Source organism: Mucilaginibacter sp. (assembly GCF_028287845.1).
Classification (GTDB): Bacteria; Bacteroidota; Bacteroidia; order Sphingobacteriales; family Sphingobacteriaceae; genus Mucilaginibacter.
The window spans coordinates 1-57,671 of record NZ_JAQBOW010000031.1; the positions used below are offsets into that span (position 1 = coordinate 1).

The following is a 57,671-nucleotide window of genomic DNA, read 5'->3' on the forward strand; positions in this document are numbered from 1 at the left end:
GGCAGGCCGGTTAAACTTGAATATACCTACACCCAAACCGGCGATGCCGATTATATGGGTATCACCTTTAATTATCCCGAAGAAAAAATTACCGGGATGAAATGGCTTGGCCGTGGTCCGTACCGTGTTTGGAAAAACAGGTTGCGTGGTCAACTATTTGGGGTATGGCATAAAGCCTATAATAATGCTATTACCGGCGAGACCTGGGGGTATCCTGAATTTAAAGGCTATCATGCCGAGGTTAGCTGGGCTGTTATTGAAAATAAAGAGTCTCCTTTTATAGTTTATACCAATAATAAAAACATGTACCTGCAAATGCTGCGCCCGGCCAGAGAAAAAGATGCGTTGAAGGATAATAACGTAGAGCCGCCATTCCCTGATGGTAATATTGGGTTCTTAAATGGAATAAGTGCTATTGGTACCAAATTTCAGCCGGCAAGAGTTATGGGGCCGCAAAGCCAGAAAAACAAAAACACCGGCGAACCCATAAATGGTACCTTATGGTTTAAGTTTTAATTGGCGCTGATTGTAATAATAAAAAATCACTGCACTCTAACACCTAAAGTATGATAAAATATGGCTATTGAAGACGATAAATACATTTTACAAGTAGAGGGCCTTTATGTTAACTACGGCAATTTTGTCGCGGTAAATAATGTAAAGTTTGAAGTATTAAAAGGAGAAATTTTTGGTTTGCTTGGGCCTAACGGCGCGGGTAAAACAAGTACCCTAAGTGCTATTGAAGGACTGCTGAAATTTAAAACCGGAACTATTATTGTTGATGGGCAGGACGTACAGAAAAAGCCTCTGCACGCGCGTGCATCAATGGGCGTACAGTTGCAATCAACCAGCTTTCAGCCAGAGTTGAATGTGGTGCAAATACTTCAACTATTTTCGGGTATTTATGGTGTGCCCATGAGTAAAGATCAGATTAAGGGTGTCTTAAAAGATATTAACCTGGAGGATGCAGCTACTAAAAAATTCGGACAGCTATCAGGCGGCCAGCAGCAACGCGTATCGTTGGTAATTGCAACAATTCATAATCCACGGTTGGTATTGTTAGATGAGCCTACAACGGGCCTTGACCCGCAATCGCGCCGCCAGCTTTGGGAACGTATTGAAGCCATACGCGAAAAGGGCCACGCGGTTTTATTAACCACACACTCCATGGAAGAGGCAGAAGCCGTTTGTGACCGGATAGCTATTATTGATCATGGCCGCGTAATAGCTATTGATACGCCACAATCGCTTATTGATAAGCATCGAGACGAGCCGGAAGTAATAGCCGTATCGCGCCGTGGAAAAGTAACTTTAGAAGATGTATTTATTGCCCTAACCGGCAGCGCTGTGCGTGCCTAAATTAAAATCAAAAATGGAAACAGTAATACCTAAAACATCCACCGTATTTATAACTTTATTAAGGGCCGATGTGGCTACTTTGTTCAGTAATCGCCGGTCGGTTATAATTTCATTATTAGTACCTGTTATTATCCTTATATCATGGAAGGGAATGATACCACAAATGGGTGGTCCGTTTGCACTTTCTACCGCAATAACCATAGGTTTAATGGCCATAGGTTTAATGGGTTATACTATATCTATATCGCGCGACAGGGATAAAGGTATTTTTCAGCGTTTGCGTGTAGCGCCGGTACCCGGCTGGGCAATCATGGCAAGCCGCATAAGCATCCAACTGGTTATGATTATGATATTAACCCTTCTTGTTTTTATTGTAGGATTTGAATATGATAAAATAACACTTAGTGCGCAGGGATATTTACTCACATTTGCAGTAGCTATTTTGGGCGGAGCGGTTTATCTTAGCCTTGGGCAGTTAATTGTAGGTATGATTAAAAATCCCGAAACTGTTAATGCAACTACGCGCCTTACCTATTTCTTATTTATAATGGTTGGCATGTTTGGCGAATTGGGTGCATTGGGCCCGCAGGTAAAGCAGGGCGTGCATTGGTCGCCTTATGGTTCAGTTAAGCTCATGCTGGCTGCCAGCATGGAGCCCGTTAAATGGAATAATGAAACCACTACTACCGTTTTAGTATCATTGGGTTACGTTATTATATTTGCCGGTATCGGCATTAAGAATTTTAAATGGAACACTAAGTAGACGACATTATCAGATCGCCTAATTACCAAACGGCGGTAAACCCATCAACTGCCTGTACAGCGGATAGTCTGGAAATTTATTAGCCGATTCATGGAAGTTTTTGCAGTAATAAACCTGTAAATGCTCTTCCACCACACCACCACGAATTATTGGGATATCGGCCAGTTTGGTGATGCTGTCAAAAAATGGTGTGCCATCATTCTTGATCGTTTCATCATAAGCATGGGCTTCGCCAATAATTACGGCATCTTTGCCTATTAGTGTTTTGGGGTCAACAAGGAAGGCCAGGTTACGTGGGTCGCGATTAAAGCAAATGATGTCTTTTTTACCTTTTAGCGCCCAATCTACCTTGCCGGCAAGCCACCAGCGGGTACTGCCTGCAAATACATTAGGATTATTTATCCAGCCTTCTTTTTCAAAGCGGGTCATGATGTCATCATAATCAACACCTTGTATGGTTGGGTCTATTTTACCGCCGCCCAGGCTGGCTACCCATTTTGGGCCATGGTTTTGCCAAAAGCCGGTAACTAAATGCAGGCCAAGTACGGTTATAGTTATTACTGTAAAATACATGGAGAAATTTATCCATCGTCGGGTAAGGCGTTTGCGTCTTTCGTCGGCACCGTTTAGGGCCTTATCAATAGCATAACCTAACGGCATAAACAACATCATATAACCCGGTGCCTGCCAGTGAAAATGGTACTGAAGGTCGGCCCATAAGGTAAGCACCGTGAAGAAAACAATCGGCAACACCGCCATCCAAAAATTAAAGCCATATGCTTGCTGTACACGCAGTTTCCATGAGGTAAAAAGCTGCCTTATCGTCGGGAACCAAATCCAAGGTAATAACCATACGGCCTGCCCGGCTATGCTGCGGATGAACCAATCCGGGTGAAGTTGAAATGGCTCGTGCCTGGTGCCGGCCCTTGATCCTTGCCAAACAAACGATACCCAGTTATTTTTATAGTTCCACCATATTACGGGGGTAGCCATAATTATGGTTATCACAATGGCCAGGTACGGGCCGGGGTGTGCCAGCCAATGACGCTGTTTTTTGCTGGTGAGGATGAACATAAATACCCCGGCAAATAAAAATAGTACATGGTATTTACTTAAAGTAGCCAGGCCCATGCAAATGCCAATCACTATCCAAAGCCAATATACTTTGCCTTTATCTGTTTTCGGGTCGAGCGGTCTTTCTTCGCCTATGCCTAATACTTTAACTATGTACCAGGTGCTAAGTAACCAGAAGAACATCAACGGCGCATCGGGTTGGTACCAACAGGCAACCCCTACGGTAAACAGCGCGCTTAAATTCATAATGGTTACCGCCCAAAATCCGGCTGCAGCATTAAACAATTTACGACCAAGGATAAACAATAGCCAGCTTGTGCCGGCAAACATCAATACATCCGGGAAACGTAACCCTAAATTGGTAAGCCCAAATAAACGGATGCTTGCGCCACCCAGCCAAAAGAAAAGTGGGGGCTGATCAAAATAGCTCCAATCTAAATGTATAGCGCCTCTGAAATAATACGATTCGCCATTGCCTAAACCCGTATACGCGGCAATAAGCAAGCGGATGAAAAAAGTAACAATTATTAATACCAGCGTATATTTTGCGGCGTTTTGTTCTGTTATTTTTTTCATTTAGAGGAGTGAATTTTTTAACCGCTGCAAGGTCTTGATTTTTTTAAATAAAATCAGGATTTATTTTTGGTGAGCCCTGAAATTGTACCCGCCTCTATAGCGTGAAGATGAAAATTTTATTAAATTGCAATGGATACTTACCAATTGTATCCTTCAATTTAAACCTGTAATAATGAGAAAATCCATGTTCCTTTCGGCAGTATTTGCCATTTTGTTTAGTTTATCCGCATTAGCGCAACAAAATACTTTAGGTGTTTTTGATGAACAAGCCGATGTTGGTGCAAAAACCAAACCCGGTTCGGGCACATATTTGCCGCAAACACAGCAGTATATCCTTTCGGGTGCCGGCGAAAATATCTGGAACGCCAGCGATGAGTTTCATTTTATGTACAAGAAAATGAAGGGTGATTTCATCCTTAACACCCGGGCTGATTTTTTAGGGTGGAACGGTGTAGAAATGCATCGTAAAATGGGTTGGATGGTACGTAAATCACTGGATGGCAATGCGGCACATGTTAACGCGGTTGTGCATGGTGATGGGCTTACTTCACTGCAATTTAGGCGCACGGCAGGTGCTAAGACAGAAGAGATCCATTCAAAAACAGATCATGCCAATATTATACAGTTAGAGCGCAAGGGTAAAACCTATACCATGCGCGTGGCTAAATACGGCGAGCCCTTTGTTACCGAACAAATAGCTGATATTGATTTAGGCGATGATGTATACGTTGGCGTTTTTATTGGCTCACATAACGCTGATGTTAATGAGACAGCCGCATTCAGCAATGTGCGCATAGCGGTACCGTTCCCGGATAATAAAAAGATGGGAATGATATTGGGCAGTAATGTAGAGCTGATGGAAATTGCCACCGGCAACCGTAAAATTGCCTATACCGTTCCGTACTCTATACAAGCGCCTAACTGGACACCCGATAACAAATTGATATTTAATGATGAAAAAGGACTACTATATAATTTTGACCTGGCAAGTGGTAAATCATCAATAATTAGCACTCCCGGTGTAAAGAATAATAATGACCACGTACTTTCTTTTGATGGTAAGATGCTTGGCATGAGCAGTAATACCAAACAGGGTTCTATTGTTTATACTGTACCGGTTGCAGGCGGCATACCTAAGCAAATTACACCTACCGGGCCATCTTATTTGCATGGCTGGTCGCCGGATAGTAAGAGCCTGGTTTTTTGCGGACAACGAAATGGCGATTTTGATATTTATAAAGTACCTGCAGAAGGTGGCCCCGAAGTACAGCTAACCAACACCAAAGGACTGGATGACGGCCCCGAATATACGCCCGACGGAAAGTACATCTATTTTAACTCTGTACGCTCCGGATTGATGCAAATATGGCGCATGAAGCCCGACGGCAGCGGGCAGGAGCAGGTAACCAACGATGATTACAATAACTGGTTCGCCCATATCTCGCCTGATGGGAAATGGATGGTTTTTATTACGTTTTTAAAAGAAGAGGTTGAGCCGGGCGCGCATCCGGCATACAAGCATGTTTATATCCGTTTAATGCCGGTGGCAGGCGGCAAGCCTAAAGTGCTGGCTTATTTTTATGGCGGGCAAGGCTCTATCAACACCCCATCATGGTCGCCTGATAGTAAGCAGATTGCTTTTGTTAGTAATAGCGATATAGGGGAGATTGTAAAATAGTAATCCTGCGGCGTTTACTCACCCCGACATCGCTACGCTTGTCGACCCTCTCTTCGCTGCGCGGAAAGAGGGTTGTTTGAGCGGAATTAACCCTCTTTACCGCTTGCGGAAGAGAGGGTGATCAAGCGACTTAGCGATGATCGGGTGAGTACTAACAAAGCGACATTACCGCCAATGCCAGGTGGCGTTTACTCACCCCGACATCGCTACGCTTGTCGACCCTCTCTTCGCTGCGCGGAAAGAGGGTTGGGATAATTCAAAAAAAATAAAATAGCCCTCTTTCCGCCGAAGGCGAAGAGAGGGTGATCGAGCGACTTAGCGATGATCGGGTGAGTACTAACAAAGCGACATTACCGCCAATGCACGACGTTTACTCACCCCGACATCGCTACGCTTGTCGACCCTCTCTTCCGCGAGCGGGAAAGAGGGTTGGAACAGTTTAATAATTCTCTTTCCGCCAAAGGCGAAGAGGGGGGCGAGCGAAGCAACGACCGGGTGAGTCTTCGCTGCCGTTCTCGCCCTTAAGTGGTGGGCTACTCGCCGGCTTTCTTTAATACTGCAATATCCAGCTTATTCATTTTTAGCATGGCCTGCATTACATTATTTGCTTTTTTGGGGTCGCTGTTATGCAATAGCTCGCCAAGATTATAAGGCACCACCTGCCATGATAAGCCAAATTGATCTTTAAGCCAGCCGCATTGGCTTTTTTGGCCCCCTGTAGATAGTTTGTCCCAGTAATAATCTATTTCATCCTGGTTTTCGCAACTTATAAAAAATGACACAGCTTCTGTAAATTTAAACATGGGGCCACCGTTCAATGCCATAAATTTTTGACCCTCCAGCTCGAATGTGGCGGTCATAATGGTTCCTTTGGGCCCGGGCCCGGCATCGGTATATTTCACCTCGTACAATAGCTTTGAATTTTTAAATACAGAAGTATAAAATGCTATGGCTTCGCTTAAGTTATTATCGAACCATAAAAATGGGGTTATCTTGCTCATAATTTCTTTATTAGGTTAATACTTGTAAATATAGTTTCAAAAAATTTCAATAACAGGGTGTCTACAGGACAATGTTGGGGCTGATTGAAGACAGATTAAAAAATAGTTTTATTAACATCCCCCTGTTTTTTGGTAAACGAAGTATTTAGCATATATCCATATAAATGATGAGATTAGTGATACCAATTAATCTGCCGCTTGTTATGAAGCTTACTGTTTTACTATGTTTAAGTATTTGCCTTAGTGCTACCGCAAAGGTATCTGCCCAACATATAAATCTTAAAGAAGTAAATGCGCCGCTTGAAACAGTATTTAAAGACATACAAAAGCAAACCAGTTATACCTTTACCTATACCAAAGAGCTGTTAAAAAAAGCAGGAATTGTAAATATAGAAATAAACAATGTACCGTTAAATGAGGCTTTAAGGCTGATATTTTTAGAACAGCCGCTGACTTATACCATTTATAACGACGCGATTGTAATTAAGGACAAAGAAATAGTTGAAATTAAAAGCGACCCTGGCACCGAGCGCTCTGTTCAACAAAGCTATTCAATAACCGGGGTTATAAGTGACGAAAAAGACGAGCTGCTTGCGGGGGCTACGGTTTTCCTGACCAATACAAAAAAAGCAACATCAACAGATGCTTCGGGCAGATTTGCATTGAACCAACTACAGCCGGGAGTTTATGAAGTGGTAGTTAAGATGCTTGGATTTGGTGTGTATAATGAGTCGATAATTATTCAAAAAAAATCGCCCGAGCTAAATATTGTATTATGCCCCAACAGCATAATGCTCAAAACAGTAAAAATTTCGGGTATATCGGCATCCGCCAAAAAAAAATACCTGTCTATGTTTATTGATGATTTTATTGGCCAATCTGATAATGCAGGTAAATGCAAGATATTAAACCCCGAGGTGATTGATTTTAGTTATAACAAGAAAGATGATATTTTAACAGCCAATTCTGAGCAGTTTATTGTAATAGAGAACAAAGCTTTGGGCTATAATGTGCATTACTTGCTAAAAGCATTTAATATGGATGTACCCCGGCATTTGCTTTATTACGATGGGTCTTCTTATCTTGAAGAATTGCATGGCACACCGGCAGAACAGGGAAAATGGGAAAAGAATCGGCAAATAATATACGAAGGCTCTGAATGGCACTTTTTTAAAGCGGCATTTGATCATACGCTAGAAAAAGAGGGGTTTGAAATTTACAGATTCCCAATCCCCGCCAAAATACGTATGGCTGCCGGATTACAAAATGTACAAAGAAGCCATCCTGAATATTTTATGCCTTTTAAAGGGATGGATACGCTTCTTGTTAATGTTGATGAAAATATTAAGCGATTAAACTTAAAAGCACTTAAAAACGATTCGACTATATTATATATTATTTATACTAAAAAAGACGAACCACGCGCGTATGTTCTTGGTGGAAGGCATATTGTAGACCCAACGATGGAACATGCAAAGTTTAAACAAACATCAGTTATTCGCCCGGTTTTGGATGATATACTCATTGACAAGAACGGCAGCGTAAACCCTAAAACCAGCATTGCACGCGCCGGGTATTGGGCGTGGAACATGGCATCGGGCTTTTTACCGCCCGATTATAAAGTACTGGAAACGGCAAAAAAATAATATAGCAATTTAATAAGCACCATATGACAAGATCATTGCTCTTTATCTTTTTAATGATAGCCTGCCTTAGGGCTAAGGCTCAAACGTATTCTATAACCGGTACTATAAGCTATGATAAGGGAGTTATACCGGGTGCTACGGTTTTCCTCACCAATACAAAAAAAACAACATCAACAGATGCTTCGGGCAGATTTATGCTGAACGGATTACAGCCGGGATCATACGAAGTAGTTGTAAATATGATTGGCTTTATTGCTGATAAACAAAGCATCAAATTAGAAGAGAAATCGCTTGATATTGCTTTTAAGCTAAAAGAAAGCAACACCATGCTTAGAACGGTTACCATAAAAGGCAAAGCTATAAAGCAAGATCCGCAGGATTTAAGAATATTTACGTCGAGTTTTCTTGGTTTTTCTGGCAATGCATCACAATGCAAAATATTAAACCCCGAAGTGCTGAGCTTTAAAAAAAATAACAAAACCGAAATGCTGGAGGCCAGGGCAGATGATTTCCTGGAAATACAGAACGACGCGCTTGGCTATAAACTGAAGTATTTGCTAACTAAGTTTCAGTACCAATTTACAAGCGCGATATGTTATTTTGAAGGTGATCCCTATTTTGAGGAAATGAAAGGCACCGACGAGCAGCAAAAACAATGGGAGAAAAACAGGATAGTAGCATACCTGGGCTCGTGCAGGCATTATTTTAAAGCGGTAATGGCCGGCAATTCGCGCGCGCAGGGATTTTATACTTATGAATACAGGCAAAAATTATCTACAAAGGAGTCGCCGTTAAGACGGCTTATTGATATTGATTCGGAAATGGTGGCGGTTAATAAAAATTTTAAAGTGATGCTGGCCCGCCAGGTCGTTTTAAAAAAAGATACGATAAGATCTACGCTGCATATTTATTATTTGAACCACATAAGTCAGATAAAACAGTTTGTTGATACCATAACGGTTGATAAGCGAGGCGTTATTACACCGGGTAATGGTTTTTATTTTAATGGTTACTGGGCAAGCCAAAGAATAGCCGACCTAACACCCCTGGATTATTTTGTTGACCCGCTGGAGCAAAAGAAATAACATGAAAAAGTTGGTTTGCATTTTACTGGTATTTATAGCTTTTAATGTAAAGGCACAAACTTATTCTATAAACGGTACAGTAACTGATGAAAAGGGCGAAGCCGTTAGTGGTGCAACCGTTTTTATAACCAACTCAAGTTATATCACCTCAACAGATAATAAGGGAAAATTCGGCTTTAATGGTTTACAGCCCGGAGGCTATGAGGTGGTTATCAAAATGCTGGGACTTGCCCCGGTAACGCAGGAAATTAAGCTACAGGAAAAAAATATCCATATCGTTGCCCGGTTGGCTGAAAGCACCATCGAATTAAATACCGTTACTATAAAAGGCAAAACAGATTATAATACTGATTTAAAAAGAGAAAAATACTTAGCGCTGTTCCTCAAATCGTTCATTGGTGAAACGGTCAACGCTGAGCAATGCAAATTGCTAAATCCGGCAATACTGAACTTTTATTATGATAGAGACAAAGGGGTTTTATTGGCTAATGCCGATGATTTCCTGGTAGTAGAGAATAAGGCACTTGGGTACAAGCTAAAATACCTTTTAACAGAATTTGCATACGATTATAACACTAACCTTTGCACCATTGGCGGCTCACCCTATTTTGAAGAACTGAAAGGTACCGACGTGCAAAAAAAGAAATGGGAGGTCAATCGCAAAACGGCCTATTTAAGCTCGGGCAGACATTTTTTTAAAGCGGTAATGAATAATACGGCAAAAACAGAAGGATATATTGTTGCCGAGTTTGTTGACAGGCCTCTTACCAGTAAATATGGTAAAACATTAGTTGCCGACAGGCCCCTTAAAATTGATTCGGTGTTTTCTGTTTATAATAAAAACTTTAGGGTATTATTGCCTGGTATTATGGGGGTTGGTAAGGACACCGTTAAGTTAAGCCGAAGGTTTGGACTATACGTGGCTTATAACGGGGTAAAGGCATCGCCCTTGTTTTATAAAACAGGTACGCCACTCAGGCTAAAAATAAAGAGCATGATGAAGGATCCGCAGGAGTCTGAGATCCAGTTGCTTGCCGATACAATAATGATAGACAGGAATGGAGAGTTATCACCCAATAAAAAAGCCATTTTTAGCGGCTACTGGGGTTGGTTAAGAATAGCCGATCTGATGCCATTAGATTATTTTGTTGACCCGCTGGAGGGAAAGAAATAACATGAAAAAGCTGGTTTGCATTTTACTGATATTTATAGCTTATTACGTAAAGGCGCAAACTTATCCTATAAACGGTACGGTTACTGATGAAAAAGGAGCAACCGTTCGTGGTGCAACCGTTTTTATAACCAATTCTAAATATGTCACCTCAACAGACAACGCGGGGAAATTTAGCTTCAATAAATTACAATCTGGCAGTTATGAGGTAGTTGTTAAAATGGTGGGGTTTATTCCGGTCACTCAAAGTGTTATAGTTCAGGAAAAACCGGTTTACTTATCTATCCGGTTAAAAGCAAGTAATGCCATACTTAATTCGGTAACTATACGTGGGCGTCCTGATCCCAAAAGAGAAGAATATTTGGCGCAATTTATTAAGAATTTTATTGGTGAAACTGCAAATGCGCGGCAATGCAAAGTATTAAATCCTGAAGTTTTAAATTTTCATTATAACAAAACAACAAAATTTCTTACAGCAAGCGCTGATGACTTTATTGTAGTTGAAAATAAAGCGTTAGGGTATAGGATTAAATATCTGTTAACTGAATTTGAGTTAGATATAAATAATTATATATGTAGTATTATAGGGTCGCCGTATTTTGAGGACTTAAAAGGAACGGCAGCCGAACAAAAAAAATGGGCGAATAACCGCCGAATAACGTATTTAAGCTCCAGCAGGCATTTTTTTAGGGCGGTAATGAATAATACAACAAACGCCGAAGGTTATCTGGTTTATCAAATTATAAATGACCCTGCCATTATAAGTGCGATGCATAAAGGATCACCGGCAGAAATTATTGAATTTAATCAAACTACGCCTGCCGGCAAAATAAAAAGGTATGCAGTTAAAATTTCAGATGTTAATTCATTGTTTATTGATGATAAGAAAAACTTTAAAACGCTGAAGAAGGATGTTGCCCGACTGGAGTTATTTATTATTTATATGGGACAAAAACAATCGCCTTTGTTTTATAAAACGGGCCAGTCTTATAATTTGCCTATACCGTTTCCGGCAAAGCAAAGGCGTAACATGCAGGTATCTCAACTTACATCGCTTATGGATGTGGTAACGATAGACAGAAATTACGAGTGGCTCGCAAAAGGTTTTAGATATTCGGGATATTGGTCATGGTTAAGAGCAGCCGACCTAATACCAATAGATTATTTTTAACCCATTGGTTGAAAAGAAGTAATAATTATTGTAGCTGCCTGATATTCCCTGGTTGATTATCCCGTTATTGAACTGAATTTATTCGTAAAAAAACTGGCGATAAATTGCTTCCTGTTTTCTGTTTCCCGACGGTAATCTTGTTTCAAAAACTTGTTTCACCACTTTAAAAATTGGCAATCTGCAATTTGTTGATTATCAATGATAAAACTAAAAATTAAACTTAAAAATACTGACGAATAAGTTGTTACATTTTGTTACATCACTTTTTCGCAATTGTCTTATAAACAATACTTTAAGTCAAAATCTTGTTTCACTTGTTACATTTTGTTACACTATTTCGTGTAACAAAATGTAACAAGCGGAGTATTATTTAACCGCCGTCGGCACACCCGTTGGTTGCTGTGCAGGGTTTGCTCCCCAGTTTTTATCCGGCACATCCTGTAAGTAAATATCAAGTATGCCGCCCTTTACAATGTTGGTATAAGTGATATAATTTTTTGAATAGGTCTGCCCGTTCCATTTTACCGCATTGATGTACATGGAACTTTTAGATTTTTTGTGACAAATTATCTGTAGCTTTTTACCATCGTTTAGGTTAATAGTTACATTGTCAAATAGGGGCGAGCATAAAACATACTCGCCGGAAATTGGGCTTACCGGGTAAAAACCCATCGAGGCAAACATATACCATGCCGACATTTGCCCGGCATCGTCATTACCACCCAAGCCACCCGGGCCGTTGCTGTATTCGGCAGCTAATATGGCGCGCACTTGCTTTTGTGTTTTCCAGCTACTGGCCGTATAGTTATACATAAACGGACTTTGGTGCCCCGGCTCATTACCGTGCCAGTATTCGCCTTTAATAAACTGGCTATCTAAAGCGGTTTCCAGTTTTTGGCGGCCACCCATTAGTTTGGTTAGTCCCTGTACATCCTGCGGCACGTAGAAGGTGTATTGCCTTGGTGTGCCTTCTGTTATATAGGTTTGTTTAGAGTCGGGGTTAAATGGTTTGATAAAGCTGCCGTTTTGATAGCGTCCCCTTACAAAACCTGTTGACGGATCGAACACATTAACATAGTTTTTCGAGCGCTTTAAAAGCTTGTCGTAGTCGTCCGTCTTGCCTAATTTTTTTGATAGCTGGGCCAGCGCGTAATCATCATAGGCATACTCCAATGTACGGCTCACCTGCTCCATTTTATGGAAGGCTTCCAACACGCTATCCTCCAAAGGGATATAACCATATTTAATGTACGAGTTTAAAGCACGACGACCTTTACCCTCTACATATTCGGCTTTGGTTTTAGGCTGATCGAACGCGTTTTGGCGCATCAGGCGGTAGGCATTTTCTATATTAACCGTACTGATGCCCTTTAAGTAAGCAGATGAGATAACCGATGTGGTATGGTCGCCCACCATTTCTGATGTGTAATTATTCCAGCAAGGGAAAATAGGCAGCCATCCGCCTTGCTCGCCTTTGGTTAAAAGCGATTGTACGAAGTTATTTACATAGGTTGGTTTCAGTATTTCAAACAAAGGTATCTCTGCCCTGAAAATATCCCATAGCGAGTAATCATCATAATAATTGCCACCCTTTGGCATTTTAGCCAGTTTATAGTTTGATGAGAATTTAGGGTAAGTGCCATCCACATCATTATACAAGCGTGGCACCTGCATGGCATGGTAAAACGAAGTATAAAAAATATGCTTATCAACCGTGTTGGTGGTGTTAACTGTAATTTGCTTTAAAGCCTGTTGCCATATTGCTTTGCATTTGGCGGCAACAGCTTCAAAATCCCATCCCGGCAGCTCAGCGTCTAAATTTTTACGTGCGCCATCTATACTGGTGAACGACGTGCCTATGCGAATATGCAATTTCTCGCCCTTTTGTATCTTGAAGCCCACATAAGCTCCTTTGTTTTTTCTTCCCTTAAGACTATCGGGTATATTAGAATTGTCGGTAAGGAACATTCCATTTGTGCCAATTTTCTTTTCCAACTTAATAACAAAGTATCCGCTAAAACCTGCCGCTTTGCCCCAGCCCTGATAAATGCGGTGCGCAGGATTGTAACCATATATCTCATTGTTTTTCGTGTCGACTTTAACATAGCCTTCGCCCCAGTCGCTGTTTGGTGTAATTAACAGGTACAGGCTGTCGGCGGCATCTGCAGTAACTTCAATTATGCCTGCGCGAGGCGTAGCGGTAACAGCGGTGTGTATTTTATAAGATGGCAAATTAACACGGTATACATAGGGGGTAGACTTTTCATCTTTATGCGTAAACTGCGTGGCATAGCCTGTTGTTTTTAACTTGCCGGTTATAGGCATAATGGTTACACTGCCATAATCCTGCGTGCAGGAGCCGCTTATCCAGTGCGAGCCGCGGAAGCCCGAGAAAGCATTGTCTTTATAATAATATGGCGGTATACATTTTTGTTCGGCTGCCTGTGTTTGCGGTATCCATTGCGTCATGGCAAAAGGCGTAGTTACAGATGGCGCCGTATTGGCATAATTAGTAAGGGCCTCGTAACCATGCTTTAATGCGGATGGTGTGGTGCTGTTTGCCGTTCCGGCTAACGGGTTTACATATTTAACCAGGTCGGTTTCCTGTGCAAACGCGGTACTAACTACCGTTGCAAATAATAATACAAAACAAAAACTAATTGATCTCATTGATTTATTGCTGAAAGCTGAATTTTTATTGGTTGCTATAATAATACCTTATAGGTATGGGCAGCCAATTTAGGGGTTTTCGGCAAATAATTGGCAATAAAATCTTAGCTATACAAAAGTTCTATTCTGTGCGAATAGGGCATCGTTGGCTTTTCTACAAGGTCTCCAACAGGTAAGCGATATCGTCTTTAGCATCCGGATCTTCAGCGGCTTTTATTTTATTTAACAGGTCCATTTCAAGGGTTTCTTCTTCCGTTTGTTCTTTAATAAACCATTGCATAAAGCTAAAGGTTGTCCAGTCTTTTTCGGCCGTACCCATGTTTACAATGGCATATATTTTGGATATGTTTTCAACTTCTGATGTAAATATTTTTTCAAAGCAATCATTTATACTTATCGGGTCCGGGCCGGGTGCAGGTATAGCTTTAACCACAACTTTAGCGCCGCGTTTTAAAATATATTCCAGAAATTTCATCATGTAATTACGCCGCTCGTTTACATGTCTGAAGAGAAAGTTTGCAATACCGGTATACCCATTTTCGCTTGCCCATGCGGCATATGCCAGGTACATCTGCGCATTATGCGCCTCATTGTTCATCTGGTCGTTTAACGCTTTTTCAAGTGTTTGCGACAGTTTGTTGGCTTCCATAAAATATAAACCAAGTATTTAATAAATGGTTTGTATTTTTAATATTTTATTAAAAGTATTATCTTCAATTAATATTTAGTTTTACCCCGATTCCTCTCCAAAGGATAAGGATTAAAAATAAAAAGCGGACAGAAAATCCACTGCATTTAAGCCAAGCAAACAAATAATATTAAAAACATACCGTATGGCCAACAAAGAATTCTTCTCTATAAATGGAGAGGGCCTGCTTAAAAAGGTAAAAGAACTAATAGAAGAAGGTAATATAACCCGTATTACTATTGCCGATAAGGCCGGTAAAGAAATAGCAAGTTTTCCGCTAACCCTGGGCGTGGTAGGTATGTTATTAATGCCTATGTTCGCGGCAGTAGGAGCTATAGCAGCATTAATTGGCGAGTGCACCATAATTATTGAAAGACAAGAAACCGCAGAAGAGAAAAAAGAAGAAGATAAACCTATCTAAACCATATAAATGAAACCTAAATTTTTACTATCAGCAATTTTATTAATTGCTATCGCGATACCATCCATAGCGCAGGATACCAAACCACGAAGAGAAGGCACCGAGTGGATAGACGCATTTATGCCAAATACTAATGATTCGGCTTTACCGCGGATATTGTTGATCGGTAATTCAATTACCAGGGGTTATTATCCCGAGGTTGTTGAGCTGATGAAAGGTAAAGCTTACGTAGCACGTTTAGCTACCTCAAAAAGCCTGTGCGACCCGGCGCTGCTAAAAGAAATAGACCTGATAATGAGCTATTATAAATTTGATATCGTACAGTTTAATAATGGCCTGCACGGGTTTGATTATACCGAAGATGAATACAAGGCGGCTTTCCCGGCCTTTGTGCAAACCATACGTAAAAACGCGCCCAATGCCAAATTAATGTGGGCAACGCTTACACCATTACATACCCGCGCCGATGCTAAAATATTCGACCCAAAGACAGAACGCATAAAAACCCGCAATAAAATAGCGCTTGATTATATAACCGCTCAAAAAGATATTAAGGTAGATGACCTTTGGGCAACGGTTATAGATCATCCCGAATATTACCAGGGCGGCGATGGTGCGCATCCGTTGCCTGTTGGTTATACCGCGTTGGCACAAAAGGTTGCTGCTGAGTTGACGGCTTTGATGGCGGAGAAGAAATAAGTTAACGATGGGGCGATATCTAATATCAATCTTATATCGAACCCAAAATAACTTAATATGTTTAATTGTTGTCTGGTCTTAGTTTATCCTTTTACCCTCGCCAAATTTCTTAAACAACTGGTACCCAATCCCCGCAAAAACAGCAAATACCACGTGCGCCGGTACAAGTTGCACATAGTACTTGTTAAAGCTCATTGCAGGCGGCAGCGGGTGCATTTTAAAAGTGGTTTTCCAAATGGCTACTGCAACAAGCCCACTTATCGCACCTAATGCCAGGTTGTTTTTTATGGATGATTTAATCTTTTTCCTGCGCCAAAGCTCTACATACACCATTGCAAATAATAAACCAACGGCATAATGTCCGGCCCAACCCATAGATTGGGTCTCTTCCTCATTAAGCATAGGTAACAAGGCATGGGTCAGTTGCCCCAATCTTTCAGGTTCACTAAAATTTTCATCATCGGCTACAGAAACCAGATAGCTAAACAGGGTCATAAAAGTTGTGCCGGTAAAGCCCGCAATTACTACTTCGTTACTTTTCATATTATTCAACTTTTTGGTTTTTAATTAAATATGGTAGTTTTCTAACTGATCAGCAATCAGGTGTAACATGCTTTCCTTAATAACGCCCGGGTTTTTACAGATATGTAAAACTTTATGTCCATCAGGCTCAAAACTTCCTACAAATTGTCCATTCTTAAATACTTCATATTTACAATTTTCGCCGTCGTGATGCATATAGTCGAAAATCTCAAAATGAAGGTTTTTATTATTATCGGTAACGGATATCTCGAATTTTTCCATAGAAATAGTTTATTAGTATAAAACTATAATGGCGCTATATTGTTGCACTTAGGATAAATAATGACCGATAAGGTTTATTTTCGATAAGTTTATTTTATAATAAGCATATCAATATTATTACGTCAAATATTTATAATTGTATAAAGTATACTCAATAAGTGATAAAAGAAAATAGAAACCTGAAAAAACATATTGACCCTAATATTCAAGCCGATATTGAAGCGGTTAGTAATTTGCCAATGGTATCCACCTTGCTTGAAGTTATATGTTGTACTACAGGCATGGGCTTTGCTGCCATAGCGCGTGTAACCGAGGACAGGTGGGTAGCCTGTAGTGTGCGTGATGAAATAAACTTTGGAATAGAGGCAGGTGGAGAGTTACAGTTGGAAACCACCATTTGTAATGAGATACGACAAAGCGGTAAACCGGTTATTATTGATGATGTTTTGAAAGATGTTTTTTTTTGTGAGCATCAAACCCCGGCTATGTATGGTTTTCAAAGCTATATCTCGGTTCCTGTTTTTCGTAAAGATGGAAGTTTTTTTGGTACGCTTTGCGCTATCGACCCTAAACCGGCTAATGTTAGCTCGTCGGCGATAACAGAAATGTTTAACCTTTTTGCCAAATTGATCTCTAATCATTTAACGACTTTTGATCAGCTTGCCGAAACTGAATCAGATCTTTTACAAAACCAAAGAACTTTAAAGCTTCAAGAGTATTATAATAAAGAATTAGCGGCTGCCAATAAAGAACTTGCAGATACTCAAAGAAGCCTGCAATTATCTATAAAACAACTTACTGATAGTAAAGATAAACAGGCCATGCTTGCAGCCATTATTGAATCATCAGAGGATGCTATCATCAGTAAAACATTAGATGGCATTATTACCAGCTGGAACCAATCAGCGGAAAACTTATTTGGACATACTGAAAATGAAGCAATTGGCAAACATATCACTTTAGTTATACCGGAAGATCGGCGAAAGGAAGAGCAAATAATAATTGAAAAAATAAGAAACAGCCAACGGATTGACCATTTTGAAACTATCCGGAAAACAAAATCGGGTGCTGAAATTCCTATTTCACTTACGGTATCGCCTATAAGGAATGAAGAGGGGCAGGTAATTGGCGCTTCAAAGATTGTACGCGATATCAGCAAGCAAAAACATGCCGACGAGCAATTGAAAAATTATGCAGAGCGGTTAGAAATATTAAACTCAATAGGACAGACCATATCGGCCGGTTTAGATACGCAAAGTATATTACAAAAAGTTACCGATGCTACCACTCAGCTCACCGGCGCATCATTTGGGGCCTTTTTTCATAATCAGGTTAATGAGAAAGGCGAATCATATATGTTATATACATTATCCGGTGCCCCCCGTGAAGCCTTTGAAAAATTTGGCATGAAGCGCGATACAGCTGTTTTTGCTTCAATCTTTAACGGCGAAGGTATAATAAGGGTTGATGATATTACAAAAGATCCAAAATATGAAAAAAACTCACCCTATACAGATATGCCTGAAGGGTATTTGCCTGTAATAAGCTATTTAGCTGTGCCTATAACCTCTAAAGCAGGAGAGGTTATAGGCGGATTATTTTTTGGGCACTCTAAGCCCGCGATGTTTAAAAAAGAACATGAGCAATTAGTAGCCGGAGTAGCTGCTCAAGCATCTGTAGCTTTAGATAATGCTAAGCTATATGAAGAAGTACATGTATTAAATGCTAAAAAAGATGAGTTTATTGGTTTGGCCAGCCATGAATTAAAAACACCTGTAACCAGTATTAGTGGCTATTTGCAAATTATTAAACGCAACCTTTCGGCTGACGACAAAAACAAAGCCTTTATTAGTAAAGCTTTGCAACAAGTTAATAAACTCACAACGTTGATATCTGATCTGTTGGATGTATCCAAAATTCAAACCGGTAAACTACCATTGTCTTATACTCAGTTTGATATGGTTGATATGTTGACTGAAGTTACAGAAATGATGCAGCAAAGCTATAACAGCCATAAAATAGAACTGCAATATAATAAGCAGCCTATCCTGCTTAGGGCAGATCATCAACGTATGGAGCAGGTAATTATTAACCTTATCACTAACGCGGTTAAATATTCGCCGGGCACTGATAAGGTTATTATAAAAGCGGCAGTTTCAGGCAATAAAATAAAAGTATCAATACAAGATTTTGGTATTGGTATAGCTAAAAATCAACAAGAAAGAATATTCTCCAGGTTTTATCGCGTAGAGAATTTGGCGGCGCATATGTCTGGCCTGGGTATCGGCTTGTATATCTGCCATGAAATTATCAGCAGGCATAAAGGTAAAATGTGGATTGAGAGTGAATTAGGTAAAGGTTCAACCTTTTTCTTCGAGCTGCCAATTGGCTAATCAAAATAAATATTATATAAGAGCAAACTGGTTTTGAATCTCGCGGGCTTCGTTGTAAAACTTAAGCCCTTTTAATATCCGCTTAAAAATAAGCGGAACAACTATAATAGCTATTCTCACCAAAGCATAATTTCTATACAGGTACTTGAAAAAATATAAATAGCTGTATATTGGTTGCCTAAAATTAACTGTCTTAAAATCGCTATGAATAAGTTTTTTCTTACCGCTATACCTTTGGTATTGGCATTAACTACACATGCCCAACAGGGTAAAATTTTTACCGCAAAAGATTACGAACGTGCCGAAAGTATGATGGCCTATAATACAGAGCCATTAGTTGAGCATACCGGCATAAGCCCTATGTGGCTTGCTGATGATCGTTTTTATTATCGTACACCGGTTGCCGAAGGCAATCAATTCATTTTGTTTAATCCTGCCAAGGCAACTAAAGTTGCTGCTTTTGATCATCAAAAACTGGCAATTGCTTTATCAACAGCTACCGGAAAGCAATTTAAAGCAACTGAATTACCTTTCCAGGCCATTAGTTTTTCAGCCGACGGAAAGGGTATTATCTTCCAGGCAGAAGGAAAACAATGGCGATTTGAAAATAACCGCGTTGTAACTGATACCAGCACGGTAAAGGTAGTTGCATTAACTGGCGGCCGTGGCCGCCGTGGGGGTGGGACCGGAGGAGGTAATGATATACTGTCGCCAGATAAAAAGAAAGCTGCCTATATAAAAGATTTCAATTTATGGGTTCGTGACTTGCCAACCGGTAAGGAAACTCAATTAACTACTGATGGGGTAAAGGATAATGGTTACGCAACTGACAATGCCGGCTGGGCAGCAAGCGAAAGAGCCATCCTGGTGTGGTCGCCTGATTCAAAAAAGATAGCCACCTTTCAGCAGGATGAGCGTAAAGTAAATAATGCCTATCTGGTGCCCACTAAAGTAGGTGCGCCAACCTTAAAAGCATGGAAATATCCTTTCCCGGGCGATAAAGAAATACCGATGCTTACCCGAGTTATTATTAATGTAGAAAATCCAAAAGTAATTAAATTACAGGTGGCCCCTGATCCGCATAGATCTACACTAAGCGATGACATTAAAGGCGGTGCAGGATGGGCGGATGTATATTGGAGCGACGACGCAACCAAGCTGGTTTTTGCCTCTACCAACCGCGATCATAAACAAGAAAAGGTACGTATGGCGGATGCCGAAACAGGCGCCGTTCGAGAGATTTTTGAAGAAACTGTACCCACCCAGTTTGAATCGGGATGGGCAGCGGTAAACTGGAGATACCTGAGCAAAACTAACGAGATACTTTGGTTCTCTGAACGTGATAATTGGGGGCATCTTTATTTATATGATGCAACAACCGGTAAATTAAAGAACCAGGTTACTAAGGGCGATTGGATAGTGACCGGGGTAGATAAGATAGATGAAAAAAATCGAATCATTTATTTTACAGCAGGAGGGTTAGAAACCGAGAATCCTTATTTTACTCAGCTTTGCAAGATCGGGTTTGATGGTAAGGGTTTCACTGTGTTAACTCCGGGTTCTGGCAACCATACTACAAGCTTTTCGCCAAAGGGTAATTATATTATAGATACATATTCTAAGCCTGATGTTGCGCCGGTAACCGTATTGCGTAATATGCAGGGCAAGCAAATAATGGAGTTGGAAAAAACCGATCTATCCAAACTTAGTGCTACCGGCTGGAAACCTGTAATTCCTTTCTCTGTTAAAGCGCATGATGGCAAAACAGATATATACGGCTTAATGTGGGTGCCAAAAACAATTGATCCCAATAAAAAATATCCGGTTATTGATTATATCTATCCTGGTCCGCAAGGTGGGAGTGTAGGCAGTTGGGCGTTCGCTACTGAACGCGGAGACAATGGCGCTCTTGCCGAATTAGGATTTATTGTAGTAGAAATTGAAGGTACCAGCAACCCACTGCGTTCAAAAAGTTTTCATGATATGAGCTATGGCAACATGGCCGATAATACACTATCAGATCAGGTATCGGGCATTAAACAACTGGCAGCAAAATACCCTTACATGGATCTGGATAAGGTTGGTATCTGGGGGCACTCTGGTGGTGGCTTTGCCGCTGCCGCCGCTATGTTCCGTTATCCTGATTTCTTTAAGGTTGGTATTTCAGAATCAGGCAATCACGAAAACCTGAATTATGAAGACAACTGGGGCGAACGTTATAACGGTTTAGTTACTAACGCTGATTATAATGCACAGGCCAATCAAAACTTAGCCAAAAACTTAAAAGGTAAGCTTATGCTGGCCCACGGTTTAATGGATAATAATGTGCCGCCGCAAAATACCTTTTTGGTTATTGAAGCCCTTGAAAAAGCCAATAAGGATTATGATCTGGTTGTATTTCCTAACAGCCCGCATGGTTATGGTGCTTATGCGCCATATATGATGCGCCGCCGCTGGGATTATTTTGTGAAAAACCTGATGGGGGCAGAGCCACCGTATGCGTATCAGCTTAAAGGTAGATAATGGTTTATGGCAAAATATTTGAGGCATAAAATAATATACACTATTGTTGTATGCCATATACAATAATCATACAGCTGAAATATTACCTCATTTATTAAATGCTCTCTGGTTTTGTTAACGAACTGTGGTTGAATAGTTTAGTTTTTAATTTGTTTGTTGGATTGTATGGCACGCAATTATAGTAGATATTAATGTTGAAATAATTATAAATCTTTAAAAATTATCAAAATGGCAACTAATCAAAAAAATCAGGGCGGCGGTGAAGAGAAGGATCAAAAAGGCCGGGGAAGCAATCAGGGAAATAGCAGAAGCAGCCAGGAAAGTCAGGGCAATAGTCCTGGAAATCGTGGAGGAAGCCAGGAAAGTCAGGAAAATAGTGGTAGCTCTAACCGAGGGTTCGCTTCTATGGATGACGACAAACAACGTGAAATTGCCAGTAAGGGCGGTAAAGCTGCTCATGAATCTGGGAATGCTCATGAATTCGATTCTAAAGAAGCAAGGGAAGCTGGCCGCAAAGGTGGCAAAGCCTGAGCTGATGTAGAGAGAGCAATAAGCTTATTGAAGGCAGGACAGCAGCAATGCTGTCCTGTTTTGTTTTAAAACCAATTAAGTATGACCAATTAAAAAATTAGTAGAACAATTAATGCCTACTGTTTTATTTTCCTGCCCCAAGCTCATATGCCGATTCATTTTTTGCTTCTGACATTACAAAAAAGCTTTGCATCATACCTACATCGGGCAGGATGGAAAGCTTATTCATCACCAGGTGATTATATTCGTCCATATCGCTAATTGCTATCCGCAGTAAAAAATCAAAAGCGCCCGTCATGTGATAGCATTCCATTACCTCGCTTAGTTTCACCACTTCGGCCTGAAATGCCAGTAAACTATCCTGGGCATGTTGCTTTAGCTGTACCTGAGTATAAACAATAAGGCCGCGGCCTATTTTTTTTGGATCAAGGATAGCTGCATAGCGTTTAATATAGCCTTCATCCTGCAATCGGCGCACCCTGGCATGAATAGGAGTTATTGATTTATGCAGGCGCTGCCCCAATTCTTTATGTGTAAGCCGGGCATCATTTTGCAATAAGCGTAAAATGCCGGTATCGGTCGGGTCAAGTTCTTTATTTATCATAAGTTTACAATATCATTAAAAGTAAGCACTCCTGCCTCTTCCATAAAAGCCTCCGCACGCATTACCATTTTCTCAGAGCCTATAAAAATTGGCGAACGCTGGTGTAGTTTGTTTACTTCCAGATCCAATATGCGGTCTTTTCCATTAGTGGCTCTGCCGCCTGCCTGCTCAATAACGAAGGCCATGGGGTTGCATTCATATACTAGCCGCAACTTGCCGTTTGGTGCAGATGCCGTAACCGGATAAATAAAAATCCCTCCTTTTATAAGGTTACGGTGCAAGTCGGCAACCATCGAGCCAATATAGCGGGAAGTATATGGCCGGTTGGTAGCTTTGTCTTCCACCTGGCAGTATTTAATGTATTGTTTTACACCTTTCGGGAAATGCACATAGTTGCCTTCGTTAATAGAATAGATCAACCCGTCTTTAGGTATTTGCATATTAGGATGGGAAAGACAGAATTCGCCAATAGATGGATCTAGTGTAAATCCGTTAACGCCTTTGCCTGTGGTATAAACCAGCATGGTAGAAGAGCCATATATTATATATCCGGCAGCAACTTGTTGTGTTCCGCATTGCAACACGTCTTCCAGTGTAGCCGGGCCGTTTTGTGAAACTCTATGATAGATTGAAAAAATGGTGCCTACTGCCACATTTACATCAATATTTGAAGAACCATCAAGAGGGTCAATGGCCACGATATATTTAGCGTGTTGCGAAATGACATCATTTAACGGAATGATATTCTCATTTTCTTCAGAGGCAACAATACAACATTCTCCTCCGCAGCGCAAGGCAGAGATAAATTGTTCATTGGCATAAATGTCAAGTTTCTGCTGGCTTTCTCCTTGTATATTGATGCTGCCCGAATTGCCTAATATATCCATCAGGCCGGCTTTGTTCACTTCGCGGTTAACTATCTTGGCCGCTATTCCAATGTCGCGTAATAACCTGGAAAGTTCACCTTTCGCATATGGAAAATCGGCTTGCTTTTCAATAATAAATTGCCCTAAAGTTTTAAATTCCGGCATGGGCTTAGTGTATTATATACATAATTAATTTTATGCTTTTATTCGTCAATGTAAGTATTTTTATACTTAAAAAACAATAAAATTGTAAAATGTTTTGATTTTTTATGTTAACCATAGTGTATTTAAAATGCATTTAAAATTCATTTTTGACTAAATCAGGGCATAAAAAACAGTAAAATAGGTTTAATGACTAAAAAATAAATTAGTAAAGGTCTTTTTTTCTAAAATTAATACTTGGTATAGTATACATGACCAAATCGAACCAACTTTACATATTAAAATAAGCTGTCCGTCGTACGGTTTTAAATACGCCATTATGATTAGTACAAAAAAATATAATTTCGAAACAACAGGGATTAGCACCCTTAACCTGTCTTATCTTAATTTAAGCAGCCAGCAACCCTGTTACTACCAACTGCCACCGAATATCCTGGTCAGTCATTCAATTGAAAATAAAGAGGGGATTTTAACTGATAAAAAGGTATTGGCTGTGGATACAGGTGAGTTTACCGGCCGTTCGCCAAAAGACCGCTTTATTGTAAATGATGATTTAACAACAGACACGGTTTGGTGGGGTGATGTTAATATTCCCTTTGGTATTGGCGCGTTTGATAAACTTTATTTAAAGGTGATAAAATATCTTGCCGATAAAGATTTTTTTGTTCGTGATGCCTTTGCTTGCGCCGATGAAAATAGCAGATTATCGTTACGGGTTATAACCGAAAAAGCCTATCAAAATCTGTTTGCTTATAATCTTTTCATCAGGCCCGATAAACCGGTTATCAATCACCCCGAGTGGTCTATTATTGCCGCGCCCGGTTTTAGAGCCAATCCCCTGGAGGACGAAACGCGCCAGTCGAACTTTTCGATTATCAATTTTACAAAAAAAATTATATTGATAGGCGGTACCGGATATACGGGTGAAATAAAAAAAGCGGTATTTTCTGTACTTAATTTTTTGCTTCCCCGGCAAGGTATATTGCCCATGCATTGCGCTATCAATATGGGTAGAGAAAATGATACAGCCATTTTTTTCGGCTTATCGGGTACAGGTAAAACCACTTTATCAGCAGATCCAGATCGCAGATTGATAGGCGACGATGAACATGGCTGGAGTGAAGATTCTGTATTTAATTTTGAAGGTGGATGTTATGCAAAAACTGTAGGGTTAGATCCTGAAAAAGAACCGCAGATATTTGCAGCTGTTAAAGAGGGGGCCCTTCTTGAAAATGTTTGCTTTCATCTTGGCAGGAAAAGTGTGAATTATGATAACATAGCAAAGACAGAAAATACCAGGGTATCATACCCAATTCATTATATAAAAAACGCCGTAATACCTTCTGTAGGTACTGCCCCAAAAAACATTTTTTTTCTCACTGCCGATGCTTTTGGAGTGCTGCCGCCGGTGGCTAAATTAAATAAAGAACAGGCTTTATACTATTTTCTATCTGGCTATACCGCTAAAGTTGCCGGGACCGAATTGGGTGTAAATGAACCTCAGGCAACATTTTCTGCCTGTTTTGGCAAAGCATTTTTGCCGTTGCATCCACAAACGTATGCTAATATGCTAAGTGAAAAAATAAGCGGTAACAATATAAACATCTGGTTAATAAATACCGGGTGGGCAGGTGGTCCCTATGGCGTTGGCGAACGGATAAAACTGGCTTATACACGCGCAATAATTAACGCGGCAATTAATGGAGAATTAAATAATGTTGAGTATGAGCTTTTCCCTGTGTTTGATTTAATGATCCCTAAATCTTGCCCGGGTATTCCTGATGAATTATTAAATCCTGCTAAAAACTGGAAAAATTTAACTGATTATTGGGCCAAAGCAAATTACTTGCTAAAATTATTTAAAGAAAATTATAAGATTTTGGATAATAGAAGTACCTTTGTATCAACAGATAAAGGTTAAAAGCCCATCTGCCTATTGTAAGTAATAATATTCTTTCCTTTTTTTAAGCAGATTGGGACTCTTATGGCTTCGCTATGCACATTTGCTATACCCAGGGGGCAATAGTAAAATTTATAAAACCACTTAGCATCTTTATAATTATTTGTCCAGAATGCCTTAATAAACCCTGTTTTAACGGCGCAGTCTGTTTGGATTATACGCTACCAGGAATTGCAATTGTTTATTCCTGGCTGCATCATGTTCGGTAGCGTTGTGGAACTTAGCTTTTACGGTGGCTAATTTTGTTTTAACTAGCGTTAAAAACGCTGCAACAATTTCAGGTAATACGCTGGTAGATACAGTAGGGTAATACTTTTTCTCTATGGCTTTCTTTTCATCAGCTGTTGCCATGCTCAGTTCCCATCCCTCTTCGGATTTAAATCCATTCTCATTCGCAATATTATTTAAGTCAAAGAGATATTCTTTCGCTTGATATTCTATAGTTTGATTATTCATCTTATTTAAGTTTTTGTTGTTAAAAATTATTCAGTTTTAGCCATTGCTGATTTACCGGACCGGTAATCAGATGGGTTTTTTCTATTTGTCAACAGGCAGTTTTTTGTCTTTTCTCACGATATTAATATTTAATAAGCTTTTCTTAAAGTAATGATCCGCATCCAGTGCATGAGTTTCATCACGGGATAAACCGGATCAATTTCGAACCATTTCTTACCGAAATTGGCGCTGTTAGGATGCTTATGATGATTATTCTGGAACAGTTCTCCCAGCATCAGAAAATCAAACGGTGTTGTGTTTTTGGATTTATCTTTATTATCGAAATTCCTGTAGCCATATTTATGCCCGCACCAGTTCACAATTGCGCCATGGATGGGACCCATCATAAAATGAATGGGTAGCAATAAGAACAGCCACCAATGGGCTGCAAAGAAAATATAAAAGCAGGTATAAGCTGCGCCAAAAAGTAGCCGGGATAAGATTGATGAACCAATGCGGTCAACTATTGGCCATTCGGGGTAATGCCCCGGGAACTGTGCTTCCGGGTCTTTGGTTCTTTTCACATAATCGCCGAAAGTATTAATAGTTGACTTCATCATTTGATAGATGTCTGTAAAGAAATGTGGCGAATGCGGGTCGTTTTCGGTATCGCTGAAAGCATGGTGCTGTCGGTGCATCATTGCGTAAGCGCGGGGATTTAAAAAAGAAGTCCCTTCAAAAAGGTAGGCCAATAAATAAAATACACGTTCCCAGAATTTATTGGTGGTAAACATCCGGTGCGAAGCATAGCGGTGCTGGAAAAATGTTTGAAAAAATAGGGATAGGAACCAGTGGGCAATAAAAAAAATAAGTATGATCATAAAAATTAAATTGATAGCAATAAATAACAGGCATGGTTATTTCCATGGCTATTGTGATATAATAACAGAGAGGATATGATTCACTGTTGGCCTGAATTTGCCTGGTTGTGTTTGCGCAATAATGATTAAGCTGCGTTTGTAATCAACCAGTATGTTTATGGGTTGTCGGGCCAGAAACAGCAGGTGCTTTGTAGTATTTTGAAAGACTATTATACTAAACGGTTTATTTATTCTGTTATTGTGCAGGCTACTAAGGGTTTTGGTAAAAGCAAAAGACTCGGCCTTGAAAATTGCACATAATAAGTTTCCTAAACAGATATAGTAATTTTACTTTTAATTTAGTTATTTTTCTGTTATTTCGTAAAATTAATGAGTAACATAAAGTCTGGCAGATCAAAACCTGCAACAAAGCAAGTATCTAAAAATAGAGCGCTTTTATTTAAGTTAATAGGTATTTTATTGCCTTTTTTACTATTATTTTTTATCGAAGTACTATTACGCGTATCTAGTTATGGATATAATCTGAGCCTGTTTATAGAAGATAAAAATGACAAAAACTACCTGGTATTTAATCCAGACGCGTCCAAGAAGTATTTTTTAAATCAGGTTATAGCAACAACAGGCAACAGAGAACCGTTTAAAAAAACAAAAGACCCAAACACAACCCGCATTTTTGTTTTAGGCGAATCAACCACTATAGGTTATCCCTACTTTCATAATGGCTCTTTTCACAGATGGTTGCAATACCGTTTAATGCATACTTTCCCGGATAGAAACTTTGAGATCATTAATGTTTCACTAACCGCGGTTAACTCTTATACTGTTTTGGGCTTTGCCAAAGAAGTGGTAAACTATGAGCCGGATGCCGTGTTAATTTATACCGGACACAATGAATATTATGGAGCTTTAGGTGTAGGTTCAACAGAAAACATTGGGGGCAGTCCATTGTTGGTAAAAACTATACTTAACCTGCGACAGCTAAGATTGGTACAGTTAATAACTAGAGTATATAGCAGCATAGCAGGCGCACCGGTAATACCTAAAGGTGAGTTGAAAGAAACGTTAATGAAGCGGATGGTTGCCAATCAGCAGATACCCTATAAATCAGTATTGTATAATAGGGGAATTGACCAGTTTAGAACCAATATGGATCAAACCCTGCAAACGCTTAATGAACATAAGGTACCTGTATTTATAAGCAACCTGGTAAGTAATGAAAAAGACCTGAAACCATTTGTAAGTATTGCAGCTACAGGGGCAAACCATTTGGCTTTTAATGAGGCCTATAAGCAGGGCATGCAGGCTTTTAACCATAATGATATGCCGGCAGCGCTAAAATATTTTAATGCCGCCAACCTGTTATATGCAAACCATGCCTTGTGCAATTACTATATTGGGCAGATATTATTTAATCAGGGAGATTACAAAGCTGCCAAAACCTATTTTGATAGGGCAAAAGATCTGGATGCGCTACGGTTTAGGGCGCCGCAGCAAATAAATGATATTATCACCGGGCTAATCAAAAAATATCCTTATACACACCTGGTTGATACTAAGGCCGAATTTGAAGCTAACTCAGATCACCATATTATTGGCGATGGATTAATATTAGAGCATGTTCACCCTAATCTTGCGGGATATGCACTAATGTCTGATGCTTTTTATGAAAGCCTTAAAAAAGAACATTTTATTGCAGTAAGTAAAGAAAGTGAGCTATCATTTAAGCAATTGTTGCATGATATGCCTATTACCAAAATAGACTCACTAACAGGTGTTTATAAAATGGCTAATTTAAAAAGCAGCTGGCCCTTTACCGCAGTTACAGTAAAGCCTGATTATAAAGTTAATTCGCCCGAAGAGCAATTGGCCTATGGTGTTACCTTTAAAAGTATGAGCTGGGCAGATGCGATGGACCAGCTTTACAATTATTACATAAACAATAAGGATATTGCCAATGCAAAAAAAGTAGTTGAAGCATTAATATTGGAAACGCCTAACGAGGACGCACTTTATGAAAAAGCTGCAAATTTGAGCGGCGCCATAAAGGATTACAGCAACGCGGCGGCAAACTTTAGTATATCTTTTAACAGGTCACCGGGTTTTGATAAAGCAAGGAATCTTTTTGTACTTTATCTTAAGCTGGATAAACCTTTACAAGCTGTTCCTTACCTTGACTATGCTATTAAAAACAATACCTCAAGTTTTAATCTTGCACCGGTTATGCAATATGTAAATGATGTAATACAGCTAAAAAAAGTATATGAAAATGATACTACCAATATATTAGTTATTAATAAAATAGCTGGTACGTATGCTAAAATGGGTAACAAGGATGGCGCGGTTAAGTATATTGATAAAGCATTAAAACGAGATAAGAAAAACAAAGATGCACTGGCTATATTGGCAAATGTTATTGGCATAAAATAAATATGGACAGACAAAAAAGTATATTAGCTAAAATCACTAAACTACAAACGGTTGAGTTTAGCCAGGTGCTGGTAGTAGTACTTATTGGTTTGGCTTTATATTATAAAAAACATGACCTGGTTATCGCGGCGCTGGCAGTGGCCTTGATCAGCCTTATTATACCAAAACTATTTTACCCATTAGCAGTGGGCTGGTTTAGCTTATCTAAAGTTTTAAGTGCTGTAAGCTCAAAAATATTAATGGGAATTGTATTCCTGGTAATAGTTATCCCGGTTGGGTTTTTCAGAAAGCTAACAGGTGTAGATAATTTAAAATTACGCCAGTTTAAAAAAAGCAGCCAGTCTGTAATGGTTAATCGTGATCATTTATATAAAGAGGCTGATTTTTTAAATACTTTTTAAACAAATTATTCTTGATATGATTGAATTTTTAAAAGAACTATTTGAATTTTTAAAAACCCGGAAGAAATTTTGGTTGCTTCCATTGATATCAATTCTATTAATATTAGCAATAGTGATCGTATTAACTAGTGCATCGGCTTTGGCGCCGTTTATTTATACCTTATTTTAATCATCGTTGGCAGTAGTAATATTAGGCATATCGGCTTTTTATCATGATAGCGCGGCAGTTATTTTAATAGATGGCGAACTTATAGCCGCCGCGCAGGAAGAGCGTTTTTCGAGAATAAAACATGATCCGGCATTTCCATGCCAGGCTATAAAGTACGTATTGGAAGAGTCGGGGGTAAACTATGATAACCTTACGGCTATAGCATTTTATGATAAGCCCTTATTAAAGTTTGAACGCTTGTTAGAAACATACCATGCCTTTGTTCCTAAAGGATTAACCAGCTTTGTTACTGCTATACCTGTTTGGATAAAAGAAAAACTCTTTATGAAAAAAATGTTGCGTAAAGAATTAGTACAATTTGGCAGTAAAAAAATTAAACTCTTATTTCCAGAACATCATTTATCACATGCTGGCAGTGCGTTTTATCCCTCTCCTTTTAATGAGGCAGCTATTTTAACTATTGACGGTGTTGGCGAATGGGCTACTACAACTATTTGCCATGGAAAAGATAATACGGTTAAGATTCTTAAAGAATTACAATTCCCTCATTCTATAGGTTTACTGTATTCTTCATTTACCTATTACCTGGGTTTTAAGGTAAATAGCGGCGAGTATAAATTAATGGGACTGGCTGCCTACGGTAATCCTGATTCGGCTCAAACCGTGGAGTTTAAAAAAAAAATTCTGGATAATGTTGTAGATATACGCGAAGACGGATCAATCCTGCTCAATATGAGCTATTTTAATTTTGCTACAGGGTTAAGAATGACCAATGACAGTTTATGGAAGGCGCTGTTCGGGTTTGCACGAAGGAGATCAGAATCAGACATCTCTCAAATACATATGAATATGGCATTGGCCATACAGCAGGTAACCGAGGATATAGTAATAGCGTTAGCAAAAACGGCGCAAAAGATCACTAATAGCAAAAACCTGGTAATGGCAGGTGGTGTAGCGTTAAATTGTGTTGCTAACAGCAAAATAGCCAATGCCGGTTTGTTCAATAATGTTTGGATACAACCTGCGGCAGGCGATGCCGGCGGGGCGCTGGGTGCGGCTTATGCAGCACACCATATTTTTTATGACCAGCCAACGAAAACATCACCGGCACCTGATTTAATGAAGGGAGCATACCTGGGCCCTGAATACAATGATAAAGATGTAAAAAAGCTCATTAATAATTATACTGCAGATAGCAGGTACTATAATGATTTTGATGAGTTGAGTGCCGATGTAAGTAAAAAATTAGCTGATGGGAAGGTGATAGGGTGGTTTCAGGGAAGAATGGAATTTGGGCCGCGCGCTTTGGGTAACAGAAGTATTTTAGGAGATGCCCGGAACCCTGAAATGCAAAAGATAATAAACACTAAAATTAAGTATCGCGAAGGTTTCCGGCCCTTTGCGCCCAGTGTTTTGGCAGAGGATATGGAGAAGTATTTTGATCTTAAATTCCCCTCGCCCTATATGTTATTTGTTGGCCACCTTAAAGAAGCATTAAGAAAACCAGAACCAGGCAATTATAGCAGCCTTGCGCTTTATGAGAGGCTTTATAGCCTGCGGTCAGCGTTTCAATCTATTACTCATGTAGATTACACGGCAAGGATACAAACGGTGAGCAAGGAAACAAACCCTAAATTTTGGCAGCTTATTAATGATTTTAAAAAACAAACAGGGGTAGGGATATTAATAAATACCTCATTTAATGTGCGTGGCGAGCCCATTGTATGTACCCCCGGGGATGCTTACCTGGGCTTTATGCAAACAGAAATGGACTATTTGGTAATAGGCAATTATTTATTTGATAAAAAACTGCAAAAGCCATTGGTTATCGGACACAAAAAAACAGATACTTATGCATTAGATTAAAGTTATATAGCACAGTGTCATAATCGGCCAAGCATCCGACCGAATAATTATTTTAATATATATTATATAAAATAATACTCTGTACGCCTTGAAAATATAATATTAAATAATAATTTTTTTACTGATATTAGCGTTAAATTATAACTACCTAAATACCTAATTATATTATTATTTATTTGCCGCTGCGAAATGTGCCGGTCAAACCTAAGGATAAGATAGGTTAGTATGTGCATATATTTGGCCAGATCCAATAAGGGTAAGGCAGCTATTATCAGTATCCAATCGAAAAAAAATTACATAAAATTGATGTTAGAAGTGACTATAATTTAATTTATTCGCTGAGTAAAATTTTACAAAAAGAATAACGTTAGTTCAATTAATAATTATCTGTTTAAATGCATAACAAGACCTTTCTGGACGAAAAGGACATGCTTTTGAGTGTGGCGAACGGCAATGAGGAAGCCTTTGAACAGCTTTTCTCCTTGCACCATCATCAATTGGGCATATATATATATCATTTAACAGATTCGATGGAACTGGCCGAGGAGGTGGTTCAGGATGTTTTCCTTAAAATATGGATAAGTAGGGGAGAATTAGCCGGGATTAAGAATTTTAAAGGATATTTATTTGTTATCTCCAAAAATCACGCGCTAAACTGTTTAAGAAAAGTAGCCAGGGAGCGGTTACATTATGAGCAATGGGACGATAGTGTAATAGATATGATGGCACTATCAGAAAACGAGCGTAATACAAAATATTATGATCTGCTGGATGAAGCTATTGATAATTTGCCTGTCCAGCAAAAAAAAGTATACCTGTTAAGCCGTCATCAACGGCTTAAATATTCAGAAATATCAGAAAACCTTGATCTGTCTAAAGAAACGGTTAAAAAATATTTAAAGATCGCCGTTACCTCAATTAAAAATCATATACAGACAAATATTGATGCGTCCATCTTATTTATTGTGATTTTATTGAATTTATAAAAAAAATAAAATTCAATACCCCCTTTTTTTACTGTATTTGTGTCATGTTATATATAGATGCCTAAATTCTATAGTAACCTTTTATAATGAACCAATCTGAGGAGAGGTTTGTGTATTTGTTTAATAGCTATTTTAAAAAAACAGCTACGCAACAAGAGACAAACGAATTATTTAAATTGATTGCATCATCTGCTAATGATGAGCATTTAACTGTGCTTATGGAAAAGGCATGGGATGAAATTCAATTTACTGTTCCATTGTTCTCAGCAAACAAGAGTTATGAAATGCTTAACCATATTTTACATGATGGTAAACAGGAGTTAGAAGCTATCCCTTCTCAAACACGAATTTTTTATTGGAAAAAATACACAGCTGCGGCTGCTATAGTTCTTGTGGGAAGTTTTTGCCTGTATTTCGGTTTTAAACAAAAGAACTTAAAACAGCGGTTTGCTGTTCAAAAAGAAACTAAAATTTTGCCAGATGCCTTACCCGGAACTAACAAAGCCGTGTTAACACTTGCTGATGGTTCAACAGTTGCATTAGATAGCGCTCATATCGGCGTTTTATCAAAACAAGGTAAAAGTGTAGTAAATAATACATCAAACGGAAAACTTATTTATACTGCCGGGAACACAGGTGAAGAAACAATACCGCAAATTAATACATTAGCAACCCCAAGAGGGGGCCAATATCAAATAGTATTGCCCGACGGCAGTAAGGTTTGGCTTAATGCAACCTCATCTATAAAATACCCAACATTTTTTAATGGAAAAGACAGGCGGGTTGAAATTACCGGAGAAGTTTATTTTGAAGTTGCAAAAAATGCGGCAATGCCTTTTATAGTAAAAACAAGCAATACAGAAATTGAGGTATTAGGTACTCATTTTAATGTAATGGCTTATGATGATGAAAATGCTACCAAAACAACGCTCCAAGAGGGGGCTGTAAAAATAAGAAGCGCAAATTGGAGCGGAACTTTAAAACCAGGCCAACAGGCTATACAAAGCAAACAAAATGTAAATATTATTAAAGAAGTTGATGTAGATCAGGAACTGGCATGGAAAAACGGCTTGTTTCAATTTGCAGATGATGACATACAATCAATAATGCGCAAGGTATGCCGCTGGTATGATTTAAGTGTAGTTTACGAAGGAGATATCCCCGTTAAACAATACTCAGGCAGGATTTCGCGAGGTGTTAAAGTGTCAGAATTATTAAATATGCTAAAATACACAGGTGTTAATTCTGAAATAAAAGGAAAGAGCATTTACTTAATAAATTAAAAAAAAGTTCAATGATGGGAATTGAGCTTTTTTAAATAATCCGAATAAAACAACAACTTAATACATAAACCCAATTTATTAACCCAAAAAATAGAAAGATGAGAAAAAGTATACGAACCCACCAGTAAATTGCGGGTTGGCCATTCTTTATATAGTATAAAGAAAAAAAAACCGGGAAGCATTGCAGTGCTTTCCCGGCAACATTTGGGCCAATCAATAGAGTTAGAGATTTAACAGTTTAACGTTTACCCAAACTTTACTAAAGTATGAAATTAAATTTAAAGGCAACACCCTTAAGTTGCCATCGCATATCCAAATTTTTATTGGCAATGAAACTAGCAGCTGTTTTAATAATGGCATCCCTTGTTCAAGTGAGTGCCAAAGGTTATACTCAAAATATAACCCTTCATGAAAAAGACGTTTCTATTACTAAAATATTAGTAGCAATAGAAAAGCAAAGCGGTTATCATTTTTTGTATGACAAACTTGATTTGCCTAAAAACGAAAAAGTATCTATAGCTGTAACTAATGCAACTATAGAAGATGTTCTTAATTTATGCATTAAAGATCAGCCAATTACCTATAAGATTATGCAGCAAACCATTGTTCTTAAAAAGAGTGAAAAGGTTGCTAATCCGGTAAGTAATGCAATTTTAAAAGTTACCGGCAAAGTCATTGATGAAAATAACGATCCATTGCCCGGAGCAACAGTTTCTGTTAAAAACACCAACATAGCTACCGCTACAGACATTAATGGTGCATTTACATTAAACGTACCCGACGCGTCAAGCATACTGGTGGTTTCATTTGTAGGTTATTTACCAAAAGAAGTAGCCGTTACAGAAGGCGATATGACCATAAAATTAGCACCGTCAGCTAAAGGACTGAATGAAGTAGTTGTAGTAGGTTATGGCACTCAGTTAAGAAGAGATGTAACCGGCGCAGAAAGCTCTATTGGATCCGGCGAAATAGCTAAACGCCCTATTACGCAGTTAACCCAGGTATTACAGGGTGAAGCAGCCGGTGTAGCCGTGGTGAGCGGCAATGGTCAGCCTGGTCAGGCCCCCCGCGTTAAAATAAGGGGTGCTAACTCTATCACAGGTAATAACGAGCCTTTATATGTAACTGATGGAAATATTAATTCTAGTCCCGATGATCCTAATGACATTGAGTCAATAGAAATATTGAAGGATGCGGCATCAACAGCTATATACGGATCAAGAGGATCAAATGGTGTTGTATTAATCACTACCAAATCTGGCCATTCCGGTCAAACACGTATTAATTTCAATACCTGGGTTCAGAATGACCAAATGCCTAAAACATTGGATCTGATGAATGCTTATGATTTTGCACGTTCTGTTAATAACCAGTTTGTTTCTACAGGTAGTACCCCGGCTTTTAGCCCGGCGCAGCTTAGTAATTTTCAAACAAATGGCGGTACAGATTGGCAAAAAGCGCTTTTTACAAAGCCATGGGTAAAATATTATGGTATTGACGTGTCAGGCGGCTCAGATGCTACAAAGTATCGCGTATCATTTAGTCACCTTGATCAACCGGGTACCATACTAAATTCATTTTACAAAAGGTCAACCTTAAGGGTAAATCTTGATACCAAGTTAAACGATAAGATGGATGTTAAATTCATTTTGGGCGCGTCACTTCCGCAAAGCCATAATAACAGTTACACCGGCGGTTTAGGCGATCCGTTTAACCAGGCAGTAGAGTGGGATCCTACATCACCAATACGCGACCCTGTTACAGGCGCATATATTAACCACTCTTCTTATGCTTCTATCCAGTTTAACCCCATAGAGCAGGCCGCCAGCCAGGCGGCAGATGGTACCTCTGGCAACTTTAACGGAAGCGCTACATTTAACTATCGCATCATAAAAGATCTGACTTTTACATCAACAGATGTTTATTCATACGACCAAAATTATTTGCAAAACTATTTTGGCCCGGGAACAAGCGCCTATGATTCAAAGGCGGATTATATATCAAATCTTACCACCAAGACAACCAGTTATTTAAGTAGTAATTTCTTAACATACAAACATAAATTTGGCGATCATCAAATAACCGCTACGGCTTTGTATGAGGTACAATCAGATAACAATGTAAATTTTGGTGCCACTTCAAAAGGCTTGTCAACTTACGCGTTAGGTTACTATAACCTTGCATTAGGTTCAACCCAGCAAAACAATTCGGGCTATACTGCAGAATCGTTAGTATCTTATATGGCACGTGTTAACTACTCTTATAAAGATAAATATTTCTTAACGGCAGCTATCCGTACAGACGGTTCTTCGCACTTAATACAGAAGTACAGTTCATTCCCGTCAGTAGGTTTAGCCTGGAACGTAAGCAATGAAGATTTCTTAAGAGACTCTAAAGTAATATCTGATTTTAAAGTTCGTGCATCTTATGGCCAAACAGGTAACCAAAACGTGGGCGCCTATTCAAGCATTGCTAGTATTCTTACTGGCGGCGCGCAAGGTAATTACTACTATGGTGGTGGCACCGCTACGAGTGCCGGTTCACCAAGCGTAGCTACTCCGCTTGGAACCGGTGTATCAAATACACTTAAATGGGAAGCCAAAACAGCCTACGATTTTGGTCTTGACATAGCTTTTTTACAAGGCCGTTTAAGATTTACCCTTGATGCTTACAAAAGTAATATAAACAACCTGCTGTACCAAAACCCTGCACCTTATTATGATAACGGTGGTACATACCAGGCTAACATAGGCAGCCTTACCAATAACGGTGTTGAGTTCTCGCTTGGCGGCAGCCCCGTTATTACACCAAGTTTTAAATGGAATACCAACGTTAACCTGTCAATTAACCGTAACAAGGTTACAAACCTTGCCGGTCTTGATAATGTAATAACCGGAGCTGGTAACAATACGGTTAACGCTATACTAAAAATTGGCCAGCCATTAGGCGAGTTTTATGGCTATAAATTTTTAGGTACCTGGAAAACCAGCGAAGCAGCCCAGGCAGCTTTGTATGGTATGAAACCGGGTGATGCAAAATACCAGGATTTAAATGGTGATCACGCCTATACATCAGCAGATTATCAAACATTAGGTAATGCTACACCGCAATTTACATACGGTTGGAGCAATGATATAGCTTACAAAAACTTCACCTTAAGCTTCCTGTTTCAGGGACAACAAGGAAGCCAGGTGTTTTCGCAAACCCTTGCTTATTTATGGGGTGGCTTAGGTGACATGAAAAACGCTACAACTGCAGAAGCTGTACCAGAGAATTTATGGACACCAGGTAATCAAACAAATAACCCGGCATGGAGCAGTACCAGCCACAATTATAACAATAGCAGCCGCTATGTATATAATTCAAGTTTTGTAAAATTAAGAAACTTGTCTCTTGCTTATGATGTGCCTGTTGTATTATTAAAAAAGGCGAGCATCAGGAGTTTGCAATTATATGTAAGCGGACAAAACTTACTTACAATTACACCTTACAAAGGATATGATCCTGAAGTTGATAATGGCGGTAATCCTATTGTACAAGGGCAGGAATTTGGGGTTATTCCAAATCCTAAAACCTACACCTTAGGTGTAAGACTTGGCTTGTAACGGTAAATTAATTTAAAATTCTTTAAAATATATAAAGATGAAAACAAAATATTCAATACTATTAGCATTGTTTTTTGGAGTGATGTTAGCCGGATGTGTGAAACTTAAAGAAGATCCGAAGGCTACTTTAACACCAGGAACATATTTTAAAACTCAAAGCGACCTTGACGCGTCTGTAAGTGCAATGTATGTGGCTCTGGCCAGAGATGGTGCCTGGGGTTTTACCAGCAAAGAAACATCTTATTTTGGTGCTGATGACATAACTACCGATCCGGGTTTAAATAAACAAGATCAACGTGATTTTGACCGCTTATCAGGTGGTAGCACAAATTCAAGTTTAACAAACCAATGGAACGGGCCATGGCAAGCTATTTACCAGGCCAATAATGTGATTGCTAATTATCAAAAAGTTAATTCAACCGATGCTTTAAAAAACGCGTCAGTGGGCCAGTGTTATTTTATAAGAGGCTTATGTTACTATTATTTGGTAAGAACATTTGGAGCATTGCCCTTGGTATTAACCAATCTAAGTCTGGATGTTAGGCCGCCAAGAGTTGGTGTAGATCAAATATATGCTTCTATCATCAGTGATTTAAAAACTGCCAAAAGTCTTTTAGGCACAACCCCGTCATCAGGCAAGCCAACAACTTATTCAGCAAGTGCATGTCTGGCAGATGTGTATTTAACTATGGCAGGCTGGCCGTTAAATCAGCCCGCTAATTACGCTTTGGCAGCAACTGAGGCTAATTTAGTAATTCAGTCGAGCGCGTATAATTTAAGTACACCTTACGACCAGGTTTTCACAACTAACAACTCTCCTGAATCTATTTTTTCACTGGAGTATAGCGTAGCCGGTGGTTTACCTAATCGTAGTTTCGGCTCAACCAATATCCCGCTTGACGAAGTAGCGGTTGATGGATCAAGCGGCTGGGATGATGTTTATCCGGAGATCAACTTCTTTAATAATGCCCCGGTATGTACCAGAACAGATCTTACTTTCTATACTACACTTAAGTTAAGAAATGCGGATAAAACAACATTTACCTTAACTCCGTGGAATTCGCCAACAACACATGCGCAACACCCATACTATAAAAAGTTTAGGGCAGGGCTTAATGGCGATGGGGTTAATGAAACCGCTACCCAACTTCTTACTATACAACCAAGTACTAATAAGGCAACGGATATTATTCGTTATCCGCAGGTTCTTTTAGACTATGCAGAAGCGGCAGATATGGCCGAAGGCAGCCCGTCAATTGCAGCCTACAATGCTATTAATGCAGTTAGAGCACGTGCAGGCGAGCTACCGTTAACGCCGGGTTTAGGGCAAACAGCTTTCAGAGACGCAGTAGTGTATGAGCGTGCTTATGAATTTGCCGGTGAATTTGGTATGCGTTGGTTTGATATTGTACGTTTGCAGTTGTTACCGCAAGTAATTGCTAGCCGTAATGCTGTAGAAAACTCTATCCCAGCGGGAACAAATATCGCTCAGAAATATATAGCTCCTATTCCGTTCCCAGAAATGGCTATTAATACTCAATGGACTCAAAACCCGGGTTATTAATAATTACAGATTATTAGCCATATCATAAAAATTGGCTTAATAATATTATAATTCTGAATGATCAATTTAATAGTGGCAGGTGCTTAGCGCCTGCCACTATTTTTTTTTGATTCAATTTAATAATTTGATCCTGATCCCTGCATTGACAACTATGCCATCCAGTGGTGCATAAATATCCCCGAAATTAGGGTTTGTGATGCTGCCCGTATAAATACTGCCCCATTTGGTTTGCCGTTGGTCGGTTAAGTTTTCAGCGTTAATAAAAATATCCAGGTGCTTCCACATTTTTTGCACCAATAAACCAAAGGTTACATAATCCCTTCCGGTGGTGCCATCACTTAATAATTGTGAGCCCGTATAAAAGCTTTCTGCTCCAAAGCGAAAACTACCCTCTATTTCGTAAGTCGCATCAAAGCTCAACTGGTTTTTGGGTGTTAATGGTTGTGTGGTTGTTAACCCGCTAAAATGCTGTTTGGTATTGGTATAAGTATATCCCAGGTAAAACACTAACTCATCCATAGCCAGTTTGATATTGGTTTCCGTTCCTTGCGTGGTAAGGTAGCCCTGCGCATTGATGAAAGTATTATTTTGCAGGATAAGTGGCCTATCTACTTTGGTGTAAAAGAAAAGTTGGTTAATACTAATAAAAGCTCCACTGCCTAATGCACTTCGGTAATTTAGGTCGCCATTTAGCCCGTAAGATTGTTCCGCTTGGGTGTTGCCGGTATTTAATGGTTTAATGTTTTGATAGCCATCCTGCTCACTCTGGTCATTAAACAAGGTTGGCATCTTATAACCAAACCCACCACCTATACGGCTGGTTAAATAGCTGGTAAGTTTAAACAAAGCATTTATCCTTGGTAAAATAAATAGCCCGTTAGCCGGTTTATTTGGTGGCGGGGTATTGTCATCCAGCCGCAGGCCGCTTTCTAATGAAAACCAATTATTGGCCTTATAGGTGTTCTGTACAAAAGCGCCTAAAGTAGTTAGGTTATAGTTCAAACTGCTTTGCGGGGGAGTAGCCGTAAAGTTATCAGTAATTAAATTGGCACCTGCTACCCATGTAGCTTTTTCACCATTTCGCACATAGTTCAATTCGCTAAAGGAAGAAATCTGTTTGCCTTTAAAATTAAACCCGGCTTCGCTTAACTGGCGGTCAAAATAGCCGATGGTGTTTTTGAAATTAATCCGGCTTTCTTCATCTATTTTATGAGTAAAGGATAATTGGGTGGAAAATCGGAACGTTTTATTACGTTCAAAATACTGATGGATGTTGTCGGCTTTGCCATCAATCACCTGCATATCGCCCCCTAAACGGTTTTCATATGTAGTATTAACGCCAATCCAACCTGAATTATCCTCATCCATATAAAGATATATTTTGGGGTTGATGGTAAAACGCTTGATTTGCGGTATCGCGCTTAAACCGGTATTGGACGGATCGTATGCGCCATTATAGTTATATGCCCCAAATATGGTAGTGCCGATATGCTGCCATTTCCGGCTATAATATCCGCTGGCATCGCCCCCCTTTGCAGTAGTGCCGTTTAATAAAAAGGTAAGTTCTGGCGTTTTCTCCGGTACTTTACTGATAAGGTTAACTAAGCCCGCGATAGCGCCGCCACCATATAAAGTTGATGCTGAACCTTTGATAAACTCTACCTGTTTTAAATCCAGCGGACTTATCTGCAATAAACTTAAATTGCCCGAAAAGCCGGAATACAGCGGCATTCCGTCCTGCAATAATTGGGTATAACGGCTGTCCAATCCCTGGATACGAAAGCTGGAGCTCCCGCTTACCACCGAGGTTTGCTGCACATGGATGCCCGTTGTTTCACCTAACATCATCTTAATATCGCCGGGCCGCATGGTGCTTTTTTCGTCCAGTTCTTCTGAAGCTAACGCCTCAATGCGTGTTGGGATATCCCGCAGGCTCTGATTGGTACGGGTGGTTTGCACCGCAACTTCAGCCAATTCTCCTGTTGAAGGTTCAAGGGCAATTTCGATTGTTTGATCTGGATTTTTTTGCGGGAAGCTATAAACCTTTTCACTTTTACTAAAACCTACATAAGTAACATCAATTTCAAATTTTCCGTTAGGAATATTGGGGATGATAATTAAGCCGCTGGTATCGGCGCTTACTGCTATTTTTAGGTTGGGTATAGTGACCGTGGCTCCTTTAAGAATAGTTTTTGTTTGATCGCTGATCACCTTTGCTCTGAAGGTATTTTGCGCTATTACCCCATGGCATAGCAACATACAAAGTATGAGCATGAAAATTCTATTCATAAATATAAATATAATAGATAAAGAGTGATAAATAAACTGACTGATAAACCGTAGGAAACAAGCAATCAGGTGAGTGGGGGCCTGAACAATTTATCTTTAAAGTCTGAAGTATTTACCACTATGCGGATTTGAGTATGGGTAACAATATCCTGGGGGATGGTTAGCACACGCATATGAACGGAGGACAGCACAACAAAAAAAGGCGCAGGCTGGTGCTGAAACTGAACATCGTTGCCGGAACTTTGCGGTTTATCATTAGCATTATGACCGAAAATTTCTTTACCGTGCAGCAGATAATCGCCTATAAAATCAAATACACCTAATTCATCAGAGGTGGTAATCTTTGAATAATTACGGTACATTTGAGGCAAGTCGCGCGTTAAAGAAAAATCACCCAATGGAAAAATAACGCTCCCTATCAATAGGAGGCAGGCCATTCCAAAAGTGATTATTCGCTTAACCATTATAAGCAAAGATAGGAAAAGTGTAGTAAGGGTTGCACAGTACCAAATAGTGTAAATAATTTATTTGTTAAAATTGACTGTGTTTATAAAACTCTTATTGTTTTATTAGGTTATAAATCAGCAGAAAGTAAATGCCACTGAAACAGAGTTTTATTTGTTTAAAATACATCAGTTTTTTACCGGGGCTAAGTACTTAATGGATAGGTTAATCGTTTAATAAACTATGCTAAAATTGCTGTTCAGTTTTTTATTTTTCCTACCCCTTATCGTCATTGCGCAGCAAAATATTACAGTTGTAAAAGGCCGTATTATTGATGGTACTACTGGTCAGCCACTTTCTGATATCAGTGTAAGTTTAAACGATAGCCATTACGGCATCCGCACAGACAAAAAAGGAAATTTTTATTTAACTGCCGATGGTACCTTTAATGTTGTTACGTTTTCTTATTTAGGCTACCAAACCATCACAAAGATAATTAAGCCGGGGCAGGTTAATGAATTGCTCATCAGTCTTTACAGCAGCCAAACTCAATTAAAAGAAGTTTCAATAACATCGAGAAAAAATAAACGTTACCGGAATAAGGGAAACCCGGCAGTTGAATTGATCCAGCAGGTAATTGATCATAAGGAGCAAAACCGCATGGAAAGCGCCGATTACTTGCAGTATGACCAATATGAACGGCTAGGCTTATCGCTTTTTAACTTACCGCCAATACTTACCAACAGTCGCCTGTTTAGTAAATATAAATTCATGCTGGATACGACGTCTATTATCGACGGGAAAATACAAACTTCACTGCCCGGGTATTTAAGCGAAAAGCTTACCCAGCATTTCTATCGCAAAAAACCCGAAAAATCCATACAGGTACTACAGGCAGAAAAGGGCATTAATATCGTCAAATTTGTGGATACGGTAGGGGTAGATATTTATCTTAACCGGCTTTATGGAAATACAATTGATATCTATGACAATAATATTTTTATTGTAACTAACCAGTTTCTGAGCCCTATTGCTAATCATGCCCCTGATTTTTATAAATTTTTTATTACCGATACTGTTCAAACTGTTAATGGAAAATTGGTAGAACTTAGTTTTACGCCACGCAACAAAGGCGATCTTTTATTTGAAGGTAAGCTACTAGTCACCATGGATGGCAATTATGCGGTTAAAGCATGCGAACTGAACGTGAACAAAGAAATCAATATTAACTTTATGCGTAGCCTAAAGATCCGGCTGAATTTTGAGCCGTATCCCGGCGGGCGGTATGAGTTGGTTAAAAGTAACGTTCAGGCAAACTTCGGCTTATTAAGAAATAAGAGTATAGGGGTTTTTGGTGAACGCACAGTAATTTATTCAGACTACAAATTCAACTCCCCCCTTCCTGAAGTTTTCTATCGGGGTAAAAGCCTGCAGACCGCTGCCGATCATTTACAGGCCGATACTAGTTATTGGAACCATCACCGAACGGATACGCTAACCCGCCAGGAGGCAGGATCCTATGCCCGCATTAGCCGACTTGAACAGATGCAATCTTTTAAAACCGCAACCTGGATAGCCGGTGCCATTGTAAATGATTTTGCAGACATAGGGCCGGTACAAGTGGGCCCCATCGGATCGCTTATTTCTTATAATACTCAGGAAGGTGCCCGGTTTCAGCTGGGGGGGCGAACGACGCCCAAATTCAACCCGTCTTTTTATTTGGATGGCTACGCCGGTTATGGCACCGCAGACAGACAATTCAAATATGATCTGAGCACTATTTTTGCTTTAAATAAAACGGCGCCTTACCGTTTTCCGAATGACTATTTTAAACTCAGTTACCTATATGATGTAGACATCCCCGGGCAAAGCTTCGCCCTCAATAATGCGCAGGCCGGATTATCTTCTTTCCAGAGCGGTGTGACGGATTACTGGCTTTATGACCGGATATTCTCTGTCTCCTATATCAAAGATTTTGAAAACCATTTTTCTTATAATTTATCATTCAGGAACTGGAACCAACGCCCCGCCGGGACGCTGGTGTTCCGGCTTAATGATGAGCCGCATACTATTGTACCTGATCTGACCACCAACCAAATAACCTTGGGTTTAAGGTATGCGCCGCATGAACAGATTATACAGGGTTCGAAAGACCGAACTACTATCTATAGCAAATATCCGATCATTAACCTACAGGTTACCCAGGGTTTTGCTTCCTATCACTATACTACTATTACCGCCAGCCTTAACAAGCGCTTTTATCTTTCCCAACTGGGTTTTGCCGACTTTACCTTGCTGGGCAACCTGTTAACCGGTAAAGTTCCGTTCCCTTTACTTAATATAAGTCCGGCCAATCAATCTATAGCTTATGACCCAGATGCTTATAATAAGATGTATTACCTGGAATTTGTAAGCGACCACTATATGGGTATTAACTTTACGCAAAGTTTTAATGGCTTTTTCTTGAATAAGATTCCCTTAATCGAGCATCTTAAATGGCGTGAGTATTTATCTTTTAAAGTTTTATATGGCGGCCTGCGTAATGAAAATAATCCTTTGTACACTACAAATCTCTATCAATTTCCGGCATCAGCCAACGGCGCAAACGGCACTTATGCTTTAGGTAATACACCTTATGTAGAGGCAGGCGCCGGCATAGGCAATATCTTTAAGCTCCTTCGTGTCGACCTCATCAAAAGGTTCAACTACCTGGATCATCCGGGTATATCGCCCTATAGCATCAAGCTGAGCTTTAACTTTGATTTGTAATGGTTCTGTATGAATACCTAAATTTTGTTTAAAGCGGAATAATTAGAAAATTCCATCTTATTTTCGGCAAACTGGCAAAGGCCATCTAATAAACTGGTTAACTCGGTGCCTTTATTTGTCAGGCTGTAATCCGTTCGTGGGGGATTACCAGGCATGTAGCTCTTATGAATTAATTCGTGTTGTTCTAAATATTTTAACCTATCAGCAAGGATATGATCGCTGATATGTTCTAAGTCTTCTTTTAAACTGGTAAATCTGTTGTTACCTTCTTCAATACTAAACAACACTTCAGTCATCCATCGTTTACTTAACAAATATATTAATTCGCTAAGTGCACACTTTTCTTCCAAAAAGGATTGATTATAAAAATTTGTGGAACTAACTTTTCTTTCTGACATGGCTAACTTTTTAATGAGGGGCTAATTTTTGGGTAAGTTATTGATACAAAAGACCATTTGTCGTTCCTTTGTTTTCGTCACTATAAAATTTCAACGTATAATTTACAAATGTATTTTATTGTGGTTAATTAAAAAAAAATGTATTTTAAAATAACATTATTATGAAATATCGAAAAATAGGAAACACAGACTTACAACTTTCAGAGGTAACTTTTGGCGCATGGGCGGCCGGAGGCTGGATGTGGGGTGGTACAGAAAAAAAGGATGCTATTGATGCCATAAGAGATTCATTCTCGCTTGGGGTAACTTCTATTGATACAGCTCCTATTTATGGACAGGGAGCCAGTGAGGAAATTGTTGGAGAGGCGATAAAGGGTATCCCCCGCGACCAAATACAGATTCTGACCAAATATGGCATGCGCTGGGATCTGAAAAAAGGCGACTTTGCCTTCAATAGCAAAAAAAACAATGGCGAGGATATTGATATTTATAAATATGCCGGAAAGGAAAGCATTATAAAGGAATGTGAAGACAGCTTAAAAAGATTAGGAACAGATTATATAGACCTGTACCAGATACACTGGCCCGATTCAACTACCCCGATACAAGAAAGTATGGAAGCTGTGGCGAAACTTATTGATCAAGGTAAGGTGCTTTACGCGGGGGTATGCAACTATGATGCGAGCCAAATGGCAGAAGCAGAAAAGTACTTAAACATGGTTTCTGACCAGGTTCCTTACAGTATGGTTAAACGTTCAATTGAAAATGAGCTTATACCTTATTGCTTGCAGCATCAAAAATCAATTTTGGCATACAGCCCCCTTGAGCGCGGATTGTTGACAGGTAAAATACAAGCCGGGCATCAATTTGCAGAAGGAGATCACCGGCAGTCTGTTTCATTTTTTAAGGATGAAAATATTAAAAGAACTAACGCGTTCCTTCAGGCTATTAAACCTATTGCTGATGATCATCAGTTGAGTTTAGGCCAACTAGTTCTGCTATGGACACTGGAGCAGCCCGGAATAACTATTGCGCTTGCCGGTGCAAGAAACAGTGAACAGGCTGTGCAAAATGCAAAAGCCATAGATAAGACATTAACAATTGAAGAAATAAAAATTATTTCAGACAACCTGGATAAGCTGCAATTAATTGCCTAAGGTAAGTTAAAACACAGCACCCTTATAAAGGCTGGATTTTCATTTAGACTCTACATCTACCCGGATACTGTCAGATAAAAACTGGCAGTATCTATTTTGAATCCTTACATTGCTGCCGGGACTAGTTCATGTGTTAATTAATAACTACAAACTGGTGCGGATAATGCAGGCTACTGGCCGAATTGTTATAATACAACCTTCATCTTGCGGATATCTTTTTTATCCAGCATCTCTGCAATTTTATTCACCATATAGATGGATGCTTCGATCTCATCTTTTTTTATCGCGACACTTTCAATATTGAACCCAAATGGAACCGACTGCTCTGTGCAAAAAGTAGTAAGTTCTGAGGCAATATCCAAACAAACATTAACAGACTTTTCAAGAATATTTTCAGAATTCTTAATATCTTCCTTCAGGTCGTGCGGAACATGAATGCCCAGCCATTCCATAAAATTTAATGTCTTTTCCGAGCCACAGGCTGTAAGCGTAAAAATGATGGTAGGGAACTTTTTATTTTCTTTTTTGCAGGTATAGCTAAGGTCTTCTATAACCTTCTTTGCATAAGCTACATTAAAAACGCATTGGGATATGAAATAAGATACCCCGCAGTTTACCTTATCAAGTATCCTTTTATCCTCGTCTTTTAATATTTCATGCCTTTCGGGGATGGTTACCGCGCCTATAACAGAAGTATTTTCATTCTTGCTCCATATCTTATAAGCGTCCGGTAAACTGGTTTTAACCGGAAAATCAGGTGCAGGCACTCCTACAAAAACCGGATAGAAATTATTTTGATGAAGATCATTCAACCAACCAGCTAATTCATCTTTTGAGAACTTTCCGGCAGGGCGGTATATTATTTTAGGGATATTCAGGTCCTCAAGATATTGGCTGGCAAACATAAAAGGATCCAAAGCTTTCAGAAAAGGAAATGGCCTTTCCTCGGAAGTACGGGCAGATTCATCCTGCACATCATACACCACAAGTGCATCCAGGTCCAGCGGGATTAATCTTGCAATGGTCTTTTCAGCGATCTCAGCAATTCTTTCAGGACTTGTTTCTGATTTTGGAGGAGTGATGCCGTAAAGTAAAATTCCGGATTCGCCGGATTTGATCTTGTTTAGGAACATAAGCTATTAACAGTGCTATACAATAAATTCACTGAGGCGTAAAAATAGGAAATATTTTATTGTTCTTTTAGCGATCTGTTTATGGTATGGATTTTTCGATATCATCCCCACCTGACCTACCTGATCCTACCTGGTCCCAATGTCATTAAGTTAAGAGCACCCCATCGGGGTTCAAGGTCGGTAGAAGAACAAATTCCAACGAAATGCCGTGCCGTCAGGTACGGAACTTCGCCGATTGTTGCGTACCTGACGGCACGCCAAATGATTTTATATGACGTTTTCTACCGACGTTTTGCACCTACGGCGCATTTTTTAATAATCTCCCTTAACCTTAATGACATTGTACCTGATCCCACCTGATCCTACCTCTTATAACTGTACTGCCTCTCTGCCGCATATGGCTATAATTAATCCCAAATGCCGTTCTGCGCTGTAAATATCACCGGTTGGCCGCCGGTTACCATAATGGTATGTTCGTGTTGCGCAACAAAACCACCTTTATTACCGCTTAGCGTCCATCCATCGGCTTGTGTATTGGCAATTGTTGACTGTGTTGAAATGAATGTCTCTATCGCTACCACCGAATTTTTTTTGAAACGCGTAGTGTTATACCTGTCGCAGTAGTTGGCTATCTCGTGGGGTTCTTCGTGCAAGCTGCGACCAACACCATGTCCGGTAAGGTTTTTTATTACCGTGTAGCCGGCTTTTTTTGCTTCAGTCTCTATCAGCCTACCTATCTCTGATATTCTTACACCACCTTTAATGTTGCTTATTGCCTTCCTCAATATCTCTTTCGATGTTTCTACCAATCTGCCATGGCCGTGGATATCTTCGCCCAATACAAACGAGCCGCCATTGTCTGCCCAATAGCCATTTAACTCTGCCGATACATCAATATTTACCAGATCACCCTCTTTTAAAATTTTATTGGCTGATGGTATGCCGTGCGCAGTTTCTTCATTAATACTAATACAGGTATATCCGGGGAAACCATAGGTTAACGCAGGTGCAGAACGTGCGCCCATCTGTGCCAGCAATTCGCCTCCATACTCGTCAAGTTCCCTGGTTGAAATGCCCGGTTTGGCAAACTCACGCATCTTTTTAAGCGTAATGGCAACAGCATCACTTGCCTGCTGCATGCCAATTCGTTCGTTTTCAGTAGTTATAGACATTTTTTAAGTTTTTATCTATAGCAAAATTAACAATTAATACATTTTACAGCGTTTCCCAAACGTTAGTTTTGTACAGATTCCAGATTATAGGGAATAATGTACGGAGTGCATCGCAGGGTCCTCTTGCCAGAGACCTGCGGGGAGGGAAAACATCTCTTCGCCCTTGTTGGTGTTTCCCGGCACGTTATTTATTCTCTTTTATTACTTTTAATCCTTTGGTCCAGCGGATCAGGTCGATAAGCATTGTTTCGGCAGATTTATGCGAGATCTCATTTGGTACAAACTCGTCTTCCTCTGTTATAAATTGAGTGAACATCGGAAAATTGACACCATGTACCAACGGAACCATACTCATTGTCGCAAGATCAGCTTTTAAACTGTTTGCGGCCCGCGTTCCCGCGGATATGCCCCCGTAGCTTACAATTCCCGCGGCTTTATAATTCCATTCGCTATAAAGATATTCTATCGCATTTCGTAATGGGGCGGGATAATTGAAGTCATATTCTGCTGTTACGAAAATAAAAACATCTGCTGCTTCGATTTTAGCACTCCAGTTCCTTGTGTGTTCATGTTCGTAATTTTTCCTGATCGGGGGATTCGCTTCATTCATCATCGGCAGGTTTATTGCTCCCAGATCAAGAATTTCTACTTCAAATTTGCCAGTTTGAGCGGCCTTTTCGGCTATCCACGCTGCGATCATGGGGCCTTTTCTTCCGGGACGAACAGTGGAAGATATTATTTTGAGATTATACATAAATTGACTTTGTTTTGATTTTTTGGTACCTTCAAAAATACGTACATTAGCTAATAATATAATAGTAGTATACAAAAGGTTAGTAGTTACTTTTAGGTAAGTAGATAAATGTATGGAAGAAGAAATGAAAATAGCGTCCGAACATTCGCCAAAGGACTGCACTACGACGTTAATGAACTTGAATGACGCCTTGTATGCCATAGGCGGAAAATGGAAACTCAGGGTGGTTATGGCTTTGATGGGAAATACTACGCGCTTTAATGAATTACAGCGTATTATATCAGGAATTTCAGCGAGGGTTTTATCGAATGAATTAAAAGAGTTGGAATTAAATGGATTTGTTAATAGAAAGGTTTTTACCGGCACACCTGTCATTATTGAATATGAATTGACAGCATATAGTCAAACACTCCATCCCGTTTTAAAATCATTGAGTGATTGGGGATCCATGCACCGTGCCCATATCAGAAAAAGCAAATAGAAATTCCAAAGTAAAAAGATGCCTATTTAAACCAGTTTAAATAGGGCAATATCATTGTAGGCAAATTATTGTAAATTTGAGCTTCCTGGGGAAAATTATCAAATAATCGTTCAAATGTGTGATGCTTTTTGTTTACCAGGGTAAGCATCTTTATTTCAAATATACCTATCATCGCATCAATGCGGTTTTTTATGTTTTTATTTTTCTTTAAATTCACTAAAAACATCTTCTCATAGCTAACAATAGAACATATTGTTTCCAATATTTCCTGTGCATATTGTTCGTTCATATCAGGGAGGCCGGGGGCTGATAGGTGTGTAATGAATAGTTGTGCGTTAAAAACTTTTAAAAAACTCAAAACCCCTAAATCGCAATAGCGAAGATCTGTTACAAAAGCTATTTTATTAAAATCGCTGCAAGCTATATATTGAGGTAATAATAATACAGGGCAGTTAATATTTTCAATCACTTTTAAGGCGCGGTTTCCTGTGTCCATAATGACCAACCAGATATGATTGCTGACTACCATTTCTTTGATTGTCAGGCTACTAAAACTATTTATCTCCAGGCAATTGACAACCGAAGCGAATTCGCCTTCAGTTTGGTCCGTAATATTTAGTTGTTGAGCCAAACCCTCCATATCAACATCGTCACACTCATCTAATAATATATCATCGTAATGATGAATAATTAGCTTTTCTTTAACCTGGCTTGCTGCCACATTACAAAGCTGCAAATTAGCTTTACATTGATTGGCAATTTTTAGTGCTTTTTTTGCCAAAGGCTGGGCCTCCGCAACATCATCGATAAACAGCAATATATTTCTCATAGTGCGACATTATTATATATGTATTCATTAGGAAATACATAGAATTAATAATATTATTAGACAATCGAGAAGGACGTAGCTAATTAAAAAAGAATTTCTTATAAATATATAATATTTAATCTAATAATTAATATTATATTAATAAGAAAATAAAATGCAAAAAAGGCATATTCTCCGCCTGTGTCATCGACTACATATAAAATGCCCAGGGCGGGCAAGCAAAAAACAAACATAACTGCCCGTTTATATGTCTGATACCTGCTGTGCATATGATTCATTCGATCTCTGAACTTCAATAAACTTTTTCAACAAAAACAAGCATTAGCGCTTATATTAGCCTAAATCAAACCTAAATCAAAAAAACAATCTATATGAACAAGAGCTTATGTTTTTCATCAATGGCATTACTGGTATTTGTATTTTTTGCCGGTAATCGTTCGTATGGTCAACCATATATGGGTAAGCCATTTGCAGATTCTTTGCATCACGGCGTTCAAACTATACCCGGCAAATTACAATGTGCACTATATGATCTTGGAGGCGAGGGTGTGGCTTATCATGACAGCGATGGTATTAATCAGGGTAGCGGAAAACTAAATCCCGCCGATGGCACTTATTTAAATGAATTTCGATTGAAAGAAGGCGTTGATATATCCTACACAAAATTTAGAGAGCCTGCCATAGATAACAATGCCTATAATTTGGTTATGCCATTAAAAGATGAGCTTTATGTGGGCTGGACAGCCCCGGGCGAGTGGGTAAAATATACCGTTTTAGTAAAGGAAGCAGGAACATACACGCTTGGCATGATGTACACCGCAAATCAAGGCGGGAAAATATCTATTTCAATAAACGATATGGATAAAACGGGCCTGGTTAATATACCATCAACTTATGTAAAAGATGATCCTATACAATGGCGGCAATGGCACCATTGGAACTATTTAAAAGATTTTGCGAAGGTGAAATTAGACAAGGGTATTCAAATTATCACTTTATATACCAAAGAGACGGGCCAAATGAATTATGGTTATATTAACTTTACATTGGCCCGGATGAACTAAAGTTCAACCGGGTAATATTTGTAGCGTATTAGCCAACTGCTGTCAGGGTTCATCTACCGGGTCTGTTTCATGCTCAACGGCCACCTGCCCGTTACCTTCAATTAAAAAAACAATCAACAGCAGCAGTACGGGGATGGCTAACCATAATTCGGCATAGGGTTTTAATAGATTGTCCTTCAGGTTAAGGAAAAACACGGCGCCTACCAGCACCGGCAGATTAAACAGGCAAAATAAGCGGGTACGTAAGCCAATGGCGATACAAATGCCCCCCATCAGGTGCAAAGCTATGATCAGGTCCGCTATGACAGTGATAGAAGCTGAAGCGCTTATCTTATCGGTTATTCCGGATTCCCGCAGAAAAGTAGCCAGTACATCCAGGTTGAAAATGAATTCTATGCCTTTCCAGATCAGGAGCAAACCCAGGGCGACCCTAAAAATTACTAACCATTTCGGGCTGTGATGATTTCCCCATAATTTTATTTTTTCAAACGTTTTCATAAGGTTATATATAATTGCTGTAAATTATTGCCCAGGCCAGTTCAAGCGTCCACACTTTGAACCAAAACAACAAAACCCGGCTTTTCGCCGGGTTTTGTTGTTTTAAGTGGACCCGGAGGGATTCGAACCCTCGTCCAAACATGGTATAAGGTATGCTTTCTACATGCTTAGCTACTGTTAAATTGTAGGGAAGGGGAAGGTCAGTTGCTTACCTGTACCGTCTTCCTTAGGTGTTTTGTTTCGCCTGCTATGCACACCGTTAAGCAGGCTATTTTCATTTTTCGATGCCCCGGTTGCCGGCCCAATGAAACGGAGAACCGGCGGGACAAAAGCTAGCTAAATTCTAAATTAAGCAGCTAAGGCGTAGTTATTTTCGCCATTTGTAAGTTTGAGCGTTCAGATTAAAGCGCTAATTCACCCAACGCGCTGCATGCTTACCTACTTATCTCCATCCTGTCAATTCCGGTCGAGCCCATTTTTGAGGTAAAAACTGAAAGGATAAAGCTTAAAGCTTTCAAATTTACAATTATTAGCTGAAATGATAAAGTTTAGTTTTACAACACGCTTTCAGCTTTAAGCTTTTCGCTTTCTATTCTCCCCGGATACACTTTTAAAGCTTCTTCTAAACAGGTCATGGCTTTTGCCAGGTCATCATTGTTTAAAACGTAGGCTAAACGTACTTCGTTAAGGCCCGCGCCGGGGGTGCTGTAAAAGCCGGTGGCCGGGGCCATCATTACGGTTTGGTTTTGGTAGCTAAATTTCTCCAGCATCCATTGGCAAAATTTATCAGAATCATCTATTGGTAACTGCGCCATTACATAAAATGCACCGCCGGGGTTGGGGCAGTATACGCCCTCCATACCATTAAGGGCGGTTACCACTGTGTTTCTACGGGTGGTATATTCTGCTTTTACTTGTTCAAAGTATTCGGCTGGTGTGTCAATAGCGGCTTCGCCTGCTATTTGCTCGACCATACCCGGGCTAAGCCTTGCTTGCGCGAATTTTATTGCTGCGTTCCAAACTTTTTTGTTTTTAGTGATGATACAGCCCAAACGTGCGCCGCAGGCACTGTAACGTTTGCTCACTGTGTCAATAATAATCACATTCTCATCAAGGCCATCCAAATGCATGGGCGAAACAAAAGGTTGGTCGTTATAGCAAAATTCGCGGTAGGCTTCATCAGCAAACAGGTACAGATCATGCTTTAAAACCAATGCCTTTAAAGCTTCCATTTCTTCCCTTGAATATAAATACCCGGTAGGGTTATTAGGGCTGCAAATAAATATAGCTCTCGTTCTATCGGTAATGGCTTTTTCAAAGTCGCTGATAGGGGGCAATGCAAATCCGTTTTTTATGTAGGATAATATAGGTTTAACCACTATATCGCTCTGGCTTGCAAAGCCGTTGTAGTTAGCATAAAAAGGTTCCGGAACTATTACTTCATCACCAGCATCCAAACAGGTCATAAAGGTGATGGATATAGCTTCAGAGCCGCCGGTGGTAACTATAATATCTTCGGGTGTAATATTGTACCCTGCTTTATTATAGTATTTGGTAAGCTGTTTGCGATAGGATAGGGTACCTTCTGACGGCGTATAGGCCCAAACTTTAAAATCAATATTTTTAATAGCGTTGATCATCCCCTCGGGTGTTTCAATATCCGGCTGACCAATGTTGAGGTGATATACTGTTTTTCCGTCCAGTTTAGCTTTGTCGGCAAAGGGGGTTAGTTTACGTATTGGAGAAGCTGGCATTCGCTGCCCTTTGTGCGATATATTTGGCATGTTGCAAAATTAATAAAAAGATAATATTAATATCTATCTGATGGTATATAAACAAGAAAGGCCCGAATTATTTTCGGGCCTTTCTTTGTAATTTTTTTATGACCCTTTGTCTCTTTTTGCAGAGGTAAGGGGTTAAACCTTAAACTCTACCTGGTGCTTGGCGCCACTTTGGCTACAACTTCGCCCACAATGTTTAAATATTTTTGTGGTGTTTTCGCGTTAGAGGTTACAATAATAGTTTTGTTAAACGGTGCCGTAACTGCCGCGTTATAAGTAATTGTGATCTTACCAGATTCGCCCGGTTTTACAGGAGTTTTAGTATAATCAGCAATAGTGCAACCACAAGTTGGTTTAACTTCCGTTAAAATAAGTGGCTCAGAACCAACGTTGGTATAGGTAAATACAGTTGTTACCGGAGTGCCTTGCGGAATTTTACCAAAGTCGTGTTTTTCTTCGTTAAATTTAAACTCAGCTTTGTTTTCAGTTTGTGCAGATGCAGTAAAGGCAAAACCTAAAACTACTGCACACATTAATATTAACTTTTTCATATAGAGGATTTGAGTATTACAAATATAAAATGTTTAACGTTAAATAAAAAATTACTACTTAAAGTAAATGTTTATAAATGGTTACATTATACGAATGTTTAATAATAAAGGTTTATGTAATTTTAAAACTATTAGCATAATATGATTGTTTTAATACTAGATGTGCCAATTACAATTAAGATTTTATAATTTTACATCCTAAAAGAAAAAATTTATGCCCGAAACTGCAAATCCTGGTACCGGTAAATATGAAGTTGCTGAACTAAGTTTTGATGATTTCAAAAGTATCGTAATTAAAGATTACCGTATAGGCTACGAGAGTAGGCAGGCAAGTCTTATTGGCCGTCGTGAGGTGCTTACGGGCAAGGCTAAGTTTGGTATTTTTGGCGATGGTAAAGAGGTTGCACAATTAGCTATGGCCAAGGTGTTCCGCAAGGGCGACTGGCGGGCTGGTTATTACCGCGATCAAACTTTTATGTTTGCTACAGGCATGAGCAACTTAAAAGAATTTTTTGCGCAACTATATGCCAATCCGGATGTAGAAAAAGATCCTGCATCAGGCGGCAGGCAAATGAATTGCCATTACGCAACCCGTTTTATTAACGCCGATGGCAGCTGGATAAACCAGGTAGAAAACATGAACTGCTCTGCCGATGTATCAACCACCAGCGGGCACATGCCCCGGTTGCTTGGGTTGGCATACGCGTCAAAATTATATCGCCAAAATAAAGAGCTTAAATCGCTTGATGAATTTTCTGTTAACGGTAATGAGGTTGCCTTTGGCACTATAGGTAACGGCGCAACTTCCGAAGGCGTATTTTTTGAAACGTTTAACGCGGCAGGTGTATTACAGGTACCTATGGCTATTTCTGTATGGGATGATGCTTACGCCATTTCTGTACCCGCCAGCCTGCAAACTACCAAAGAAGATATCTCTGAGATATTAAAAGGTTTCCAGCGCGAAAACGGCACTAACGGATACGAAATATTTAAGGTGAAAGGCTGGGATTATGTAGCGCTTTGCGAAACGTATGAACGCGCCATATCAGTTTGCCGTGCAGAGCATGTGCCGGTATTGATACACGTTATAGAAATGACGCAGCCGCAGGGCCACTCTACATCAGGCTCACATGAACGGTATAAATCTAAAGAGCGTTTGGCATGGGAGAGTGAGCATGACTGTTTGCTGCAAATGCGTAATTGGATGATAGAATCGGCAATTATTAATGAGGATGAAATCACTGCCTTAGAAGAAGAGGCTAAAAAATATGTTCGTCAATGCCAGCGTGAAGTCTGGAATGAACTGGGTAATGAAATAAAGGCAGAGATAGATGAGGCTGTACGGTTAATAGGAGCGTTAGCTCATGTTTCCGGGGTTAAAAACGAATTAGAGGAAGTTTCTACAGAACTATTGGCCTGTGTTGATCCCGGCCGTAAGGATGCAGTAGGCGCTATACGCAAAGCATTGCGCCTAACTGTTAAGGAAACATCAAACGAAAAATCGGCGCTTAATAACTGGCTAAACAGCGAAAATATAAAGAATAAAGAAAGGTTTAATTCCAAGCTGTTTTCGGGCTCATCGTTATCTCCTTTAAATGTTAGCGTTGTTGCACCACAATATGCCGACGATGCGCATATTGTAGATGGACGTGAAATATTAAATGCTTGTTTTGATGCCAATTTTGCGCGCGATAAACGTATTGTTGCTTTTGGTGAGGACCTGGGCGCAATAGGGGATGTTAACCAGGGCTTTGCCGGCTTACAAGCTAAGTATGGCGACATCAGGATAACCGATACCGGTATACGCGAATCGTCTATTATAGGTAAAGGTATGGGTTTAGCCATGCGCGGCTTAAAACCAATTGCCGAAATACAATATGTAGATTACCTTTTATATGCCATAACCGTTTTAAGCGATGATTTGGCAAGCTTAAGCTACCGTACTTCTGGCGGACAAAAGGCGCCGGTTATTGTGCGCACCCGCGGCCACAGGCTGGAAGGTATATGGCACTCTGGTTCGCCATTGGGCATAATTTTAGGCGCTTTGCGCGGACTGCATATTTGCGTACCCCGCAACATGACCCAAGCTGCAGGCATGTATAATACCTTATTGCGCGGCGATGAACCCGCGCTGGTAATAGAGTGCCTTAACGGTTACCGGTTAAAAGAAAAATTGCCTGCAAACGTTGGCGAGTTTACCATACCACTTGGAAAGGCCGAGATACTGAAAGAAGGTGCTGATATGACCGTAGTTTCCTATGGATCAACCCTGCGCATTGTAATGGAGGCGGCAGCTGAATTAGAGAAACTGGGCATCAACATAGAGGTGATTGACCCGCAAACACTATATCCTTTTGATATTGACAATGTTTGTGGTAATTCTTTAAGAAAAACCAGCAAATTATTGGTTGTTGACGAAGATTTGCCGGGAGCAGCATCTGCCTACATCCTGCAAAATATATTAGAGAGCCAAAATGGTTATTATTCGTTGGATTCGCCGCCAAAAACATTGAGCGCCAAAGAGCACAGGCCACCTTACGGATCAGATGGTGATTATTTCAGCAAGCCATCTGTCGACGATGTTGTTGAAGCGGTTTATGCTATGATGAGCGAGAGTAATCCCGGTAAATATCCTGCAATATATTAATTATATTAAAAATGTCATTTCGAGCATAGCGAGAAATCTATACACACGCCAAGCCGCTTTTGCATGTGTATAGATTTCTCCTCGTTCCTCGTCGAAATGACAATGTTTTTTCAGATGTCAAATACTACCTTCTCCACTATATCAACCATCATCAAAACCAGGCGCACAGTTAAGCCTTTTTTAATGAATGGAGATAAAATACCTAACAATCAAATTACCGAACTATTAGAACTAACCGACTG

47 protein-coding genes, 1 other RNA gene and 1 pseudogene (1 of these 49 running past the window's edge) are annotated in these 57,671 nt (G+C 39.6%); 28 read left to right on the forward strand and 21 right to left on the reverse strand.

Annotated features, from left to right (window positions below):
• From JWP71_RS02790 to JWP71_RS02800, 3 genes and pseudogenes are all read left to right on the forward strand, one after another.
• A pseudogene (locus JWP71_RS02790) lies at positions 1-516 on the forward strand (glycoside hydrolase family 2); the annotation flags it as partial.
• Between the two features lie 60 nt (positions 517-576).
• Entirely contained in the window at positions 577-1,359 is a 783-nt protein-coding gene (locus JWP71_RS02795) for an ABC transporter ATP-binding protein (protein ID WP_299496848.1), read from the forward strand.
• A 13-nt stretch (positions 1,360-1,372) separates the two neighbouring features.
• Positions 1,373-2,122, forward strand: a complete 750-nt coding sequence (locus JWP71_RS02800) for an ABC transporter permease (protein ID WP_299496851.1) — start codon at positions 1,373-1,375, stop codon at positions 2,120-2,122.
• An 18-nt stretch (positions 2,123-2,140) separates the two neighbouring features.
• Here JWP71_RS02800 and JWP71_RS02805 read toward each other — a convergent pair whose 3' ends face one another.
• Complete coding sequence (locus JWP71_RS02805; protein WP_299496853.1) at positions 2,141-3,772, reverse strand: glycosyltransferase family 39 protein; 1,632 nt, start codon at positions 3,770-3,772, stop codon at positions 2,141-2,143.
• Between the two features lie 172 nt (positions 3,773-3,944).
• Between JWP71_RS02805 and JWP71_RS02810 the strand changes: the two genes are divergently transcribed.
• Positions 3,945-5,450, forward strand: coding sequence for a hypothetical protein (locus tag JWP71_RS02810; protein ID WP_299496855.1), 1,506 nt, complete (start codon positions 3,945-3,947; stop codon positions 5,448-5,450).
• 533 nt (positions 5,451-5,983) lie between these two features.
• On the opposite strand, the gene JWP71_RS02815 is transcribed toward JWP71_RS02810, so the two are convergent.
• Positions 5,984-6,451 (reverse strand): VOC family protein, encoded by a 468-nt coding sequence (locus JWP71_RS02815; RefSeq protein ID WP_299496857.1) that lies wholly within the window; start codon positions 6,449-6,451, stop codon positions 5,984-5,986.
• A gap of 203 nt (positions 6,452-6,654) precedes the next feature.
• Here JWP71_RS02815 and JWP71_RS02820 point away from each other — a divergent pair, with 203 nt between their 5' ends.
• From JWP71_RS02820 to JWP71_RS02835, 4 genes are read left to right on the forward strand one after another with little or no spacing between them, the layout of a single operon-like run.
• On the forward strand, positions 6,655-8,097 hold the full coding sequence (locus JWP71_RS02820) for a carboxypeptidase-like regulatory domain-containing protein (protein ID WP_299496859.1): 1,443 nt from the start codon (positions 6,655-6,657) through the stop codon (positions 8,095-8,097).
• Between the two features lie 23 nt (positions 8,098-8,120).
• Positions 8,121-9,182, forward strand: coding sequence for a carboxypeptidase-like regulatory domain-containing protein (locus tag JWP71_RS02825; RefSeq protein WP_299496861.1), 1,062 nt, complete (start codon positions 8,121-8,123; stop codon positions 9,180-9,182).
• Between the two features lies 1 nt (position 9,183).
• The gene (locus JWP71_RS02830) at positions 9,184-10,356 is read left to right on the forward strand and encodes a carboxypeptidase-like regulatory domain-containing protein (protein ID WP_299496863.1); all 1,173 of its coding nucleotides are present in this window, start codon (positions 9,184-9,186) and stop codon (positions 10,354-10,356) included.
• Position 10,357: 1 nt separating this feature from the next.
• On the forward strand, positions 10,358-11,524 hold the full coding sequence (locus JWP71_RS02835) for a carboxypeptidase-like regulatory domain-containing protein (protein ID WP_299496865.1): 1,167 nt from the start codon (positions 10,358-10,360) through the stop codon (positions 11,522-11,524).
• Positions 11,525-11,890: 366 nt separating this feature from the next.
• Here the strand turns inward: JWP71_RS02835 and JWP71_RS02840 are convergent, their stop codons facing one another.
• Complete coding sequence (locus JWP71_RS02840) at positions 11,891-14,194, reverse strand: GH92 family glycosyl hydrolase (protein ID WP_299496867.1); 2,304 nt, start codon at positions 14,192-14,194, stop codon at positions 11,891-11,893.
• Between the two features lie 154 nt (positions 14,195-14,348).
• The gene (locus JWP71_RS02845) at positions 14,349-14,843 is read right to left on the reverse strand and encodes a ferritin (RefSeq protein ID WP_299496869.1); all 495 of its coding nucleotides are present in this window, start codon (positions 14,841-14,843) and stop codon (positions 14,349-14,351) included.
• 184 nt (positions 14,844-15,027) lie between these two features.
• Between JWP71_RS02845 and JWP71_RS02850 the strand changes: the two genes are divergently transcribed.
• Together JWP71_RS02850 and JWP71_RS02855 are read left to right on the forward strand one after the other, a co-directional pair.
• Positions 15,028-15,303 carry a DUF4342 domain-containing protein gene (locus JWP71_RS02850; RefSeq protein WP_299496872.1) on the forward strand — a complete coding sequence of 92 codons (276 nt, stop codon included), beginning with the start codon at positions 15,028-15,030 and terminating at the stop codon, positions 15,301-15,303.
• 9 nt (positions 15,304-15,312) lie between these two features.
• The gene (locus JWP71_RS02855; protein WP_299496874.1) at positions 15,313-16,002 is read left to right on the forward strand and encodes an SGNH/GDSL hydrolase family protein; all 690 of its coding nucleotides are present in this window, start codon (positions 15,313-15,315) and stop codon (positions 16,000-16,002) included.
• A 78-nt stretch (positions 16,003-16,080) separates the two neighbouring features.
• Here JWP71_RS02855 and JWP71_RS02860 read toward each other — a convergent pair whose 3' ends face one another.
• Both JWP71_RS02860 and JWP71_RS02865 read right to left on the reverse strand, forming a co-directional pair.
• On the reverse strand, positions 16,081-16,545 hold the full coding sequence (locus JWP71_RS02860; protein ID WP_299496876.1) for a hypothetical protein: 465 nt from the start codon (positions 16,543-16,545) through the stop codon (positions 16,081-16,083).
• 24 nt (positions 16,546-16,569) lie between these two features.
• A complete protein-coding gene (locus JWP71_RS02865; protein ID WP_299496878.1) occupies positions 16,570-16,806 on the reverse strand; it encodes a hypothetical protein in 237 nt (78 codons plus the stop codon).
• Positions 16,807-16,964: 158 nt separating this feature from the next.
• On the opposite strand from JWP71_RS02865, the gene JWP71_RS02870 reads away from it, so the two are divergent.
• From JWP71_RS02870 to JWP71_RS02880, 3 genes are all read left to right on the forward strand, one after another.
• Complete coding sequence (locus tag JWP71_RS02870) at positions 16,965-19,199, forward strand: PAS domain S-box protein (RefSeq protein WP_299496880.1); 2,235 nt, start codon at positions 16,965-16,967, stop codon at positions 19,197-19,199.
• A gap of 204 nt (positions 19,200-19,403) precedes the next feature.
• On the forward strand, positions 19,404-21,722 hold the full coding sequence (locus JWP71_RS02875; protein WP_299496882.1) for a DPP IV N-terminal domain-containing protein: 2,319 nt from the start codon (positions 19,404-19,406) through the stop codon (positions 21,720-21,722).
• A 228-nt stretch (positions 21,723-21,950) separates the two neighbouring features.
• Positions 21,951-22,253 (forward strand): KGG domain-containing protein, encoded by a 303-nt coding sequence (locus JWP71_RS02880; protein WP_299496885.1) that lies wholly within the window; start codon positions 21,951-21,953, stop codon positions 22,251-22,253.
• A gap of 124 nt (positions 22,254-22,377) precedes the next feature.
• On the opposite strand, the gene JWP71_RS02885 is transcribed toward JWP71_RS02880, so the two are convergent.
• Both JWP71_RS02885 and fbp read right to left on the reverse strand, forming a co-directional pair.
• Positions 22,378-22,857, reverse strand: a complete 480-nt coding sequence (locus JWP71_RS02885; RefSeq protein ID WP_299496887.1) for an Lrp/AsnC family transcriptional regulator — start codon at positions 22,855-22,857, stop codon at positions 22,378-22,380.
• Complete coding sequence (gene fbp, locus JWP71_RS02890; protein ID WP_299496890.1) at positions 22,854-23,888, reverse strand: class 1 fructose-bisphosphatase; 1,035 nt, start codon at positions 23,886-23,888, stop codon at positions 22,854-22,856. Before fbp ends, JWP71_RS02885 begins: the two co-directional genes overlap by 4 nt.
• A 316-nt stretch (positions 23,889-24,204) precedes the next feature.
• Here fbp and pckA point away from each other — a divergent pair, with 316 nt between their 5' ends.
• On the forward strand, positions 24,205-25,806 hold the full coding sequence (pckA, locus tag JWP71_RS02895) for a phosphoenolpyruvate carboxykinase (ATP) (protein ID WP_299496892.1): 1,602 nt from the start codon (positions 24,205-24,207) through the stop codon (positions 25,804-25,806).
• Positions 25,807-25,977: 171 nt separating this feature from the next.
• Here the strand turns inward: pckA and JWP71_RS02900 are convergent, their stop codons facing one another.
• The gene (locus JWP71_RS02900) at positions 25,978-26,301 is read right to left on the reverse strand and encodes a hypothetical protein (protein WP_299496894.1); all 324 of its coding nucleotides are present in this window, start codon (positions 26,299-26,301) and stop codon (positions 25,978-25,980) included.
• Positions 26,302-26,429: 128 nt separating this feature from the next.
• Positions 26,430-27,161, reverse strand: a complete 732-nt coding sequence (locus JWP71_RS02905) for an acyl-CoA desaturase (protein ID WP_299496896.1) — start codon at positions 27,159-27,161, stop codon at positions 26,430-26,432.
• A gap of 369 nt (positions 27,162-27,530) precedes the next feature.
• Here JWP71_RS02905 and JWP71_RS02910 point away from each other — a divergent pair, with 369 nt between their 5' ends.
• The 8 genes from JWP71_RS02910 to JWP71_RS02945 all read left to right on the forward strand — a co-directional run bounded on the left by JWP71_RS02910 (position 27,531) and on the right by JWP71_RS02945 (position 39,462).
• Positions 27,531-29,588, forward strand: coding sequence for a tetratricopeptide repeat protein (locus JWP71_RS02910; protein WP_299496898.1), 2,058 nt, complete (start codon positions 27,531-27,533; stop codon positions 29,586-29,588).
• Between the two features lie 2 nt (positions 29,589-29,590).
• Positions 29,591-29,989 carry an SxtJ family membrane protein gene (locus JWP71_RS02915; protein ID WP_299496901.1) on the forward strand — a complete coding sequence of 133 codons (399 nt, stop codon included), beginning with the start codon at positions 29,591-29,593 and terminating at the stop codon, positions 29,987-29,989.
• A gap of 16 nt (positions 29,990-30,005) precedes the next feature.
• Positions 30,006-30,158 carry a DUF5989 family protein gene (locus JWP71_RS02920; RefSeq protein ID WP_299496905.1) on the forward strand — a complete coding sequence of 51 codons (153 nt, stop codon included), beginning with the start codon at positions 30,006-30,008 and terminating at the stop codon, positions 30,156-30,158.
• Positions 30,159-30,164: 6 nt separating this feature from the next.
• On the forward strand, positions 30,165-32,024 hold the full coding sequence (locus tag JWP71_RS02925; RefSeq protein WP_299496908.1) for a carbamoyltransferase: 1,860 nt from the start codon (positions 30,165-30,167) through the stop codon (positions 32,022-32,024).
• 395 nt (positions 32,025-32,419) lie between these two features.
• Positions 32,420-33,010 (forward strand): sigma-70 family RNA polymerase sigma factor, encoded by a 591-nt coding sequence (locus JWP71_RS02930; protein WP_299496910.1) that lies wholly within the window; start codon positions 32,420-32,422, stop codon positions 33,008-33,010.
• Between the two features lie 86 nt (positions 33,011-33,096).
• Positions 33,097-34,293, forward strand: a complete 1,197-nt coding sequence (locus tag JWP71_RS02935) for a FecR family protein (protein ID WP_299496912.1) — start codon at positions 33,097-33,099, stop codon at positions 34,291-34,293.
• 329 nt (positions 34,294-34,622) lie between these two features.
• Positions 34,623-37,898 (forward strand): TonB-dependent receptor, encoded by a 3,276-nt coding sequence (locus tag JWP71_RS02940; RefSeq protein ID WP_299496914.1) that lies wholly within the window; start codon positions 34,623-34,625, stop codon positions 37,896-37,898.
• A gap of 37 nt (positions 37,899-37,935) precedes the next feature.
• Complete coding sequence (locus tag JWP71_RS02945; protein ID WP_299496916.1) at positions 37,936-39,462, forward strand: RagB/SusD family nutrient uptake outer membrane protein; 1,527 nt, start codon at positions 37,936-37,938, stop codon at positions 39,460-39,462.
• A gap of 111 nt (positions 39,463-39,573) precedes the next feature.
• Here JWP71_RS02945 and JWP71_RS02950 read toward each other — a convergent pair whose 3' ends face one another.
• Complete coding sequence (locus tag JWP71_RS02950) at positions 39,574-41,751, reverse strand: TonB-dependent receptor plug domain-containing protein (RefSeq protein ID WP_299496919.1); 2,178 nt, start codon at positions 41,749-41,751, stop codon at positions 39,574-39,576.
• 65 nt (positions 41,752-41,816) lie between these two features.
• A complete protein-coding gene (locus JWP71_RS02955; RefSeq protein WP_299496921.1) occupies positions 41,817-42,215 on the reverse strand; it encodes a hypothetical protein in 399 nt (132 codons plus the stop codon).
• Positions 42,216-42,438: 223 nt separating this feature from the next.
• Between JWP71_RS02955 and JWP71_RS02960 the strand changes: the two genes are divergently transcribed.
• Positions 42,439-44,964: a DUF5686 family protein gene (locus JWP71_RS02960; protein ID WP_299496923.1), complete on the forward strand. Its 2,526-nt coding sequence runs from the start codon at positions 42,439-42,441 to the stop codon at positions 44,962-44,964.
• Between the two features lie 17 nt (positions 44,965-44,981).
• On the opposite strand, the gene JWP71_RS02965 is transcribed toward JWP71_RS02960, so the two are convergent.
• Entirely contained in the window at positions 44,982-45,362 is a 381-nt protein-coding gene (locus JWP71_RS02965) for a helix-turn-helix domain-containing protein (protein ID WP_299496925.1), read from the reverse strand.
• Positions 45,363-45,523: 161 nt separating this feature from the next.
• On the opposite strand from JWP71_RS02965, the gene JWP71_RS02970 reads away from it, so the two are divergent.
• Positions 45,524-46,519: an aldo/keto reductase gene (locus tag JWP71_RS02970; RefSeq protein ID WP_299496927.1), complete on the forward strand. Its 996-nt coding sequence runs from the start codon at positions 45,524-45,526 to the stop codon at positions 46,517-46,519.
• Between the two features lie 185 nt (positions 46,520-46,704).
• On the opposite strand, the gene JWP71_RS02975 is transcribed toward JWP71_RS02970, so the two are convergent.
• The 3 genes from JWP71_RS02975 to JWP71_RS02985 form a co-directional block, all read right to left on the reverse strand.
• On the reverse strand, positions 46,705-47,652 hold the full coding sequence (locus JWP71_RS02975) for a hypothetical protein (RefSeq protein WP_299496930.1): 948 nt from the start codon (positions 47,650-47,652) through the stop codon (positions 46,705-46,707).
• 407 nt (positions 47,653-48,059) lie between these two features.
• Complete coding sequence (gene map, locus JWP71_RS02980; RefSeq protein ID WP_299496933.1) at positions 48,060-48,824, reverse strand: type I methionyl aminopeptidase; 765 nt, start codon at positions 48,822-48,824, stop codon at positions 48,060-48,062.
• 184 nt (positions 48,825-49,008) lie between these two features.
• Entirely contained in the window at positions 49,009-49,578 is a 570-nt protein-coding gene (locus tag JWP71_RS02985; RefSeq protein WP_299496964.1) for an NAD(P)H-dependent oxidoreductase, read from the reverse strand.
• Between the two features lie 112 nt (positions 49,579-49,690).
• Here JWP71_RS02985 and JWP71_RS02990 point away from each other — a divergent pair, with 112 nt between their 5' ends.
• Positions 49,691-50,059, forward strand: a complete 369-nt coding sequence (locus JWP71_RS02990; protein WP_299496936.1) for a helix-turn-helix domain-containing protein — start codon at positions 49,691-49,693, stop codon at positions 50,057-50,059.
• Between the two features lie 22 nt (positions 50,060-50,081).
• Here JWP71_RS02990 and JWP71_RS02995 read toward each other — a convergent pair whose 3' ends face one another.
• Entirely contained in the window at positions 50,082-50,888 is an 807-nt protein-coding gene (locus JWP71_RS02995) for a hypothetical protein (RefSeq protein WP_299496938.1), read from the reverse strand.
• A gap of 371 nt (positions 50,889-51,259) precedes the next feature.
• Here JWP71_RS02995 and JWP71_RS03000 point away from each other — a divergent pair, with 371 nt between their 5' ends.
• Positions 51,260-51,952 carry a carbohydrate-binding protein gene (locus JWP71_RS03000; protein ID WP_299496940.1) on the forward strand — a complete coding sequence of 231 codons (693 nt, stop codon included), beginning with the start codon at positions 51,260-51,262 and terminating at the stop codon, positions 51,950-51,952.
• A gap of 42 nt (positions 51,953-51,994) precedes the next feature.
• On the opposite strand, the gene JWP71_RS03005 is transcribed toward JWP71_RS03000, so the two are convergent.
• The 4 genes from JWP71_RS03005 to JWP71_RS03020 all read right to left on the reverse strand — a co-directional run bounded on the left by JWP71_RS03005 (position 51,995) and on the right by JWP71_RS03020 (position 54,782).
• Positions 51,995-52,450: a DoxX family protein gene (locus tag JWP71_RS03005; RefSeq protein WP_299496942.1), complete on the reverse strand. Its 456-nt coding sequence runs from the start codon at positions 52,448-52,450 to the stop codon at positions 51,995-51,997.
• Positions 52,451-52,554: 104 nt separating this feature from the next.
• Positions 52,555-52,924, reverse strand: a transfer-messenger RNA (tmRNA) gene (ssrA, locus tag JWP71_RS03010).
• Between the two features lie 80 nt (positions 52,925-53,004).
• The gene (locus tag JWP71_RS03015) at positions 53,005-54,234 is read right to left on the reverse strand and encodes a pyridoxal phosphate-dependent aminotransferase (RefSeq protein WP_299496944.1); all 1,230 of its coding nucleotides are present in this window, start codon (positions 54,232-54,234) and stop codon (positions 53,005-53,007) included.
• Between the two features lie 146 nt (positions 54,235-54,380).
• Positions 54,381-54,782: a DUF1573 domain-containing protein gene (locus JWP71_RS03020; protein ID WP_299496946.1), complete on the reverse strand. Its 402-nt coding sequence runs from the start codon at positions 54,780-54,782 to the stop codon at positions 54,381-54,383.
• Positions 54,783-54,996: 214 nt separating this feature from the next.
• Here JWP71_RS03020 and JWP71_RS03025 point away from each other — a divergent pair, with 214 nt between their 5' ends.
• Positions 54,997-57,429 carry an alpha-ketoacid dehydrogenase subunit alpha/beta gene (locus JWP71_RS03025; protein WP_299496948.1) on the forward strand — a complete coding sequence of 811 codons (2,433 nt, stop codon included), beginning with the start codon at positions 54,997-54,999 and terminating at the stop codon, positions 57,427-57,429.
• Between the two features lie 114 nt (positions 57,430-57,543).
• Positions 57,544-57,671 carry the 5' end (the start) of a nitroreductase gene (locus JWP71_RS03030; protein ID WP_299496950.1) on the forward strand. It continues 454 nt past the right edge of the window, so the window shows 128 of its 582 coding nt (coding positions 1-128); its start codon is at positions 57,544-57,546; the stop codon falls past the right edge of the window.

Coding starts and splice junctions, on each gene's coding strand:
- JWP71_RS02845 (WP_299496869.1), bottom strand. CDS start 14,843: ATGGAAGCCAACAAACTGTCGCAAACACTTGAAAAAGCGTTAAACGAC.
- JWP71_RS02900 (WP_299496894.1), bottom strand. CDS start 26,301: ATGAATAATCAAACTATAGAATATCAAGCGAAAGAATATCTCTTTGAC.
- JWP71_RS02975 (WP_299496930.1), bottom strand. CDS start 47,652: ATGTTCCTAAACAAGATCAAATCCGGCGAATCCGGAATTTTACTTTAC.
- JWP71_RS02880 (WP_299496885.1), top strand. CDS start 21,951: ATGGCAACTAATCAAAAAAATCAGGGCGGCGGTGAAGAGAAGGATCAA.
- JWP71_RS02985 (WP_299496964.1), bottom strand. CDS start 49,578: ATGTATAATCTCAAAATAATATCTTCCACTGTTCGTCCCGGAAGAAAA.
- JWP71_RS02835 (WP_299496865.1), top strand. CDS start 10,358: ATGAAAAAGCTGGTTTGCATTTTACTGATATTTATAGCTTATTACGTA.
- JWP71_RS03025 (WP_299496948.1), top strand. CDS start 54,997: ATGCCCGAAACTGCAAATCCTGGTACCGGTAAATATGAAGTTGCTGAA.
- JWP71_RS03000 (WP_299496940.1), top strand. CDS start 51,260: ATGAACAAGAGCTTATGTTTTTCATCAATGGCATTACTGGTATTTGTA.
- JWP71_RS02815 (WP_299496857.1), bottom strand. CDS start 6,451: ATGAGCAAGATAACCCCATTTTTATGGTTCGATAATAACTTAAGCGAA.
- JWP71_RS02885 (WP_299496887.1), bottom strand. CDS start 22,857: ATGATAAATAAAGAACTTGACCCGACCGATACCGGCATTTTACGCTTA.
- JWP71_RS02910 (WP_299496898.1), top strand. CDS start 27,531: ATGAGTAACATAAAGTCTGGCAGATCAAAACCTGCAACAAAGCAAGTA.
- JWP71_RS02930 (WP_299496910.1), top strand. CDS start 32,420: ATGCATAACAAGACCTTTCTGGACGAAAAGGACATGCTTTTGAGTGTG.
- JWP71_RS02940 (WP_299496914.1), top strand. CDS start 34,623: ATGAAACTAGCAGCTGTTTTAATAATGGCATCCCTTGTTCAAGTGAGT.
- JWP71_RS02865 (WP_299496878.1), bottom strand. CDS start 16,806: ATGGAAAAATTCGAGATATCCGTTACCGATAATAATAAAAACCTTCAT.
- JWP71_RS02960 (WP_299496923.1), top strand. CDS start 42,439: ATGCTAAAATTGCTGTTCAGTTTTTTATTTTTCCTACCCCTTATCGTC.
- map (WP_299496933.1), bottom strand. CDS start 48,824: ATGTCTATAACTACTGAAAACGAACGAATTGGCATGCAGCAGGCAAGT.
- pckA (WP_299496892.1), top strand. CDS start 24,205: ATGATTAGTACAAAAAAATATAATTTCGAAACAACAGGGATTAGCACC.
- JWP71_RS02965 (WP_299496925.1), bottom strand. CDS start 45,362: ATGTCAGAAAGAAAAGTTAGTTCCACAAATTTTTATAATCAATCCTTT.
- JWP71_RS02955 (WP_299496921.1), bottom strand. CDS start 42,215: ATGGTTAAGCGAATAATCACTTTTGGAATGGCCTGCCTCCTATTGATA.
- fbp (WP_299496890.1), bottom strand. CDS start 23,888: ATGCCGGAATTTAAAACTTTAGGGCAATTTATTATTGAAAAGCAAGCC.
- JWP71_RS02850 (WP_299496872.1), top strand. CDS start 15,028: ATGGCCAACAAAGAATTCTTCTCTATAAATGGAGAGGGCCTGCTTAAA.
- JWP71_RS02905 (WP_299496896.1), bottom strand. CDS start 27,161: ATGATCATACTTATTTTTTTTATTGCCCACTGGTTCCTATCCCTATTT.
- JWP71_RS02935 (WP_299496912.1), top strand. CDS start 33,097: ATGAACCAATCTGAGGAGAGGTTTGTGTATTTGTTTAATAGCTATTTT.
- JWP71_RS02795 (WP_299496848.1), top strand. CDS start 577: ATGGCTATTGAAGACGATAAATACATTTTACAAGTAGAGGGCCTTTAT.
- JWP71_RS02945 (WP_299496916.1), top strand. CDS start 37,936: ATGAAAACAAAATATTCAATACTATTAGCATTGTTTTTTGGAGTGATG.
- JWP71_RS02800 (WP_299496851.1), top strand. CDS start 1,373: ATGGAAACAGTAATACCTAAAACATCCACCGTATTTATAACTTTATTA.
- JWP71_RS03015 (WP_299496944.1), bottom strand. CDS start 54,234: ATGCCAAATATATCGCACAAAGGGCAGCGAATGCCAGCTTCTCCAATA.
- JWP71_RS02860 (WP_299496876.1), bottom strand. CDS start 16,545: ATGAAAAGTAACGAAGTAGTAATTGCGGGCTTTACCGGCACAACTTTT.
- JWP71_RS02825 (WP_299496861.1), top strand. CDS start 8,121: ATGACAAGATCATTGCTCTTTATCTTTTTAATGATAGCCTGCCTTAGG.
- JWP71_RS02970 (WP_299496927.1), top strand. CDS start 45,524: ATGAAATATCGAAAAATAGGAAACACAGACTTACAACTTTCAGAGGTA.
- JWP71_RS02830 (WP_299496863.1), top strand. CDS start 9,184: ATGAAAAAGTTGGTTTGCATTTTACTGGTATTTATAGCTTTTAATGTA.
- JWP71_RS02805 (WP_299496853.1), bottom strand. CDS start 3,772: ATGAAAAAAATAACAGAACAAAACGCCGCAAAATATACGCTGGTATTA.
- JWP71_RS03020 (WP_299496946.1), bottom strand. CDS start 54,782: ATGAAAAAGTTAATATTAATGTGTGCAGTAGTTTTAGGTTTTGCCTTT.
- JWP71_RS02990 (WP_299496936.1), top strand. CDS start 49,691: ATGGAAGAAGAAATGAAAATAGCGTCCGAACATTCGCCAAAGGACTGC.
- JWP71_RS02920 (WP_299496905.1), top strand. CDS start 30,006: ATGATTGAATTTTTAAAAGAACTATTTGAATTTTTAAAAACCCGGAAG.
- JWP71_RS03005 (WP_299496942.1), bottom strand. CDS start 52,450: ATGAAAACGTTTGAAAAAATAAAATTATGGGGAAATCATCACAGCCCG.
- JWP71_RS02950 (WP_299496919.1), bottom strand. CDS start 41,751: ATGAATAGAATTTTCATGCTCATACTTTGTATGTTGCTATGCCATGGG.
- JWP71_RS02995 (WP_299496938.1), bottom strand. CDS start 50,888: ATGAGAAATATATTGCTGTTTATCGATGATGTTGCGGAGGCCCAGCCT.
- JWP71_RS02855 (WP_299496874.1), top strand. CDS start 15,313: ATGAAACCTAAATTTTTACTATCAGCAATTTTATTAATTGCTATCGCG.
- JWP71_RS02915 (WP_299496901.1), top strand. CDS start 29,591: ATGGACAGACAAAAAAGTATATTAGCTAAAATCACTAAACTACAAACG.
- JWP71_RS02840 (WP_299496867.1), bottom strand. CDS start 14,194: ATGAGATCAATTAGTTTTTGTTTTGTATTATTATTTGCAACGGTAGTT.
- JWP71_RS02820 (WP_299496859.1), top strand. CDS start 6,655: ATGAAGCTTACTGTTTTACTATGTTTAAGTATTTGCCTTAGTGCTACC.
- JWP71_RS02810 (WP_299496855.1), top strand. CDS start 3,945: ATGAGAAAATCCATGTTCCTTTCGGCAGTATTTGCCATTTTGTTTAGT.
- JWP71_RS02875 (WP_299496882.1), top strand. CDS start 19,404: ATGAATAAGTTTTTTCTTACCGCTATACCTTTGGTATTGGCATTAACT.